Below are 57,671 nucleotides of genomic sequence, written 5' to 3' on the forward strand. Positions count from 1 at the left end.
GTATATCCCGTCGTCCTCGCGAACGCGGGGACCCAGTTTGCACGATAAGCGGATCAACTTTTAACGGACGATGCCGGGCGGTGTCGCTGTTGCCGAGAAATTGGGTCCCCGCGTGCGCGAGGACGACGTGGCAATTACGGCCATTCGACGTTTTGCGGCACCCGCGTGCGCGAGGACGACATCAAATGAGCTACCGCTTGCGCGGCGGCGGCAAGTCCGTGCACACCCCTTCATACACTTCAGCGGCCATGCCGATCGATTCGCCCAGCGTCGGATGCGGGTGGATCGTCTTGCCGATATCGACGCCGTCGGCGCCCATCTCGATCGCCAGCGCGATTTCGCCGATCATGTCGCCGGCGTGCGTGCCGACGATGCCGCCGCCGACGATGCGATGGGTGTCGGCGTCGAACAGCAGCTTGGTGAAACCCTCGTCACGGCCGTTGGCGACCGCGCGTCCGCTCGCGGCCCACGGGAAGTGGCCCTTCTCCAACTTGATGCCCTTCGCTTTTGCCTCGTCCTCGGTCATGCCGACCCATGCCACTTCGGGATCGGTGTACGCCACCGAAGGAATCACCTTGACGTCGAAGTACGCCTTTTCGCCATGCGCCGCTTCGGCCGCGACGTGGGCCTCGTGTACCGCCTTGTGCGCCAGCATCGGCTGGCCGACCAGGTCGCCGATGGCGAAGATGTGGGCGACGTTGGTGCGCATCTGGCCGTCGACCGGGATGAAACCGCGCTCGGTCACCGAGACGCCGGCCTTGTCGGCGCTGACCTTGCCGCCGTTCGGACTGCGCCCGACCGCCACCAGCACCATGTCGTAGAGCTGCGGTTCGGGCGCCACGGCGCCCGCCTCTGCTGCTTCGAACGTGACCCTGATGCCTTCGGGCAGCGCTTCCACGCCGACCGTTTTGGTTTTAAGCATGATCTTGTCGAAGCGGTGCTCGTTGAATTTCTGCCAGACTTTCACCATGTCGCGGTCGGGGCCTTGCATCAGGCCATCCATCATTTCGACGACGTCGATGCGCGCGCCCAGCGTCGAATAGACGTGGGCCATCTCGAGACCGATGATGCCGCCGCCGATCACCAGCATTTTTTTCGGAATCGCCCGCAGTTCGAGCGCGCCGGTGGAGTCGACGATGCGCGGATCTTCCGGCACGAACGGCAGCTTGACGACGGACGAACCGGCCGCGATGATCGCTTTTTTAAATGCGACCACTTTTTTGCTGCCGTCGACCCCAATCACCTCGATGTGGTTGGGGCCGATGAACTGGCCGACGCCCTGCACCACGTTGACTTTTCTCGCCTTGGCCATGCCGGCCAGGCCGCCCGTCATCTTGCCGACGACTTTATCTTTCCAGCCGCGCAGCTGGTCGATATCGACCTCGGGCTTGGCGAACGTGATGCCGTGCTTGCTCATCGACGCCGATTCGTCGATCACCGCCGCCACGTGCAGCAGCGCCTTCGATGGAATGCAGCCGACGTTCAGGCACACGCCGCCAAGAGTGGCATAACGCTCGATGAGCACCGTGTCCATGCCGAGGTCGGCGGCGCGGAAAGCGGCCGAGTAACCGCCGGGACCGGCGCCCAGCACCATCATCTCGCACTCGACGTCGACCTTGCCGGCGTAGCTGGCAGCGGTCGGCGCCGGCGTGGTTGCCGGCGCCGCCGGCGCCGGGGCGGCCGGCGCATACGACTCGGTGTTCGAGGTCGGCGCCGGCGCCCCGGCCATCGCCGGTGGGCTGACAGCGTCCGCGGCTGGAGCTAAACCGGCGCTGTCGTCGAGCAGCAGCAGCAGCGAGCCTTCGGCCACCTTGTCGCCGACCTTGATTTTCAATTCCTTGACGACACCGGCGTGGCTGGCCGGGATTTCCATGCTGGCCTTGTCGGACTCGACCGTGATCAGCGACTGATCGACCTTGATCGTGTCGCCCACTTTGATCATCAGTTCGATCACTTCGACTTCCTTGAAGTCGCCGATATTGGGGACTTTTACTTCAATCATGCTCATCGTGCGCTCCAATCACAGCAGGGTTTTGCGCAGGTCGGCCAGGACGTCGGCCAGATATGCGGTGAAACGCGCGCCCATCGCGCCATCGATCACGCGGTGGTCGTACGACAGCGACAGCGGCAAGATCAGGCGGGGCTGGAAGGCGGCGCCGTCCCACACCGGTTTCATCGCCGTTTTCGACAAGCCGAGGATCGCCACTTCCGGCGCGTTGATGATCGGCGTGAAATACGTGCCGCCGATGCCGCCCAGGGACGAGATCGTGAACGTCGCGCCCTGCATGTCGGCCGGCTTGAGTTTGCCGTCGCGCGCCATGGCCGACAGCTCGCCCATTTCGGTGGCGATCTGCGACACCGATTTTTTATCGGCGTCTTTCAGTACCGGCACCACCAGGCCGTTCGGCGTATCGGCGGCAAAACCGATGTTGTAGTACTGCTTGAGGATCAGGTTGGCGCCATCTGCCGACAACGACGAGTTGAACGCCGGGTATTTTTTCAAGGCCGAGACGCTGGCCTTGATCACAAACGCGAGCATGGTCAGCTTGACAATCGACTTGGCCTTGGCCAACGCCGCGTTCGAATCGACGCGGAATTGTTCGAGATCGGTGACATCCGATTCGTCGTACTGCGTCACGTGCGGAATCATCACCCAATTGCGGTGCAGGTTCGGGCCGCTGATCTTCTTGATGCGCGACAGCGGCAGCAGCTCGGTCGGGCCAAACTTGCTGAAGTCGAGGGACGGCCATGGCAGCAGGTCGAGTCCGACGCCGCTGCCGGTACCGCCGGCAGGCTTGGAAGCCGGCTCGGCGCCGCCGGCCATGATGCCCTTGACGAAATTCTGCACATCGTCCTGGGTGATGCGGCCCTTCGGTCCGCTGCCGTTGACACGCAACAGGTCGACGCCGAGTTCGCGGGCGAACTTGCGGATCGATGGCGATGCGTGGGCGGTCGATTTCGTCACCGCCGGGGCTGCGGCCGCGGGAGCAGGAGCAGGCGCGGCAACTACAGGCGCAGGTGCGACAGCTACAGGTGCGGGTGCGGCAGCGGCAGCGGCGGGTGCGGGTGCGGGTGCGGGTGCGGCGGCAGGTGCAGCTTCGGCCGGCGCCGCGGCGTCGGCCGCTTCCAATATCAGCACCAGCGAGCCTTCGGCCACTTTGTCGCCGACCTTGATTCTTAGTTCCTTGACCACGCCGGCGTGGCTGGACGGGATCTCCATGCTGGCCTTGTCCGATTCGACCGTGACGAGCGACTGGTCGACCTTGATGGTGTCGCCCGGCTTGACCATCAGTTCGATCACTTCCACTTCCTTGAAGTCGCCGATATCCGGGACCTTGACTTCCACAATGCTCATGGGATTACTCCGTTATTGTTGGTTTTTTTCTACAACACTCGAGACCGTCATTGCCGCGTACGCGGCAATCCCATTTCGTCGCTGACTCGCGCAAACTGGGTCCCCGCCTTAGCGGGGACGACGACTCGATTACTGCGTCACCGGATTCGGCTTGGCTTGATCCAGCCCATACTTGGCAACCGCTTCGGCCACCACCGATTGTTCGATCACGCCGTCATCGGCCAGTGCCTTCAATGCCGCGACCGTGACGTAATAGCGGTTCACCTCGAAGAACTCGCGCAGCTTGACGCGGGTGTCGGAGCGGCCGAAGCCGTCGGTGCCGAGGGCGGTAAAATTGCGGCCTTTCGGCACGTAGGCGCGGATCTGTTCGGAGAACGCCCGCACATAGTCGGTCGTCGAGACAATCGGCCCGCTCGACGCCTGCAGCAGCTGCGTCGCGTACGGCACCCGTGGTTCCGAGGTCGGATTGACCAGGTTCCAGCGTTCGCAATCGGCGCCATCGCGCGCCACCATCGTCAGCGATGGGGCCGACCAGACGTCGGCGGCGACGCCCCAGTCGTTGTGCAACAGTTCAGCGGCGAACATCGACTCGCGCAGGATGGTGCCGGAGCCAATCAGCTGCACCCGCAGCGTTGCTTCGGCTGGACCTTCCTGCAGCAGGTACATGCCTTTCAGGATGCCCTCTTCCGATCCCGGACGCAGGCCAGGCATCGGATAGTTCTCGTTCATCAGCGTGATGTAGTAGAACACGTCTTCCTGGTTGGTCACCATGCGGCGCAAGCCGTCGTGCACGATGACCGCCACTTCGTGGCCGAAGCTCGGATCGTACGGCATGCAGTTCGGGATCGTCGCGGCAAAGATATGGCTGTGGCCGTCTTCGTGCTGCAAGCCTTCGCCGTTGAGCGTGGTGCGCCCCGCCGTGCCGCCCATCAGGAAACCGCGGGCGCGCATGTCGCCGGCAGCCCAGACCAGGTCGCCGATGCGCTGCATGCCGAACATCGAATAGAAGGTGTAGAACGGGATCATCACGCGGTTGTTCGACGAGTACGACGTCGCCGCGGCGATCCACGAACTCATGCCGCCGGCTTCGTTGATACCTTCCTGCAGGATCTGGCCGGCCTTGTCTTCGCGGTAGTACATCACCTGGTCCTTGTCGACCGGCTCGTACAACTGGCCCTGCTGGTTGAAGATGCCGATCTGGCGGAACAGCCCTTCCATGCCGAAGGTGCGCGATTCGTCGACCAGGATCGGCACGATGCGCTGGCCCAGGCTCGGGTCGCGCAGCAGGGTCGAAATGATTCGCACAAAACTTTGCGTGGTCGAGATTTCGCGCCCGTCGGCGGTTGCATCGAGCACGTTCTGGAAAGCGCTCAGCGGCGGCACCACCAGCGTTTCGTCCGCTTGCATGCGGCGCTGCGGCAGGAAGCCGCCGAGCGCTTTGCGGCGCTCGTGCAGGTAGATCATTTCGGGCGCATCGTCGGCCGGCTTGTAGAACGGAATATCGGCCAGCTGGTCGTCCGGGATCGGGATCGCGAAACGGTCGCGCATTTCGCGGATGGCGTCGTCGTCGAGCTTCTTGGTCTGGTGGGCGGTGTTGCGCGCCTCGCCGGACTTGCCCATGCCGAAGCCCTTGACCGTTTTGACCAGCAGCACCGTCGGCGTGCCCTTGTTTTCCTGCGCCAGTTTGAAGGCGGCGTAGATCTTGTGCGGATCGTGGCCGCCGCGGGTCAGGCGCCAGATGTCGTCGTCGGTCAAGTTGGCAACCATCTTGAGCAGCTCGGGGTGCTTGCCGAAGAAGTGCTTGCGCACGTAGGCGCCGTCCTTGGCTTTGTAATTCTGGTATTCGCCGTCGACGGTTTCCATCATCACGCGCTGCAGGATTCCGTCCTTGTCCTTGGCCAGCAGGGCGTCCCAGCCCGGGCCCCAGACCACCTTGATGACGTTCCAGCCGGCGCCGCGGAAGTCGGCCTCGAGTTCCTGGATGATCTTGCCGTTGCCGCGCACCGGGCCGTCGAGGCGCTGCAGGTTGCAGTTGACGACCATGACCAGGTTGTCGAGACGCTCGCGTGCGGCCATGCCGATGGCGCCCATCGATTCCGGCTCGTCCATCTCGCCGTCGCCGCAGAACACCCAGACCTTGCGGTTTTCGGTATCGGCGATCGAACGCGCGTGCAGGTACTTCAAAAAGCGCGCTTGGTAGATCGCCATCAGCGGGCCCAAGCCCATCGAGACGGTCGGAAACTGCCAGAACTTCGGCATCAGTTTCGGGTGCGGATAGGAAGACAGACCCTTGCCGTCGACTTCGCGGCGGAAATTGAGCAGCTGGTCTTCGCTCAGGCGGCCTTCGAGGAAGGCGCGGGCATAGATGCCTGGCGAGGAGTGGCCCTGGATGTACAGCAGGTCGCCGCCGTGCTCTTCGTTCGGGGCGCGCCAGAAGTGGTTGAAGCCGATGCCGAGCATGTTGGCGAGCGAGGCGAAGCTGGAAATGTGGCCGCCGAGGTCGCCGTCGACGCGGTTCGCCTTGACCACCATCGCCATCGCGTTCCAGCGCATCCACGAGCGCAGCCGCTCCTCGAATTCGAGGTTGCCGGGGCAGTGTTGTTCGAGGTGGACGGGGATGGTGTTGACGTAGGCGGTGTTGCTGGAAAACGGGATATGGGCGCCACGGCGGCGGGCCAGGTCAACCAGGCGCTCCATCAGGTAGTGGGCCCGCTCGGGACCTTCGTTTTCGATGACGGCTTCGAGGGCTTGAAGCCATTCCGTGGTTTCGAGCGTGTCCGGATCGTTGGCGGCTTGGGCCGTCAACTGGTCGAGTTGAGCTGACATTGTTGCGTCTCCTGGTTATGGGCGCCCTGCTCGTTGCAGATCGGCAGTTCGCTGGCGCCGGTTTACTGATTATTTACCAATATGAAAAGTTAGTGTGGGGATTCTAACACCAGTCTCAGTTAATTTCAAATCACGATATGCAATTTCATAATGCGGAATATAGTTGATTTTCTGCCTGAGTCATTGCTTGGCAATATAAGGACGTTCCGGGTTCAAAGGCGCGCGATAACGACAGCGGCTTTATAATCCCGGTTCCCCTTGCCTATTACAAAATGCCAAATACCATGACCGCCCAACTGATCGACGGAGTTCTCCTTTCCCAACAACTGCGCGCCGACATCGGCCATCGCGCCACGGCGCTGAGCGCGCGCGGCAGGCAGCCGGGACTGGCGGTGATCCTGGTCGGCGAAGATCCGGCCAGCGCAGTCTATGTGCGCAACAAGGTGAAAGCCTGCGCCGACGTCGGTTTTCATTCGGTCTTCGAAAAATATGACGCCGATCTGAGCGAAGCCGCCCTGCTCGAGCGCGTCAAAGCCCTCAACGCCGATCCGGCCATCCACGGCATCCTGGTGCAGATGCCGCTGCCGCGCCACATCAATCCGCACAAGGTCATCGAGGCGATTTCGACAGCCAAGGACGTCGATGGATACTCGGTGCTGAGCGCGGGTGAACTGATGACCGGACTGGCCGGATTCCGCCCCTGCACGCCGTACGGCTGCATGAAGCTGATCGAGAGCACCGGCGTCGACTTGCGCGGCAAGCATGCGGTTGTGATCGGGCGCAGCAATACGGTCGGCAAACCAATGGCAATGCTGCTCTTGCAAGCTAACGCCACCGTCACCATCTGCCATAGTGCAACACCGGACCTGGCCTGGCACACCCGCCAGGCCGACGTGGTGGTGGTCGCTGTCGGCCGGCGCAACACGCTCACCGCCGACATGGTCAAGCATGGCGCCATCGTCATCGACGTCGGCATGAACCGCGACGACAACGGCAAGCTGTGCGGCGACGTCGACTTTGCCGGCGTGCGCGAACTGGCCTCCTACATCACGCCGGTGCCGGGCGGAGTGGGACCGATGACGATCACCATGCTGCTGATGAATACGGTAGAAGCGGCCGAGCGTTAAATCATTGAATATCGAAAGAGAGCTTATGAACACCCAGACCATTATCAGCAATCCCCTGCTTGATTTTTCAGCCCTGCCGCGTTTCGACGACATCAATCCCGAGCATGTGCAGCCGGCCATCGATGAACTGATCGCCGGCGCCAGCGCCGTCGTCACCGAACTCGAGGCGCCGCGCGCAGACGTCACCTGGGAAAATTTTGTCATCCCGCTCGAAGACGCTACCGAAAAACTGGGCCGCGCCTGGGGCGTGGTGAACCACCTCAACAACGTTGTCGACACGCCCGAACTGCGCGCCGCCTACAACGAAAACCAGCCGAAGGTCACCGAATTCTGGACCGCGCTGGCGCAAAACGAAGCGCTGTTTGCCAAGTACAAGGCACTCAAGGCGAATCCGGACTACGTCAACCTGTCGCCAGCGCGTAAAAAAATCATCGAGAACGCGCTGCGCGACTTCCGCCTCGGCGGCGCCGAACTGCCGGAAGAAAAAAAGGCGCGCTTCGCCGACATCCAGGAACAGCATGCCGCCGTGTCGACCCGGTTTTCCGAGAACGTGCTCGACGCCACCAACGACTACAAGCTGATCGTTGATGACGAAGCCGAGCTGGCCGGCCTGCCCGACGACGTCAGGCAAGCGGCGCGCGCCGCCGCCGAAAAGGACGGCAAGGCCGGTTTCCAGTTCACGCTGCACTTTCCGTCCTACTTCCCGATCCTGCAGTTTGCCGACAAGCGCAGCCTGCGCGAGACAATTTACCGCGCCAGCGCGACCAAGGCGTCCGAGCTGGGCGTCGTTTTCAGCGAGCTGGAAAAATGGGATAACACGAGCAATATCGCCACCTTGCTGAAATTGCGCGACGAAGAGGCAAAGTTGCTCGACTACCGCAACTTCGCCGAGGTGTCGCTGGTGCCGAAGATGGCGCAAAGTCCGGAACACGTGATCGAATTTCTGGAGGACCTGGCGCGCCGCGCGCGGCCGTTCGCCGAGAAAGACCTGGCCGAACTGCGCGCTTTTGCCAAGGACGAGCTGGGAATCGAACCGCTTGAAGCCTGGGACCTGACGTACGCGTCGGAAAAACTGCGTGAGCAGCGTTACGCATTCTCGGCCCAGGAAGTAAAAGAATATTTTCCCGAGCCGAAAGTGGTCAACGGCTTGTTCAAGCTGGTGCAGTCGCTGTTCAACGTGAGCATCGCGCTTGACGCCGCGCCGGTATGGCATCCGGACGTGCGCTTCTACCGCATCGAGCGCGACGGCAAGCTGGTCGGCCAGTTCTATCTCGACCTGTACGCGCGCAGCGGCAAGGGCGGCGGCGCCTGGATGGACGACGCCAGGGGACGCCGGCTGGAAACCGGCGGCATGCTGCAAACCCCGGTTGCCTATCTGACCTGCAACTTCACGCCACCGGCGGCAATCGATGGCGTGCTGCAGCCGTCGTTGTTCACGCATGACGAAGTGACGACGCTGTTCCACGAATTCGGCCATGGCCTGCACCACATGCTGACCCAAGTCGACGAAATTTCGGTGTCCGGCATTTCCGGCGTCGAGTGGGATGCGGTCGAGTTGCCGTCCCAGTTCATGGAAAACTTTTGCTGGGAATGGGATGTGCTGCAGCACATGACCGCCCACGTCAAGACCGGGGAAGCGCTGCCGCGCCCGCTGTACGACAAGATGCTGGCGGCGAAGAATTTTCAGTCCGGCATGCAGACCCTGCGCCAGGTCGAGTTTTCGCTGGTCGACATGCACCTGCACTATGACTACGATCCGGCCAGCGCGCGCTCGATCCAGGAACTGATCAACGAAGTGCGCGAAAAATTCTCGGTCATGTTGCCGCCATCGTTCAACCGGTTCCAGCACTCGTTCGGACATATTTTTGCCGGCGGGTATGCTGCCGGTTACTATAGCTACAAATGGGCTGAAGTGTTGTCGGCCGACGCCTACGCCGCTTTCGAGGAAGCGGTCGAAGCGGGCGGCGGCGCCCTGTCCGAACAAACCGGCAACCGCTTCCAGCAAGAAATTCTCGCGGTTGGCGGTTCGCGCTCGGCGCTCGAGTCGTTCCAGGCCTTCCGTGGCCGCGAGCCAAGCATCGATGCCTTGTTGCGCCATAGCGGAATGAGTTCTTAAGGGGGCATGCCTGCAAGGGAATATATGAGAACGAACAGGACAGTGGCACGCTGGGCATTGCTCGGTCCGGGCTTGCTGCTGTGCGCGGCCGGCGTCGGCGCGCAGGTGTACAAGTGGACCGATGCCAAGGGCGTGGTCAGTTTCAGCGACCAGCCGCCGCCGGCCAACGCCCGCAAGGTTGAACGCAAGTCGCTCGAGCCAACCAGCGCCAGGGCCGAATTGCCGTATGCGCTGGCCGAGGCCGCCAAGATGCACCCGGTGGTGCTCTACACCACCGCATCTTGCGAAGCCTGCGACCAGGGCCGCGCCCTGCTGCGCCAGCGCGGCATCCCGTTTGCCGAAAAAACCGTGCAATCGAACGACGACCAGCAAAAGCTGAAAGACGCCGGCAGCGATGGCCAGTTGCCGCTGCTGCTGGTCGGCACCAGCCGCCGCATCGGTTTCGAAGCCGGCGCCTGGAACGCGGCGCTTACCGACGCCGCCTATCCTTTGTTACGGCGCTTGCCGGCGAATTGGCAACATCCTGCCGCCATATCGGCAGCACCGCCGCGCAACGTCGTGCCCGACGCGCCGGCTGCGCCAGCGGCGCCGGCGAACCGACCAAAACCGCCGCCGGATGCCCCACCGGGCTTTCAATTTTAAGGACCGCGATGACCCGGATCGACTTTCATACCAATATCGTTGACAAGCTCAGTTACGCCTGCCGCCTGACGCGCAAGGCGTATGCCGCCGGCGGCAAGCTGGTGCTGCTGACCGAAGACGCGCGTCAAGCCGCCAGCGTCAACGAGGCGCTGTGGACGCTGTCGGAGACCGACTTCCTGCCGCACGTGATGCTGGGCGACGCGCTGGCGGCGCAGACGCCGATCATCGTCACCTGTGACAACAGCGAGCAGGCCGAACTGCCGCATGGCGACATGCTGATCAACCTGACGCGGCACATCCCGGCCAACGTCGGGCGCTTCCAGCGCGTTTTCGAAATCATTTCCACCGATGAGATTGATGCCGCCGCCGGCCGCAAACGCTACCTCGACTACAAGCAAAAATCCTATCCCCTGACCCACTTCGTCGCGGGAAAAACATGAAGCCTCAGCCGTCGTTCGACGCAAGCATTCCGGTATTGACCGAAGTTTTCCAGGATCAGTCCGCCAGACCGACGCCGCCGGCAGCCGACGACGCCGAGGCCGTGGCGAGCTGGGCGGAGCCGGAAATGGCGACGCTGGAACAGCGGCTGTGCGCGCGCATCTTGCAGCAGTTGCAGGGCCGGGTCGACGTCGCGCTCGAACAGCGCTTGCGCGACGGCATGGAAGAAGCGCTGCAACACGCAATGGCCGGTTTGACCAGCGAAATCCGCCGCAGCCTGCAGCAGACCATCGAAAAAATCGTCGTGCGCGCCGTCGCGCAGGAACTGACGCACCTTCGGGCGCTGAAGAAATAGCGCACCTCCCGGTAATCGTCCTCGCGAACGAGGGTGTCGCAAAAGGTCGCTCAACTCTAGATCCGTCGTGCGCGCGCAGGCGGGGACCCAGTTTGCGCGATAGGCTGATCAACTTTTAACGGACGAAGCCAGGCATCGTCGCTATGCTTGAGAAATTGGGTCCCCGCGTGCGCGAGGACGACATGATAATTGCGGCCATTCGACGTTTTGCGACCCTCGCACGCGGAGACCCCATTTGGACGAGCCGCTGGACCAACCCGCCTGCCCCCGACGCATCTGCTTACAAAATCGGCAGCGTTCAATCCCAAATTGCGTCCACCCAACAGCCTCTCTCCACGTTTACCCCTTTGCGAAGCAAGTAATTTGTTGTACCTTTTGCCCTGAGTAAAAATTTCGTAATCGGCGTCAAGAGCGCTGTCTTACCCTCACCCATTGGAGAATGTCCATGCAGTTCACAACCAAGCTGATTCCACTTGCCATCGCCATGGCGTTTGCCGGTACTGCCGGTGCGCAAGAGGTCGTCAAAATCGGTCACGTCGCGCCCATCTCCGGCGCCAGTGCGCACCTGGGCAAGGACAATGAAAACGGCGCGAAGATGGCGATCGAAGAGTTGAACGCCAAGGGTTTCATGCTCAACGGCAAAAAAGTCACCCTGCAGTTGCTGACCGAAGACGACGCCGCCGATCCAAAGCAAGGCACGGCAGTGGCTCAGAAACTGGTCGACGCCAAGGTCAACGGCGTGATCGGCCACCTGAACTCGGGTACCACGGTGCCTGCTTCACGCATCTACAACGATGCCGGCATTCCACAGATTTCGCCATCGGCCACGACCCCGACGTACACCAAGCAAGGCTTCCAGGGCGCGTTCCGCGTGGTTGCCAATGACAACAAGCTCGGCGGCACGCTGGGCCGCTACGCAGTCGATAAGCTTGGTGCCAAGAGCATTGCCGTGATCGACGACCGCACTGCCTACGGCCAAGGTGTGGCAGACGAATTCATCAAGGGCGCGAAAGCCAAGTTTCCGGGCGTGAAGATGGTCGGCAAGGAATTTACGAATGCCAACGCGACCGACTTCACCGCCATCCTCACCTCGATCAAGGCCAAGAAGCCTGACCTGATCTTTTTCGGCGGCATGGATTCGGTGGGCGGCCCGATGCTCAAGCAAATGAAAGCGCTCGGCATCAACGCCAAGTTCATGGGCGGCGACGGCATCTGTACCGAAGCACTGGCGCGCCTGGCCGGCGACGGCATCGGCGAAGCCAACGTGACGTGCGCCGAAGCGGGCGGCGTTCAAGGCGCGCAAGAGAAGGTGTTGGCAGACTTCACGACACGCTACAAAAAGAAATACAACGCCGACGTCCAGATCTACGCGCCGTACGTCTACGACGCGGTAATGGTGATGGCGACGGCAATGCAGAACGCCAAGTCGGCCGACCCGGCCAAGTACCTGCCGGAACTGAAGAAGATCAAGTACCAGGGCGTCACTGGCATGGTCCAGTTCGACAACTTCGGCGACATCAAGGACGGCTCGCTGACCCTGTTTACATACAAAAGCGGCAAGAAGACCAAGATAGAAGTGGTGCGGTAAATTGTAGTGAAGTAACACTCCCGTCCCCTGCGGCTGCGGCCGAGGGGGACATAAAAAAAGCGCGCTGGCTTCGGCCAGCGCGCTTTTTGCTTTTAATTACGCCGTTCAACTCGATGCAAATTATTTTTGCGCCATGATCCACTTGACCAGGGTGCGCGCTTCAGCTTCGCTGACCTGTGGATTGGCTGGCATCGGCACCGCGCCCCAGGCGCCGGAGCCGCCCTTGAGCACTTTGCCAACCAATTTGTCCTCGGCATCTTTTTGACCAGTATATTTCGCGGCCACATCCTTGTATGCAGGGCCGAGCACCTTATTGGCGACAGCGTGACAAGCCATGCAATTTTTTGCTTTCGCCAAATCGGCATTTGCCATCGCGCCGGTCGACACCATCGCCGACAGCATCATGCACAACATCAGTGAACGTTTCATCTATTTCTCCAAAGGTGACAACTTGAAACACATTCTACCGCGTTTTGGGCAACACAAAAAAACGGTGACCTAGATCTTTAACGCTTGAAATGGGCAACAGGTTGACCTGTTTGACTCCCGCGGATTGCGATTTATTGCCACGCGGAACTGAAACTTTTGTAAAATATAGAGATGGCGTAAACAAGGAGCTCCCCCATGCCGCTGATTATCATCATTGCACTACTGGTTGGCCTGCGCTTTTTTGACGTGTGGCGGTTTGCCGAAATGTCCTGGTGGTGGATCGCCGGCCTGATGGGATTCGCCTTCATCTGGTTCGAGTTCATCGAAAAGATGCTCGGCCTCGACAAGAAGAAAGAGCACAACGCCGACGAGCAGCGCCGCAAGGACCGCGTCAAGCAAGCGTTTAACAAGCGAAAATGAAAATGCGGTCTGACCGCATTTTCGGTTGAGGATGACGTACCGCAGGCGCTTACCCCGTAACGGCGCCCTTGCTGGCCGACGACGTTAGCGCGGCGAACTTGGCCAGCACGCCACGCGTGTAGCGCGGCGCCGGCTGCTTCCAGAGCTCTCTGCGGCGGGCGATTTCTTCGTCGGCCACGTTCAGCTGGATCAGCAACTGGCGCGCGTCGATCGTCACCGAATCGCCCTCTTCCACCAGCGCAATGACGCCGCCTTCGAAGGCTTCCGGCGCGACGTGCCCGACCACCATCCCCCAGGTGCCGCCCGAAAAACGGCCATCGGTGATCAAGCCGACCGATTCGCCCAGCCCCTTGCCGATCAGCGCGGCGGTCGGCGCCAGCATTTCCGGCATGCCCGGCCCGCCTTTCGGGCCAAGATAGCGCAACACCAGCACGTCGCCCGGCTGGATGGCGTCGGCCAGGATCGCGTCCATCGCCGTGTATTCGTCGTCGAACACGCGCGCCGGCCCGGTGATCACGGGATTTTTCAGGCCCGAAATTTTCGCCACGCAGCCTTCCGGCGACAGGTTACCCTTTAGCACGGCGAGGTGGCCCTGGGCGTACAGCGCCTTGTCGATGGTGCGGATGACGTCCTGGCCGGCCGGCGGCGTCGACGGAATGTCGGCCAACTGCTCGGCAATGGTCTGTCCCGTAATGGTGATGCAGTCACCGTGGAGCATGCCGGCGTCGAGCAGCAGTTTCATCACTTGCGGGATGCCGCCGGCCTTGTGCAGGTCGGTTGCGACGTACTGGCCGGACGGCTTCAGGTTGCAGATGACCGGCACCTTCAGGCGCACGCGCTCGAAGTCGTCGAGCGTCCATTCGACTTCAGCCGCGTAGGCGATCGCCAGGTAGTGCAGCACCGCGTTGGTCGAGCCGCCGGTGGCCATGATCAGCGATACCGCGTTCTCGATCGATTTGCGGTTGATGATGTCGCGCGGCTTGAGGTCGCGCTTGACCGCGTCGACCAGCACGCGCGCCGACTCGGCCGCAGAACCGACTTTTTCGTCGTCGGGATTGGCCATCGTCGACGAAAACGGCAGCGCCATGCCGAGCGCCTCGAACGACGACGACATGGTGTTGGCGGTGTACATACCGCCGCAGGAACCGGCCGACGGGCAGGCGTTGCGCTCGATGCCGTCGAAGTCTTCCTGCGACATGCGCCCGGCGGTAAATTCGCCGACTGCCTCGAAGGCCGAGACGATGGTCAGGTCCTTGCCCTTCCAGCGGCCCGGCTTGATGGTGCCGCCGTAGACGTAGATGCCCGGCACATTGGTGCGCGCCAGGGCGATCATCCCGCCCGGCATGTTCTTGTCGCAGCCGCCGATCACTACGACGCCGTCCATCCACTGGCCGTTGACCGCCGTTTCGATGCAGTCGGCGATCACTTCGCGCGAAATGAGCGAATACTTCATTCCTTCGGTCCCCATCGACATGCCGTCCGAGATGGTCGGTGTACCGAACACCTGGGCATTGCCGCCCGCCTCCTTGATGGTCGAAATGGCGATGTCGGCCAGCTTTTGCAGGCCCGAGTTGCACGGGGTGATGGTCGAGTGGGCATTGGCGACGCCGATCATCGGCTTGACGAAGTCTTCTGTCTCGTAACCCATCGCGTAGTACATCGAACGGTTCGGGCTGCGCGAGACGCCCTCGGTGATGTTGCGGGAACGACGGTTGTAGCGGGGCTGGTCGGCCATGGTGAACTCCTGTTGATCGATGGTGTGAGAATGCCTTGCCCGCCACCCCAAGTCAAATAGTTGATTCGCGTGTCTGTGAGTCGTAAAATGTATCAATCGCATCGACACACCGCATAACAGATATTATGAACATTGATCTGCGCCAGCTGCGCTATTTCGTCAGCGTTGCCGAAGAACTGCATTTCGGCCGCGCCGCCACACGACTGCACATGACCCAGCCGCCGCTGTCGCAGACTATCCTGGCACTCGAGGAAGCGTTGGGCGCGCCGCTGTTCCTGCGCAGCCGCCGCAGCGTGGCACTCACGCCCGCCGGGCGCGCGCTGCTGCCCGAAGCGCGCCGCATGCTGGCCCGGGCGGCCGATCTGCCCGAACTGGTGCGGCGCGCCGCCAGCGGAGAATCGGGCCGGCTTTCACTGGCGTTTGTCTCCTCGGCCGACTACAGCGTGCTGCCGCCTTTCCTGCGCAGCTACCGCGTGCAGTACCCGCAAGTGGCAATCAGCCTGCAGGAAGCGACGTCCGACGTGCAGGTCGACGAACTGCTGCACAACCGGGTCGACGCGGGCCTGTTGATCCCGCCGCTGCCCGACAAGGCGCGCGTCGAGCTCGACTACCTGAAGGTGTTCGACGAGCCGTTGATCCTGGCCGCTCCCGCCGGCCTCGACGCCTTACGCTTTGGCGGCCCGGTGTGGCTGAAGGACTTGCCGGCGCTGCCCCTGATTATTTTTCCGCGCCCGATCGCCCCCGGCCTGCACGATGCCATCCTGGGCTGTTTTCGCGGCGCCGGCATGACGCCGGCGATCGGCCAGCAGGCAATCCAGATGCAAACCATCGTCAGCCTGGTGTCGGCAGGCATGGGCCTGGCACTTGTGCCACAATCCGTGTCCAACCTGATGCGTCCGGGCGTAGAATACCGGGCGCTGCGCGACGTTTCCCCGCAAGTGGAAACCGGCCTGGCCTGGCGCCGCGACAACCGCTCGCCAGTGCTGCTGGGCTTTTTGGATTTACTAAGGAAGAACACACCATGCTGACCCACCCGATGCCCGACCCCGTGGCGTTCTCGATCGGCCCCGTACACGTGCATTGGTACGGCCTGATGTACGTACTGGCGTTCGCCATGTTCATCGCCCTCGGCCGCGTGCGCATCGGCCAGCCGCATATCGCCGCCCAGGGATGGAAGAAGGAAGACCTCGACGACATGCTGTTCTACGGCATGCTCGGCGTGATCGTCGGCGGACGCATGGGCGAAGTGCTGTTTTACACGCCGAAATATTTCCTCGAAAATCCGCTCGAGATTTTCATGATCTGGCGTGGCGGCATGTCGTTCCACGGCGGCTTCATCGGCGTCCTCATCGCGATGGCGCTGTGGGCTCGGAAATCCGGGCATAACTTGCTCGACGTCTACGACTTCATCGCACCACTGGTGCCGCTCGGTTATGCGGCCGGCCGCATGGGTAACTTCATCAACGCCGAACTGCCCGGCCGCGTCGCCGATGCCAGCCTGCCATGGGCAATGCGCTGGCCGGACACCCACTTCCCGCTGCATCCGGTGCCGGTGTTCCTCGAAGGCTTGCGCCACCCGTCTCCGCTGTACCAGATGCTGGTCGACGGCTTGCTGGTGTTCATCATCCTGTGGCTGTACGCCCGCAAGCGGCGCCCGCGGCTGGCGGTGGGCGCCACGTTCACCCTGCTGTACGGCTGCGCGCGTTTCTTTACCGAATACTTCCGCGTGCCGGATTGGCAGGTGACGGTTGCCGGCCTGCCCATCACGTCGGGCCAGGTGCTGTCGCTGCCGATGGTCGTCGGCGCGCTCGCCATGCTGGTTTGGGCCTACTCGCGCGAGCCGCATGGCGCGCCGGTGCCGCTTGCCGCCAACAAGAAAACTTAAGATGCGGATAAGAGCACACCGAACCATGAACCGACTTTCGACGCTGTTATTTTTTGCCGGCGCGCTGGCGCTGCCCTCCGTCCACGCCGCCGGCGCACCCGACGGCGCAAGCCTGTACCGGCAGAACTGCGCCCAGTGCCACGGCGAGCAACGCCAGGGCGGCGTGGGGCCAAGCCTGATGGCCCATGCCGGCAAAGCCAAGGCAGACCAGGCGGGCCTCGCCGCTATCATCGCCAACGGCGCGCCCGCGAAAGGCATGCCGGCCTGGCGTGGCGTCCTCGATGCGGCCCAGATCGGCGCCATCGCCGATTACTTGACGACAGCGCCGGTCGCTTCGGCCGCCGTCACGACTTATCCCGAATTGGCCAATTTCCGCCTGCCGGCCGGATTTTCGATCAGCGTGTTCAGCGACCAGGTGCCGAACGCGCGCAGCCTGGCGGTGTCACCAATAGGCGTGGTCTATGTTGGGTCGAGCAAGGCCGGCAAGGTCTACGCCCTGAGCAGCAGCAAGCAAGACGGTGTCATCGACAAGGTCGTGGTCGTCGCCGAAGGTTTGCAGCAGCCGAACGTCGCGTACCACGACGGCAGCCTGTATGTCGGCGAGATCGCGCGCGTGCTGCGCTTCGACCGCATTGACAGCAACTTCGAGCGCAAGCCGGCCTACCGGGTCATCAAGGCCGACCTGCCGAAGGACACCCACCACGGCGCCAAGGCCATCAAGGTCGGCCCGGACGGCAAGTTGTATATCCCGATCGGCGCGCCCTGCAATGTCTGCAACAACGAAGACCAGGTCTACTCGAAGATCTTCCGGATGGACACCGACGGTTCGCACTTCGAGGAATTTGCCCGCGGCGTGCGCAATTCGGTCGGTCTGGCCTGGCATCCGGTAACCCGGCAAATGTGGTTCACCGACAATGGGCGCGATTTGCTGGGCGATAACCTGCCTTCGGACAAGCTCAATCTGGCGCCCAAGGCCGGCCTGCATTTCGGTTTTCCTTACTGCGCCGGCGGCGTGCTGCCCGACCCCGAATTCGCGGCCGGCCGGCGCTGCGATGAATTCGTGGCGCCGATGGCCAAACTGGGACCGCACGTGGCGGCGCTGGGCTTGAATTTTAACGCGGGGACCATGTTCCCCGCGGCCTACAAAAACCAGCTCTTCATCGCCGAGCACGGCTCCTGGAACCGCAGCCAGAAGAGCGGCTACCGGGTGGCCCTGGTCACCCTGGCCGACAACCAGGTTGCCAGCGATACCGTGTTCATCGACGGCTTTCTGCAAGACGGCGTGGTGGTCGGGCGCCCGGTCGACATCGCATTCCTGCCTGACGGCTCGATGCTGGTGTCGGACGACTTCCGCGGCCGCGTCTACCGCATCGCGTACAAGGCGCCGGCGGCCGGCAAATAATCCGGGTTGGCGCGCTTGAAGCGGGCTTCGTAGAGCACGTCCGGCGACAGCTCGATGACATACACATGATGGTGGTAGCGGCGCGCCGTCAGCCAACCTGGCGCGCCAGCGCGACGCCTTTCCACAGCATGTAGATCGCCAGCGCGTACAGCAGGAAGGCAAACACCCGGCGCAGCCGCTGTACCGGCCAGCGGTGGGCGGTGCGCGCGCCGAGCGGCGCCATGATGACGCTGGCAGTGGCAATCACCGCCAGCGCCGGCAGGTAGACAAAGCCGAGCGAATAGGCCGGCAGGCCTGGCGCGTTCGAACCGAAAACCATGTTCGCCAGGGTGCCGGACAGCGCGATCGGAAAGCCGAGCGCGGCGCTGGTAGCCACCGCGCCATGGATCCGCACGCCGCACCAGGTCATGAACGGAATCGACACGAAGCCGCCGCCGGCGCCCACCAGGCCGGCCAGCACGCCGATCACGCCGCCGGCGCCGAACATGCCGGCCGTACCCGGCAAGTCGCGCCGGGTCGCCGGCTTGGCCGGGATCAGCATCTGGGTGGCGGCGACGGCAACGAACAGGCCGAAAAACAGCGCCAGCACGGTGGTGTTCATCTGCTTGGCGATCTACGGCCCGATCCAGGACCCGGCCAGAATGCCGGGCGAAAGCAGGCGCACGATCGGCCAGCGCACCGCGCCCTGCAGGTGATGCGCGCGCACCGATGAAATCGACGTAAACAGGATCGTAGCCAGGCAGGTGGCGATCGCCATGTGCACCACCAGTTGCGGCGGAAATTGCAGCGACGTGAAGATCATCGTCATGAACGGCACCAGGATCATGCCGCCGCCGATGCCGAGCAGGCCCGCCGCGAAGCCGCCGAAGATCCCCATCGCACACAAGGCCAGCACCAGCGTCCAGGTCATCGAGCGTGTTTCCAGTTGAGCGGGCAGCGCCCGGGTGCGGCATTCTACCGTGCCGCCCGGATGCGCAACGTGCACTGGTTTTTTCGGCTCGACACGGCGGCGTCGATCATTTTTACGGCCGCGGCTTATGCTCTCTGCCGCAGCCGTTTCAGGACCGCTTGCCATTGCCCGGCGGTGACCGGGGTGATCGACAGCCGGCTGCCCTTTTGCAGCAGCACCATGTCTTCCAGTTCGGGCATCGCGCGCATTTCCGACAAGGGCAGGTAGCGGCCCGGCTCCAGCGCGCGCACGTCGACCGATATCCAGCGCGGCGCATCCGGCGTCGCTTTCGGGTCGAAGTATTTGCCGTCCGTCTCAAACTGCGAATGGTCCGGATAAGCGGTGCTGGCCACTTCGGCGATGCCGGCGACGCCTGGCGCGGCGCAGCTGGAGTGATAGAACAGCACACCGTCGCCGGGGGCCATCTGGTCGCGTAAAAAATTGCGGGCCTGGTAATTGCGCACGCCGAACCAGGCCACCGTGTGCGCTTGTGCCGCCATCACGTCGTCGAAACTGACTTCGTCGGGTTCGGATTTCATCAACCAGTACTGCATGGGCGCCGCTCCGTCGAATACGCCGCGCATGAACTATAAACTGTCAACGCGGACAAAAAAAAACGGTCGCGCATCGAATGCGCACAACCGTTTTTTGCAAAATAAAGCCCCGCCTGTGCCGTCTTTGCCGGCATCCCGAACCAAACGGTTCAAGGTGGTCACAGTTAGTTCAATTTCGGGTTCGTCGGACTAGCGACGCTCACTCCCATCGAACATAATCCCGCAACCGGTGCACATAAATGGTTCAAGGAATATATGGCAATCGCGAACACCGCAGGGTGAGACGAAGTTTACTCCGATGAACTCACAAGTCAAACGAATTTGGCCGTTCAGAACAGATTTTCTTGCGGTGTGAGCGCGCCGTCCAAAACAGTGTGCATCGCCTCGATCTTCTGCTTGACTTCCAAAATCGACAGGTCCGACAACGGGCCTTGCGGCGCTTTGACGGACAGGAATTCGGCCGCCACGCTGAGCGCCGCCATCACCGCGATGCGGTCGGTGCCGCGTACCTTGCCGGCGTCGCGCAGCGCGCACATCTTGCCGTCGAGGTAAGCGACCGCTTCCTTCAGGGTGCGCTCCTCGCCTTCCTTGCAGGCCAGGCGGTAGGGATTGCCCATGATGCTGACGTCGAGCTGGATCATTGGGCTGCCTCATCATGGGTTGCGGTTGGAACAGCGGCCGCCGGAATTTTTTCGATCAGGGCGCTAACACGGCGCTGCGCCTCGGCCAGCAACGCCGTGTACCCGGCGTTTTCGGTGCCGAGAACGGCATTGGCTTGGCGTAAGCTGGCATTTTCACGGCGTAGCGACGCCGTCAGCTCGGCGAGCTGGTCAATTTTGTCGGATAAATCTTGAAATTCGGAAATCATCCGTCACTATAGAACCCGGAGCGAATTTCCGTCAATAGATTCAGTAAGTTAGCGCCGAGTAATGATGCGTTTTATTGGTTTCGGGCTGCAAGTAGCGGGATTCGCCGTGCGGCGCGGCGCCAGCTACGCACAGCGCGCATGGCGCGGCCCTGCGGCAACATGCAAACCAGCAAAAGTGCCGTGCAGACTTGCGTTGGCACAAAGGTTCAAGATAAATAAAGCAAATAAGCGTCTTGAAAAACCATCTTATCGTCCCTATAATTAGCACTCGTTGGCTGAGAGTGCTAACAAGTCGTTCAGGCAGTGCCGCCTACCCGGCGCTGCAATTTGAAGCACCGGATCGGTTACCGGTTTTTCCGGCAAGCCAGCCAAACCACTCAAACTAAAGGAGTTTTACATGAACCTTCGCCCTTTGCACGACCGCGTCATCGTCAAGCGTCTCGACCAGGAAACCAAAACCGCATCCGGCCTCATCATCCCTGACGCAGCCGCCGAAAAACCGGACCAGGGCGAGATCCTCGCCGTCGGTAACGGTAAAGTCCAGGACGACGGCAAGGTTCGCGCGCTGGAAGTCAAGGTCGGCGATCGCGTCCTGTTCGGCAAGTACTCCGGCCAGACCGTCAAGGTCGACGGCGACGAGCTGCTGGTCATGCGCGAAGAAGACATCATGGCCGTGCTGGTCAAGTAAAACAGACTTGCCGCGGTTTACCGCGGATTGACACCGTTTTTACAAAATTCCCGACAAATTTCCCCAACGGAGAAACAACATGGCAGCTAAAGATGTAGTATTCGGCGACGCAGCGCGCTCCAAGATGGTTGAAGGCGTCAATATCCTCGCCAACGCAGTCAAAGTCACCCTCGGCCCGAAAGGCCGTAACGTCGTCATCGAGCGCTCGTTCGGCGCGCCGACCATCACCAAGGACGGTGTATCGGTTGCGAAAGAAATCGAACTCAAAGACAAGCTCATGAACATGGGCGCGCAAATGGTCAAGGAAGTTGCTTCCCGCACCAGCGACAACGCCGGCGACGGCACCACCACCGCGACCGTGCTGGCACAAGCTATCGTGCGCGAAGGCATGAAGTTCGTTGCCGCCGGCATGAACCCGATGGACCTCAAGCGCGGCATCGACAAAGCAGTTTCCGCTACCGTCGCCGAGCTGGCCAAGATCTCCAAGCCATGCACCACCACCAAGGAAATCGCCCAGGTCGGCGCCATTTCGGCCAACTCGGACTACTCGATTGGCGAGCGTATCGCTGAAGCGATGGAAAAAGTCGGCAAGGAAGGCGTCATCACCGTTGAAGACGGCAAATCGCTCAACGACGAACTCGACATCGTCGAAGGCATGCAGTTCGACCGCGGCTACCTGTCGCCTTACTTCATCAACAATCCGGACAAGCAGGTATCGATCCAGGACAATCCGTTCGTGCTGCTGTGCGACAAGAAGATCTCGAACATCCGCGACCTGCTGCCGATCCTCGAGCAAGTTGCCAAAGCCGGCCGTCCGCTGCTGATCATCGCCGAAGACATCGAAGGCGAAGCACTGGCTACCCTGGTTGTCAACAACATCCGCGGCATCCTGAAAACTTGCGCGGTCAAGGCCCCAGGCTTTGGCGACCGTCGCAAGGCCATGCTGGAAGACATCGCTGTCCTGACCGGCGGCCAGGTCATCGCTGAAGAAGTCGGCCTGACCCTGGAAAAGGTCACGCTGGCAGAACTCGGCCAAGCCAAGCGCATCGAAGTGGGCAAGGAAAACACCATCATCATCGACGGTGCCGGCCAGGCCGAATCGATCGAAGCGCGCGTCAAGCAAGTGCGCGTGCAGATCGAAGAAGCGACGTCGGACTACGACCGCGAGAAGCTGCAAGAGCGCGTTGCCAAGCTGGCAGGCGGCGTTGCAGTGATCAAGGTCGGCGCTGCCACCGAAGTCGAAATGAAGGAAAAGAAAGCCCGCGTTGAAGATGCACTGCACGCAACCCGCGCCGCAGTCGAAGAAGGCATCGTGCCTGGCGGCGGCGTCGCCCTGTTGCGCGCACGCGCCAACATCACCGTCAAAGGCGATAACCCTGACCAGGAAGCCGGCATCAAGATCGTCCTGCGCGCAATGGAAGAGCCGCTGCGCATGATCGTTCAAAACGCTGGCGAAGAGCCATCGGTGGTGGTTGCCGCCGTGTTGGCCGGTACCGGCAACTTCGGTTACAACGCTGCCAACGGCACCTACGGCGACATGGTCGAAATGGGCGTCCTGGATCCAGCCAAGGTCACCCGCTCGGCACTGCAAAACGCAGCGTCGATCGCTGGCCTGATGCTGACCACCGATGCAATGGTGTGCGAGCAGGCTGAAGACAAGCAAGCCGGCGGCATGGGTGGCATGGGCGGCATGGGCGGCATGGGCGGTATGGACGGCATGATGTAATTGCTGTTTGCCTGATCCAAAAGCCTGCACGGTTTGCGCCGTGCAGGCTTTTTTGCATTCAGGCGCGGCACGCCCAAAATTGCCTGCCCTGTTCGCTTTTCGTTTTGCCATAATGCTATAATTGCAACATATATTCTGAGCATTTCCACAAGCGAAGGAGGTTCGACATGCCGCATCACCTGGAATTTTTTCATACCCCGCAAACCCGCTCGACCGGCGTACTGGCCTTGCTGAAGGAACTGAACGCCGAATTTACCGTCCACCGGATCGACCAGAAGGCTGGCGAGCAGCGCAAGCCGGAATACCTGGCGCTCAACCCGATGGGCAAGGTGCCGGCCATCCTGCACGGCGGCGCCCTGGTGACCGAGCAAGTCGCCATCTACCTTTATTTGGCGGACCTGTATCCGGATGCCGCGCTGGCGCCGCGCATCGGCGATCCGCTGCGCGGACCCTACCTGCGCTGGATCGCCTTCTACGGTTCCTGCTTCGAGCCGGCCGTTGTCGACCGTTCGCTCAAGCGCGAGCAGGCGCCCCAAGGCCTTTGCCCGTATGGCGACTACGACACCATGCTTTCGACCTTGACCACGCAGCTTGAAAAAGGCCCGTACCTGCTGGGCGAGGTCTTCAGCGCGGCCGACGTATTGTGGGGCAACGCGCTGGGGTGGACGACGGCATTTGGCCTGGTGCCCAAACTACCCGCAATCACGCAATACGTCGAGCGGATCATGGGCCGCCCAACCATCGCTGCCGCCGTCGCCAGCGATGCTGCCGCGGCTCGCTGATGCGAACACTGGTGGACTAAACCGGGTCAGACCCGGTTTAGAGGAAACTATCGCCCGAGGCCAATGAATATTGCCTGAACATCATTGTTAGTTTAGTATGGATGTTCACCACAAAGGCTTATCCATGCACATGCGGCAAAAGCGCGACACACCGTCCAAAAGAGTCCAGTTCACCGCCTTGCTGGTGCTTGTGGCAGCAACGGCAACCATTTTCGGTTGTCGCGGCGAAAAGCCGGCCGCGCCGGCGATGGCATCCGTCACGCCCGCCACTCCCGTTGCACCGGTCGCCAAGGTGCGCACCAGGCAACAGGCGATGGAAGCGCTGATGGCGCTGCCGGAGTTGAAGGCATGGTCGAGCCGGATCGAAAAATCGTCCGGCGGCGCATTGCGTAGCGCGCTGGTCGAATACGACCCGCAGCCAAGACTCATCAAAGGCAAGCGCTACTTTCAGCTGAGCTTCGTCGAAAACGGCAGCGATGCAGCGCGCCGCTGGGAAAGCTTTTTGGTACCCGAGACCGGCGACGACATCCTGGTCGACGATGCCGCCACCGACAAGACGTTGACGCTGGCGCAATGGCGCGCGGCGACGAAGCCGATGGAGCGCGCCGGCGCTAACTAACCGCGCTGCCGAACCAGGCGCCGAATGGCGGCAGCGACACCACTGCGTTCGCAGCGCTGCCCGGCAGGCCGTGGCCTTCGAGCGCGGTTGCGCCTTGCGCCTCTCGCCAGGCGAAGCTGACCGGGTCAGGGCCGAGGTTGAACACTGCCAGCAGCCCTGGATGGCCGGTCAGGTCGCGCCGCAGTGCCAGTATGGGTTCCGGGGCGTCGAAGAAGACGATCTCGCCGCGGGTGAGCTGCGGCTGATTGCGGCGCCAGGCGATCAGGCGGCGCGCCGCGTTCAACGTCGATGCGGGATCGATTTCCTGGTTCGACACCGCCGCGACGACGTGGATTGGATCGACCGGCAGCCACGGCGCGCCGCTCGTAAAACCGGCGTTCGGTGCATCGGAAGTCCACGGCATCGGCGTGCGGCAGCCGTCGCGCCCCTTGAACTCGGGCCAGAACGTGATGCCGTACGGGTCCTGCAGCAATTCGAACGGCACGTCCGCTTCGGTCAGCGCCAGCTCGTCGCCCTGGTACAGGCACGGCGTACCCTTGAGCGAGAGCTGCATCGCCAGCACCACCTTGGCCAGCGCCGGTGTCGGCTGCGCGCCGCCCCAGCGCGTCATCACGCGGACGCTGTCGTGGTTACCCACCGACCACGAGGCCCAGCCACCCTTGACGCGCGCTTCGAACTGTTCGACCTGGCTGCGGATGTGCGCCGCCGAGAACTGGGGCGTGAGCAGGTTGAAGCTGTAGGCCATGTGCAGCTTGTCGCCGTCGGCGGTGTAGTCGGCCATCACCGCCAGCGCATCGTCGGCGCCGACTTCGCCGATGGCGATCGCGCCGAACTCGTTGAGCAGGCTACGGATGCGTTTGAGGTAATCGATGTTTTCCGGCTGCGTCTTGTCGTACACGTGGGCCTGCATGCCGTACGGGTTGACGTCGGTGACGGTGGCCGTGTCGCGCGTGAGCGCCGGCGGATTGCTGCGCAATTGGCGATCGTGGAAGTGGAAATTGCAGGCGTCCATGCGAAAACCGTCGACGCCGCGCTCGAGCCAGAAGCGCAGGTTGTCGAGGTGGGCCTGCTGGACTGCCGGATGGTGAAAATTCATGTCCGGCTGGCTGGCCAAAAAGTTATGCAGGAAGTACTGCTTGCGCCGGCTGTCCCATTGCCACGCCGAGCCGCCGAACACCGACAGCCAGTTGTTGGGCGGGTTGCCGTCCGCGCGCGGATCGGCCCAGACGTACCAGTCGGCCTTCGGATTGTCCCGATTGTTGCGGCTCTCGGCGAACCACGGATGTGCTTCCGCCGTGTGCGACAACACCTGGTCGATCATGATTTTCAGGCCGAGGCCGTGGGCTTTCGCGACCAGCCGGTCGAAGTCGGCCAAGGTGCCGAACAGCGGGTCGACGTCGCAGTAGTCCGAGACGTCGTAGCCAAAATCCTTCATGGGCGACTTGAAGAATGGCGAGATCCACACGATGTCGACACCGAGTGCGGCGATGTAGTCGAGTTTTGCCGTAATGCCGGGCAGGTCGCCGACGCCGTCGCCGTTGGTGTCGAGAAAGCTGCGCGGATAGACCTGGTAGATCACGGCTTCACGCCACCATGGGGAGTCGGGAATGTGCATGTGCGTCCAATGAAGAAAATTTTGTACATAATATACATCAGGAAATCGGTTTTCACAATGCGCCGACGAAAGCGCGCTTCACAACTAATTCCTATATACGTCAATTAGTTACGACTATTTTTCGTATTATGGAGCGCGACATATAGCACGCAGACAGTAGTTAAACTACATTAATTTGCCAAATTTTCTTTCGCAACGCATTTTCCTGTTGCCAGTATTGCAGCTTCAGCTTAGGATCGCGTCTAGTTAAAAACGAAAGAGTGCATATGTCGCAGACAGCTATGCTGGATTCGCAGGCCGCAAGCAAGGCGGGAACCGGGAGCATGCCGGCGCAAGTGAAGTACATCATCGCCAACGAAGGCTGCGAGCGTTTCAGCTTCTACGGCATGCGCAACATCCTGACGCCCTTCCTGATCAGCACATTGCTGCTGTTCCTGCCGGTGGCCGACCGCGCCAGCGAAGCCAAGCACGTGTTCCACACCTTCGTCATCGGCGTCTACTTCTTCCCGCTGCTGGGCGGCTGGATCGCCGACCGTTTCTTTGGCAAATACAATACCGTGTTCTGGTTAAGCCTGGTCTACTGCGCCGGCCACGCCTGTCTGGCCGCTTTCGAGGACAACCTCAAGGGTTTCTATTTCGGCCTGTTCCTGATCGCACTGGGATCGGGCGGCATCAAGCCGCTGGTGGCGTCCTTCGTCGGCGACCAGTTTGACCAGACCAACAAGCACAAGGCCAAGCTGGTGTTCGATGCCTTCTACTGGATCATCAACTTCGGCTCTTTCTTTGCGTCGCTGCTGATGCCGCTTTTCCTGAAAAGCTACGGGCCGTCGGTCGCCTTCGGCATTCCCGGCATCCTGATGTTCATCGCCACCATCGTTTTCTGGATGGGCAAGCGCAAGTACGTCCACGTGCCGCCGGCGCCGCCTGACCCGGATTCCTTCATGCGCGTGGCGCGCAGCGCGCTGCTGGCGCGCCGTCCCGGCCGGTGGCGCCTTGGCCTGGGCGTTGCCATCTTCGGTGCCCTGGGGGCCGTGCTGTCGCTGGCAATGTCGTTCCAGTGGGGCTTTGTCATCAGCGCCTGCGGCGCGCTGGTGCTGCTGCTCGCGTTCGGCGGCATCGGCACCTCGATGCAGCTCGAACGCGCGCGCGGGATCCATCCCGACGCCGCCGTCGACGCCGTGCGCGCGGTGCTGCGCATCCTGATCGTGTTTGCGCTGGTAACGCCGTTCTGGTCCCTGTTCGACCAAAAGGCGTCGACCTGGATCGTGCAGGCCAACTCGATGACCCATACCATGTCCTTGTTCGGCAACCAGTTCACCTTCCTGCCAGCCCAGATGCAGGCCCTGAACCCGCTGATGGTAATGATCCTGATCCCCTTCAATAACATGGTGCTGTTCCCCCTGATCGCCCGCATGGGCATCGAGGTGACGGCGCTGCGCCGCATGACCACCGGCATCGCATTCACCGCGCTGGCCTGGGTCGTCATCGGCGTCATCCAGAGCTCGATGGACGCCGGCACGCCGACCTCGATGGCGTGGCAGATCCTGCCGTACGCGATCCTCACGATGGGCGAAGTGCTGGTGTCGGCCACCGGCCTCGAATTCGCCTACAGCCAGGCGCCGCCATCGATGAAAGGCATCATCATGGCTTTCTGGAGCCTGGCGATAACGGTCGGCAGCCTGTGGGTCCTGATCGTCAACTCCAGCGTCAAGCACGACGCGGTGCTGGGATACATCAGCCACAGCGGCATGGGCGTGATCGCCTTCCAGATGTATTTCTTCGCCGCGTTTGCGTTTGCCGCCGCCGTCGTTTTCGGCTGGTATGCCACGCGCTACCGGATGACCAACAACTACCGCGTTTGAGCTGGAACATCACACTATTGGAGAGTTACATTGAGTAGCCACGCGCGCCGGGCCGGCGCTGTCATTGCGGCCGTTGGCGCGCTGTCAATCACCTGCGCTTCAGCCTACGCTTCGGCCATGCCTCTTTCCGCCTGCGACAGCGCCTCGCACCAAAGCGTGCTGCGCGCTTCCGCCGAACACCTCGACGCGCGCGCGCTATGGCTTGACCGGCGCCACGCCAAGTGGCCGGGGGCCGATGGCACGGGCGTCTTCAGGCTGTATTACTCCGCCGACGGCGCGATTAATACCCGGATTGGCGCTGCCGTCACCGGCGCCGCCGGCGCGCTGACGCTCGACGTCGCGGCCGACCCAAATCCCCCCCGTTTCAGGTATCTCGGCTCTGGCGTCGTGGTGACGCTCAGAGACGGCGACCTGGCTCACCTGCCCGCGCTGCACCGCCAGCAACTGGTGCTGGTGCAGGAAGACCAGAGCGGCAAAGTGCGGGCGGCGACCCGGCTGCAAGCGGCCGGCGCGCTCGACGACCTGTTCGCCGCCGCTGTCGATGCGCCCGATCTGGGCGTGACCGTCGGCAAAGCCGGCACCGCCTTCAAGCTGTGGGCACCGACCGCGCAACAGGTGGCGGTGTGCACCTACGCCGGCGGCAGCGGGAACGGTAAATCTGGTGCGGCAGCCATCGCGCCGATGAAGCAGGACGCGCGCTCGGGCATCTGGAGTGCGTCGACGCCCGTTGACCTCAGCGGCAAGTACTACACTTACCTGGTCGATGTCGTCATCGACGGCGCCGGCGTCGTGCGCAACCTTGTCACCGACCCGTATTCGGTCAGCCTGACCACCGATTCCAAACGCAGCTACATCGCCGACCTGTCGGCCGCGGCCCTCAAGCCGGCCGGCTGGGACCGCATACCGGCGCCAAACACCGTCAGGGCGCAGACCGACATGGTGGTCTACGAGCTGCACGTGCGCGATTTTTCGATCAACGACCCTACCGTCAGCGCGGCGCGGCGCGGCAAGTACGCCGCCTTCGGCGAAGCCGGCTCGAACGGCATGAAGCACCTGGCCGCCTTGCGCCGCGCTGGCCTGACCGACATCCACCTGCTGCCGGTGTACGACATCGCCAGCGTGCCGGAAAAAGGCTGTGCGATGCCGGCACCAGGCGGCGCTGCCGACGGCGAGTCCCAGCAGGCGCTGGTGAAACAAACCGCTGACACCGACTGCTTCAACTGGGGCTACGACCCGTATCACTTCAATGCGCCGGAAGGCAGCTACGCCAGCGATCCCCTCGACGGCGCGCGCCGCATCGTCGAACTGCGCGAGATGGTGAAAAATTTGCACCGCCTCGGCCTGCGGGTCGGCATGGACGTCGTCTACAACCACACCTTCGCCGCCGGCCAGGACGAAAAGTCGGTGCTCGACCGGATCGTGCCGGGCTATTACCACCGGCTGGACGCGGCCGGCGCCGTCGAGCGTTCGACCTGCTGCGCCAATACCGCCACCGAAAACCTCATGATGGGCAAGCTGATGATCGATTCGGCCGTGCTGTGGGCGACGCAGTACCGCATCGACTCGTTCCGCTTCGACCTGATGGGGCACCAGCCGCGCCCGGTGATGGAGCAGCTGCAGCGCCGGGTCGACGCCGCCAGCGGCCGCCACGTGCAGCTGATCGGCGAAGGCTGGAACTTCGGCGAGGTGGCCGACGGCAAGCGCTTCGTGCAGGCGTCGCAGTTGTCGCTGAACGGCAGCGGCATCGGCACCTTCAGCGACCGCGCGCGCGACGCCATGCGCGGCGGCGCAGCCGGCGACGCGGGCGAAAAATTGATCAGCCAGCAGGGCTACATCAACGGCCTGGTGTACGACCCGAATGCGCTGACGGCCAAGCGTCCGCTTGCGGACCTGGTGCGCGCGGCCGACATGGTCAAGGTCGGCCTGGCCGGCTCGCTGCGCCGCTACCAGATGGTCACGGGCGACGGCGCCACGCGCGCGCTGGCGGACATCGATTACGGCGGCCAGCCGGCCGGCTACGCCAGCGAGCCGGGCGAAGCGGTCAACTATGTCGAGAACCACGACAACCAGACGCTGTTCGACATCAACGTGTTCAAGCTGCCGGTCGCCACCACCGGTGCCGAGCGCGCGCGCGTGCAGATGCTCGGCGCGGCGATCAACGCCTTTAGCCAGGGAGTGGCCTACTTCCACGCCGGCATCGACACGCTGCGTTCCAAGTCGCTCGATCGCAACAGCTTCAATGCGGGCGACTGGTTCAACCGGATCGACTGGAGCTACCAGGACAATTACTTCGGTACGGGCGCGCCGCCGTTTGGTGACAACGGCAAGGACTACGCGCAGATCTTGCCCTTGCTGGCGAACGCCGCGCTGAAACCCGCGCCCGCGGACATCGGCTTTGCGCGCGACGTGTTTCGCGACCTGCTGGCAATTCGCGCCAGTTCGACCCTGTTTCGCATGCGCAGTGCGGCCGACGTTCGCCAGCGCCTGCGCTTTTACAACACCGGTCCCAGCCAGCAGCCGACCGTGATCGCCGCCCGCCTCGACGGCCAGGGCTATGCCGGCGCCAGGTACAAGTACGTCAGTTACTTCATCAACGTCGACAAGGCCGCGCACAGCGTCGTCATCGCCGCCGAAAAATCCAGGCGCTACCGGCTGCATCCGGCGCAGCGGGCCGACCCGCGCGTCAAGGCGGCCACTTACGACAGCGCCAGCGGGACCTTCAGCATTCCCGCGCGCACGGCGGTGGTGTTCGTCGAGTAGAGCTGGCTGGCGCCGGCGCCGTTGTTGTTGCCGTTGAAGCGCCGCGCTACAAGTCGAGGTGCGAGATCAGCAGGCGGCCCTGGGCGGAGGTGTCGCCCTCCTCCGGCGCGCCGAGTGAAATTCCGACCGACATGATATCGATCAGCAGCAGCTGCAGGATGCGCGAGATCATCGACAGGAAGGTGGTGCTGTCCTCGCTGTGATCGACCGCCAGGCAAATGCTGGCCTTTTTCGCCAGCGCCGATTTGCTGCCGGTAATCGCAATGACGTCGGCGCCGGCCGCGCGCGCGGTATCGACCGCCGCCAGCAGTTCGGGTAGCTCGCCCGAACTGGAAATTGCGATCACCACGTCGCCCTGCTGCAGCAGGGCGGCCGCCAGCGTAAACAGATGCGAGTCGCCGTACGACGACGTCGGTATGCGAAAGCGGAAGAACTTGTGCTGGCCGTCCAGCGCCACCACGCGCGAATTGCCCATCGCGTAAAACTCGACGCGGTTGGCCTTGCGCAGCAGTGCGATGGCGCGGTCGATCGACGCCACGTCGAGCTGGTCGCGAAATTTCAAAATCGCCGAGACGGTATTGTCGATCACCTTGGCCGACAGCTCGTGGGTGCTGTCGGAGATGCGCACCTGGCTGTGGCGTACGGGAATCGTGCCGGTCAGGCTGCTGGCAAACTTGAGTTTGAAGTCGGCCAGGCCAAGGAAACCGAGCGAGCGGCAAAAGCGGATCACCGTCGGCTGGCTCACTTCGGCCAGCCGCGCGATTTCGGCAATCGGTTCGCCCAGCACTTTGCGCGGATGCTCGAGCACCAGCGTGGCGACGCGCTGTTCGGCGGGCGACAGCTCGTGCTGCAGGTGCTGCACGCGCTCCATCAGCGTGTTGGCGCCGCTGCGCCCGCGCAGGTGTTCGGAGAGTATCGTCGCCACGCCGTAGAACGCCGGATTGGGCGTCATGATGACGTAGGTCGGGATCTGCGCCAGGTAATCGGTGAAGCGGCCCTTGGCTTCGAAGCGAGCGCGAAACGGCGATTGTGCGAACCACTCGGCCATGCGCGGCACGATGCCGCCGCCGATGAAAACGCCGCCGAAGGCGCCCAGCGTCACCGCCAGGTTGGCCGCAGCGCCGCCCAGCATGCCGCTGAAGCATTCGAGCGTTTCGAGGCACAGCGGATCGTGCTCGTCGAGCGCGCCGGTGATGATGTCGGGCGAGCTGCGGCCGCCGGGAGCGACGGCCACGCCGTTGCGCTGGGCCAGCGCGCGATAGATGATTTCCATGCCCGGCCCGGAGATGAGCCGTTCGTTGGAAACGTGCGGCCACTCGTTCCAGGCGAACTGCAGGATCGAGAACTCGCGCTCGTTGGCCGGTGCGAAATTGACGTGGCCACCCTCGCTGCCCAGGGTAACGAAGCCGTCGACGGTCGGAATCACGGCCGACACGCCAAGCCCGGTACCGGGCCCCAGCACCCCGATGACCGCGTTGGCTTGCGCCTCGCCGGCGCCGACCTGCATCAGGTCGGCGCCGGACAAGCCAGGCAGCGACATCGCCAGCGCCGTGAAGTCATTGACGATCAACAGCGTCGACAGACCCAGTTCGCGGCGCACCTCGTCGGTCGAGAACTGCCAGTCGCGGTTGGTCATGCGGATCAGGTCGCCGCTGATCGGGTTGGCCAGCGCGAAAGCGCCGTGGTTGATGCGGGTGCCGGCGTGGTCCGCTAGGTACGAGTGCAGCAGCGGCACGATGCCGGTGAAGTCGTCGCACCTGAGCACGCGCACCGCGCGTAGCACGCCGGGCGCCGTTTCAAGCGCAAAGCGCGCATGCGTGGCGCCGATATCGGCCAGCAGGCGCGGGCCGTCGGCGTAGGCGGTGCGGCTGTATTTCTGTTCGGTGTCGAAGTCTTTGGTCATCGCGTAGAGTAGGCAGCTTCGACGAACATCGCCGGTTCGCGCATAGCATACCCGATTGCATGAAATACATCAAAGAGCAAGAGGCTGCAGTCGAACGCGCTGGCGTTGTCGTTAGCCCATACTTCCCACGTCATTCCCGCTCCGGCACGGCTAGTACGAAATCAGCACGACGGCATTGTGCAGCGGGAAGCGCACCATGCCTTTGGTGACAACGGCGCTGGTGCCGGAGTAGGCGTCGCGCACCGTCTGGCCGTCGCCGAACACGCCGCGCACCGGGATGTCGGTCGGCGCACCGGTCGGCAGGCCAAGCGCCACCACGACCTTGTCCTTGATACCGTTTTTCTCGAACGTGCGCTGGAATACATAGGGCGAAGCCTGGATCATCTGGTGCACGCCGGCGCCGACGGCGACGTGGGCGCGGCGGAATTTTCCAAGCTTGGCCCAGTGAGCGCGCACCTCGGCCACGCGGTAGCCGGTGCGCTGCGCGTTGTTCGCCAGCTCATCCCAGTTCATCAAGCTGCGCAGGTTGGCGTCGCCCTCGGCGCCATCGAAACGCAGCAGGCGCGCCGTTTCGTCGCCGTAGTAGATCTGCGCCGCGCCGGGTGCCAGCAGCAGCTTGTTGGCGGTCTCGAACGGACGGCTACGCGCGGCATCGAACGGCGTCGAGTCGTCGTGCGAACTCATGTAATTGAGCACCGAGTAACCGGCGAGCGGGCCGTGCAAAGCCTTCGAGTAGGCGCCAAACAGTGCCTCATAGCCTTCCCGCGCATCCGATTTGATGCCGAAGTTGATCAAGCTGTCGAAGCCGTTGGCATAAAAATCGACGGTGTCGCCGCCGCCCATGTCGAAGCTGTGGCCGTGCGCGATCGAATAGTTGTACACCTCGGCCGTCATGAAGAACTTGTCGTCGCCCAGGCGCTTGGCCGGATTGGCGCGCTTCCACTCCTCAAAGGCCGCGCTGGCGACTTTTTTCAGCTCTTTCCATACGCCCGGTTCGGTGTGCTTGACGGTGTCGGCGCGAAAGCCGTCGAAGCCGTACTTACGCACCCAGTCGGCGTGCCACTTCATCAGGTAGTAGCGCGGCGCGCGCGGATAGCCGGTCTTTTTAAAAAACGTGTCCAGTTCCTTCACCTCGCGCTGCAGGCGCCCTTCCGCCTTCCACTTCGCCGCCAAGGCGCTTGGCAGCGTTACGGCAGCGTTGCTGCCGGTGCGAAAATCGGGCAGGTTCGCCACCAGCGTGCAATCGATCGTCGTGGCGGCGTTCTGGTAGGTGCAGGCGGGCCCCGTGCGCACCCACTCCTGCGGCCACGCCGGGTCGACTGCGGTCACCGGGCCGGTGTGGTTCATCACCACGTCGAGCAGCACGCGGATGCCGTTGGCGTGGGCGGTGTCGACAAGTTCGCGCAATTCTGTCTCGGTGCCCAGGCTGGCGTCGATGCTGGTGAAATCCTTCGCCCAGTAGCCGTGGAAACCGTACGACTTGCCGGTACCCTCATCGGTACCGGCGTGGATCTGCTCGACCGGCGGCGTGATCCAGATGGCATCGACGCCGAGGTCGCGGAAATAGCCTTCCCTGATTTTCGCCGTGATGCCGGCCAGGTCGCCGCCCATGTAGCCGCGCAGCGGCGCGCCGTCGTCCTTGCGGCCATACGCCCGGTCGTTGGCCGGGTTGCCGTTGTTGAAGCGGTCCGTCATCAGGAAATAGATGGTGGCGTTATCCCACGAGAAGTGTTTTTCCACGGCTGGCGCCGCGGCCGCGTTGGCATGCGGGGAAAATGTGCCAAATGCGAGGGCAACGGCGACGGCAACGGCGGATAATTTCATGCGGTCCTTTGAAAAGTCAGGTGACGATGGTTGGATGTTCGCGCCCGGTGCGCTCTTTTAATTGCGACAACTCGGCCGCAATGGCGGCAAGGCCCGCCAGCACCACCTGCGGGTCGATGTCGTGGCGCGCCAGATCTGCTTCGTATTTTTCCAGGTACAGGCGGATGGTCGCCCCTTCCGTGCCGGTGCCGGACAGGCGAAACACGATGCGCGAGCCGTCGGTCATGACGATGCGCACGCCCTGCTTCGTCGCTACCGACTGGTCGACCGGATCGGTGTAGACGAAGTCGTCGGCCAGGGCGACGGTGAAGCCGCGCTGCTGCTGCCCGGTCAGGCCGTCCAGTTGGCCGCGCAGGTGCGCCATCAAGCCTTCGGCGGCGCTTGAATCGACCGCCTCGTAATCGTGGCGCGAATAGACATTGCGGCCGAACCGCGCCCAGTGCTCGCGCACGATGGCGTCGACCGGCTTGCCGCTGGCGGCCAGCAAATTGAGCCAGAACAGCACCGCCCAGATGCCGTCTTTTTCGCGGATATGGTTCGAGCCGGTGCCGTAGCTCTCTTCGCCGCACAGGGTGACCATGCCGGCGTCGAGCAGGTTGCCGAAATACTTCCAGCCGGTCGGCGTCTCGAAGCACGGCACGCCAAGCGCGCGGGCGACGCGGTCGGGCGCGGTCGACGTCGGCATCGAACGGGCGATGCCGGCGATTCCCGCGCGGTAGCCCGGCGCCACGGTCGCGTTGGCGGCGATGATGGCCAGGCTGTCGGACGGCGTCACCGCCATGGCGCGCCCGACGATCATGTTGCGGTCGCAATCGCCGTCGCAGGCGGCGCCGAAGTCCGGCGCGCCGGGGGCGAACATCAATTCGATCAGTGCGGCCGCGTTGACGGGATTCGGGTCCGGATGGTGGCCGCCGAAATCCTCCAGCGGCGTGCCATTGACGACGGTGCCTGCCGGCGCGCCCAGCATGCCCTCGAGGATGGCATGCGCGTACGGGCCGCCGACCGCGTGCATGGCGTCGAAGCGCATCGTAAAACCGCTGGCGAACAGCGCCCTGATGGCGGCGAAATCGAACAGGTCGGCCATCAGCGCGCAATAGTCCCCGACCGGATCGATCACCTCGACCTGCATCTGCTCGATGTGCGATACGCCGGGTTGGTCGAGGTCGGGCGCCGGCTCGTCGCTGATGCGATAAGCGGCGATCGACAAGGTCGCAAGGTAGATCGCTTCGGTGAATTTTTCCGGCGCCGGCCCGCCGTTGCCGACGTTGTACTTGATGCCGAAGTCGCCCTGCGGCCCACCCGGATTGTGGCTGGCCGAGAGCACGATGCCGCCGAACGCGGCGCGCTTGCGGACCACGCAGCTGAGCGCCGGCGTCGACAGGATGGCGCCGCGCCCGACCAGCACCCTGGCAAACCCGTGAGCGGCCGCCATGCGCAAGATTACCTGCACCGCCGTGCGGTTGAAGTAGCGGCCATCGCCCCCCAATACCAGCGTCTGCCCTTGACAGTCGCCGACGGTAGCGAAGATCGCCTGAACAAAGTTTTCAAGGTATCCCGGCTGCTGGAACTGGCTTACCTTCTTGCGCAGTCCCGAGGTGCCGGGACGCTGCCCGGCAAACGGCGTCGTTGCTACGGTGAGGATGGTCATGCGCGGCTCCTGGTGGCGGTCGGAATGGAAGGAATTATAATCAATTCGACACCATACGTCAGCCGGCAAAAGCGTGGCGCAAGATCACTTTGCCGCTGCGGCTTTGTCGGTCACGAACAGGGTCAGAATGCCGGCCAGGACCATCGACGCTCCGCCCAGAATCAGCGTGTTGACGGTGTGGCCGCCGAACATGTGGGTGGTCATCCAGCCAAGCAGCAGGCCGCTGGCGATCTGCGGGATCACGACGAAAAAATTAAACAGGCCCATGAAATAGCCCATGCGGTCGGCCGGGAGCGAACCGGCCAGGATCGCATACGGCATCGTCAGGATGCTGGCCCAGGCGATGCCGACGCCGATCATCGGGATGATCAGCAGTTCCTTTTGGTGGATCATGAAGATGCTTGCCAGGCTGACGCCGCCGATGATCAGGCACGTCGTGTGCACCAGCTTGCGGCTGGTAGCGCGGGCGAACACCGGCAGGATGAAGGCGGCCAGCGCGGAGACGCCGTTGTAAACGGCGAACATGATGCCGACCCAGTTGCCGGCGCTCTGGTAGGCGGCCGACTGGGCGTCCGTGGTGCCGTAGACGTTGTCGGCGATTGCGGTGCCGGTGTAGATCCACATCGCGAACAGTGCGATCCAGGTGAAGAACTGTACGAACGCCAGTTGCACCATGGTCTTTGGCATGTGCGCGAAACCTTTGATGATTTCGCGCAGCGCCACGCCCAAGCGCATGGCGTGCTTGCGGTCGGCATTGAATTTTTCCAGGTTCTGCGGCGGCGCTTCGGTGCTGGTAATGAAGGTGTACATCACCGACAGGAAAAACACCGCGCCGCCGACATAGAACGAGTAGCGCACGGTGTCGGGCACCATGCCGCCCGTTGGCACGTTGCTGACGCCGAAAACGTCGGAGAACATGGTCGGCAGCAGCGATGCGATCACCGCGCCGCAGCCGATGAAGAAGGTCTGCATCGCAAACCCCGATGTCTGCTGGCTGGCATCGAGCTTGTCGACGACAAAGGCGCGAAACGGCTCCATCGAGATGTTGATGGCCGCGTCCAGTATCCACAGCACCGCCACTGCCATCCACAGGGCGGACGAATTGGGCATCAGGAACAGGGCAATCGCGGCGAAAATGGCACCGGCAAAAAAGAACGGCCGGCGGCGGCCCCAGTACGGGTGCCAGGTATTGTCGCTCAGGTAGCCGATGACCGGCTGCACCAAGAGGCCCGTGACGGGCGCCGCCAGCCAGAACAGCGGCAGCTTGTCGGCCTCGGCGCCGAGGGTCGAGAAAATCCGGCTGACGTTGGCGCTTTGCAGCGCGAAGCCGAACTGGATGCCGAAGAAGCCGAAGCTCATGTTCCACAACTGCCAGAACGACAGGCGCGGTTTTAAAAGCGAAGTCTGCATGTCCATCTGTGTCTCCGAAATCTTTTTATGTGTCCGGACCGGGGGGCGGTCCGAAATTTTATTTTGCTCAATAGCTGAAACGAACCGGTAGCAGGCACCGGCCTGGCAGCGGACTTTTGTAGCAAAATAACATGCGCTTACGGCGAAGTCAAACTAAACAATCGCATATCAAAAAACATAAAAATACATTTCCAATATTTACTAATTGTAGTCAAATAACAGAGAATTTCGCCGTAATCGTCATTGCCGGCATCATGCAAACAAGGGCCGGAAATATAAAAATCGAGCCAGGAAGCAAGACTACGTAGCGTGGCAGCACGCTGCACGCCTAACAACCAACCACGACCATATTAATGAGAAACCAAAACATCATTCTGCTGTCGATCGGACTGCTGGTGAGTCAGGCAGTGCTTGCCCAGAACGCCGATCGCAAGTTCGAGCGCGCCAATGCGCACGCCGATCATCTCGAGATCGTTACCAGCGACGGCGTCTATCTGATCCGGCCGTACTCCGCCCAGATCATCGAGACGGCGTTTATTCCACGTGGCGAAAACTACGATCCGAAGTCGCATGCTGTCGTCATGCCGCCGGGCGCGATCAAGACGACACTGCACACGGACGAACAGCGTATCGACTATGCGACGCCAGGCCTCGGCGTGGTAGTCACCAAGGCACCGTTCCAGATTTCATACGTCTACAAGGGAACAACGCTGACGGCCGAAAAGCGCGGCTATGCGCGCGCCGACAACATGGAGTCCATCGATTTCGTGCTCGATCCAAGCGAAGCGCTGTATGGCGCCGGCGCCCGCGCCGTTGGCATGAACCGCCGCGGCAACAGCTTTAAGCTTTATAACAAGGCGCACTACGGCTACCAGGAGCGCTCGACGCAGTTGAATTATTCGATCCCGCTGGTGATGTCGTCGAAAATGTATGCCATCCATTTCGACAACGCCCAAATCGGCGAACTCGACTTTGACAGCAAGAAGCGCAACGTCTTGCGTTACGCCACCATCGGCGGCCGCAAAACTTACCAGGTGGTGGTGGGCGATAGCTGGAATGAGCTGGTAGGCAACTATACCGGGCTGACGGGCCGCCAGCCCCTGCCGCCGCGCTGGGCCCTCGGCAACCTCGCCAGCCGGTTCGGCTACCACAGCGAGGCCGAAGCCCGGACCACGCTCGACAAGTACGCCGCCGAAAAGATTCCGGTCGACGCCATCATTTTCGACCTGTATTGGTTCGGCAAGGAAATGAAGGGAACCATGGGCAACCTGGAGTTCGAAAAAGAAGCCTTTCCCGATCCTGCCAGGATGATCGCGGACTTCAACGACAAGGGCGTCAAGACGGTGCTCATTACCGAGCCTTTCATCCTGACGACGTCCAAAAAATGGCGCCAAGCCGTCGACAGCAAGGTGCTCGCCACCGACAAGGCAGGCGCCCCCTACACCTACGATTTCTACTTCGGCAATACCGGGCTGATCGACGTCTTCAAGCCGGAGGCGAAGACCTGGTTCTGGAACATCTACAAGGATTTGCGCAAGCTCGGCGTTGCGGGCTGGTGGGGCGACTTGGGCGAGCCTGAAGTGCATCCATCGGCGCTGATGCATGTGGCCGGATCGGCCGACCAGGTGCACAACATCTACGGTCATGAATGGGCCAGGCTGATTGCCGAAGGCTACCAGCAGGACTTTCCCGACGAGCGACCCTTCATCCTGATGCGCGCCGGCTCGTCCGGCTCGCAGCGTTTCGGCTTGATCCCATGGTCGGGCGATGTCGAGCGCAGCTGGGGCGGTCTGCATTCACAGCCTGAAATCGCGCTGCAGATGGGCATGCAGGGCCTAGCCTACATGCACTCCGACCTCGGCGGCTTTGCCGCTGGCCTGGTCGACGACGAACTGTATGCGCGCTGGCTCCAGTACGGCGTGTTCCAGCCGATTTTCCGGCCGCACGGCCAGGAAGAGGTGGCGTCCGAACCAGTATGGCGCGCCGCGAAGGCAAAAGACCTGGCGCGCGAGGCAATCGAGCTGCGCTATCGGATGCTGCCGTATAACTACACGCTCGCGTTCGAGAACAACCAGCAAGGCTTGCCGCTGATGCGCCCATTGCTGTTCCAGGAGCCGGCCAGCCAGCGTATGCACGGTTTTTCCGACAGCTACTTATGGGGCAACGAATTGCTCGTCACCCCGATCGTCAGGAAGGGACAGGCCAGCCAGACGGTCCGTTTTCCCGCCGGCAGCGCCTGGTTCGACTTCTACAGCGGCCGGCGCCACGCGGCCGGCACAACCGCCACGGTCAAACTGGTGCCCGAGCATATTCCGGTGTTCGTGCGCGCCGGCGCCTTCATGCCGATGGCGCCGCTGGTCCAGACCACCCGCGACTATTCGACCGCCCACGTCAACTTGCACTATTATCACGACCGTTCGGTGAAGAAAGGCAGCGGCAAGCTGTACGACGACGATGGCAAGACGGCGGCCGCCTTTGAAAAGGGAAAGTACGAGCTGCTCAGCTTTACCAGCAAGCTCGATGGCACTCAATTGTCGCTAGGATTGGCGCGGCACACGGGCAAGGCCTACCAGGCGGCGCCACGCAGCTTTGCCGTCCTAGTGCATCACATCGGCAGCAAGCCTGCCGCTGTGATGCTCGATGGCCAGCCTGTGGCCTATGCCTGGGATGCTGCGCGCAAACTGTTGAGCGTGCAGGTTCCCGCCACCACCGCCGCGCTGAGCGAACTAAGCATCCGATTGTCCGGGTCCGATAGCTGATGCGGGGGAACAACCGGCATCAATAAAAAGGGCGCCGAAACGGCGCCCTTTTTATTGAAATACTTTGGTTACTTCGCTTACTCCGGTTTCGACGGCCCCTTGCGATGCTCCTTTTTCGGTCCCTTGGCGTAGCCCGCCTTCTCGGCGAAGCGGCGATCGCCGGCGTTTTTCGCCCCGGCGCCGGCAAAGCCGCCGGCCTTTTTGACCGCCGGCGTCTCGCCGTCGCGCGTGATGTTGAGCTGCTGGCCCGCTACCCACACCGTTTTCAGGTGATCGACCAGGTCGGGCGGCATGTCGGCCGGCAGGTCGAGGGTGCTGTAGTCGTCATAGATCTCGATGCGGCCGATGTATTTTGACTCGATGCCCGCTTCGTTGGCGATCGCGCCGACTATGTTGCCTGGCTTGACGCCATGCGAATGCCCGACCTCGATACGGTAAGTACCCATGCCCTCTTCGGCCGGACGCGATACGCGCTCGCGCTTGAACGCCGGAGGATCGCTGCGATCCTGGCGCGCCGGAGTGTCGCCACGGTCGGAACGCATCGGGGCTTCAAAACGCGGCGCACGGGCCGGACGCTCTTCCCAGACCGGCGCGGCCTTGGCAGCGCGGTCCGGCTTTTCCAGCAGCAGCGGCACGTCGCCGCGTGCCAGCTTGGCCAGGGCGGCGGCGATCTCCACTGCCGGCACGTTCAGCTCGCGCTCGTATTCCTCGATCAGGGTACGGAACACGTCCATGCCGCCGGCGGCCAGGGTCTCGGTGATCTGGTCCTTGAACTTGGCGATGCGCACGTCGTTGATGGTTTTGACCGTCGGCAGCGTCAGCGGCGATACCGGCTGGCGCGTGGCGCGCTCGATTGCCTTGAGCAGGCCCTGCTCGCGCGGGGTGATGAACAGGATCGCTTCGCCGCTGCGGCCGGCGCGGCCGGTACGGCCGATGCGGTGGGTATAGCTTTCCGGGTCCGACGGCACGTCGTAGTTGATGACGTGGCTGATGCGCTCGACGTCGAGGCCGCGCGCGGCAACGTCGGTCGCCACCAAAATGTCGATCTTGCCGTTCTTGAGCTGCTCGATGGTGCGCTCGCGCTGGGTCTGCTGCATGTCGCCGTTGATGGCGGTCGCGGCGAAGCCGCGCGCCTGCAGCTTGCTGGCCAGCTCCTCGGTGCCGAGCTTGGTGCGGGCGAAAATGATCATGCCGTCGAACGGCTCGGCCTCCAGGATGCGGGTCAGCGCCTCGAGCTTCTGCATGCCGCTCACCATCCAGAAACGCTGGCGGATATTGTCGGCGGTGCCGGTCTTGGCGGCGACCGTCACTTCGGCCGGGTCGCGCAGGTAGGCCTTGGCGATGCGCTTGATGGCCGACGGCATAGTGGCCGAGAACAGCGCGGTCTGGCGCGTTGCCGGTGTCTTTTGCAGGATCTGCTCGACGTCGTCGATAAAACCCATGCGCAGCATTTCGTCCGCTTCGTCCAGCACCAGCGTCTTGAGCTTGGACAGGTCGAGCGAGCCCTTGTCGAGGTGGTCGATGACGCGGCCCGGGGTGCCGACGATGACGTGGACACCGCGGCGCAAGGCCGACAGCTGCGGGCCGTAGCTCTGGCCGCCGTAGATCGGCAGTACGTGGAAATCCTTGATGTGGGCGGCGTAGGTCTGAAACGCCTCGGCGACCTGGATCGCCAGCTCACGGGTCGGCGCCAGCACCAGCGCCTGCGGCGAATGCTGCTTGATGTCGATGTTCGACAGGATCGGCAGCGCGAAGGCGGCGGTCTTGCCGGTTCCGGTCTGGGCCTGGCCCAGCACGTCGCGATTGGCCAGCAGCAGCGGGATGGTGGCGGCCTGGATCGGCGATGGTGTTTCGTAGCCGACCTCTTTGATGACCTTGAGTACGGCAGCGGAGAGGTTCAGTTCGGAAAACTGCGGAAGGGGGGTGTCTGACATGGAAATGCTCACTTGTTGGCGCTTAAAGCGACAGTTTACTCTGTTGCCGCTTCCGCCGTTCCTTTTTCGTACAGTGCTGCTTTGCTCCGGCTGCAGCGTTGACGCGGTTGCTGGCCTGTCACGCGCGTTTCATCCGGCCTGGCGGCGGCAGACGAAGAAGCCGTTGAGCGTCAATCGGCCGCGTGCGGGATCGGCAGCGAGCCTGTCGGCGTCGCTGATATGACTCGAATGAAAGACGCTGCCATCGTAGAAGATCGCCCGGTTCCACGCCGCCGGCACCGTGTGCACCAGCTCGAACCAGCCGTTCGACGCCGCTAGGTAACCCGCTTCGGCGCCCAGCACGGCATCGGCCTCGGCCGACGACATGCCGTAGAGGGCGCGCATCAGCGCATTAGTGGCCGCCAGCGGCTGGCGCGGCCGGAAGAAACTGGTGCCGCCCAACGCCGGCTGGTCGAACAGGTACAGCACGCAGGCAGCCGCCATCTGGCCGGCCACGACTGCGAAGCGGTCCCGATGGCACACGCGCTGCACCGGTTGCAGCTGGGCGCCGTGCAAGGTGACTATCGACAGGCGGCTATGCACCTCTAGCGTGCGGCGCGCGCCCAGCAGGCACCGCACATGCTGTATGAAAAATTCATTGAGGCGCGCGGAGAATGCATCCGGCATCGGCATTTCGAGGCCGGGGAAGGCATTCAGGGGCGCCGCATCGAAGCCGTCGCAATGGGCGATTGCCAGCGCGCGCAGCGCCTGCGGATCGGCGAGGAAGTCGTCGATCACCACGCATCGATTGCCGTCGCCGATTGGCACCTGCGTGATGTGCGGATGCGGATTGAACACTGCCTACGTCCGCGCCGCACAGTTGTCGCGCACGAAATCGGCATGGGTCGGCATCGCCTCGACGCAGCGCAGGGTGGTGCTGCTGACATTTTCCAGGAAGGTGCGGATCTTGCCCTCGGCCAGCGCGTCGACCAGCGGATGGTAGCTGCGCGGCTTGAGGCCCTGCCCGTGCATGACTTCGAACCAGCTAATCTCCGAAAACATCTCGCTCGCCTCGCGGAAGACACGGCCATTGCTTTCGTACAGTGCCATCTTATTGCGCAGGGAGTCAGGAATGTCCATATTGCGGCAATAGTTCCAAAATTCCGTGTCGGTGCGGCTGGTCGCCTTGTAGTGCAGGATAAGGAAATCGCGGATCTTCTCCACCTCAAAGTTTGCCTGGCGGTTGAATTCGTCAATATTGCACTGGTCGAATCCTTGGTCCGGAAAAAACGTCGTCAGGCGCGCGATGGTGGACTGGATCAGGTGGATGCTGGTCGACTCGAGCGGCTCCATGAAGCCGCTCGACAGGCCGATCGCCACGCAATTCTTGTCCCAGAATTTTTTGCGCTTGCCGGTGACGAACTTGAGCTGGCGCGGCTCGGCCAATGCCTGGCCGTCCAGGTTGTTCATCAGGATGTCGACGGCGCTGGCGTCGTCGGTAAATTTGCTGCTGTACACGTGGCCATTGCCGATCCGGCTTTGCAGCGGAATGCGCCACTGCCAGCCGGCATCGCGCGCGGTCGAGCGCGTGTACGGCAGCAGCGGCGCCACCGATTCGCACGGCACCGCCCAGGCGCGGTCACATGGCAGCCAGTGGCTCCAGTCGTCGTAGCCAGCATGCAGCGTCTGCTCGATCAGCAAGCCGCGAAAACCAGAACAATCAATGAACAGGTCGCCTTCGATGCGCTCGCCGTTGTCCATCACGATCGCCTCGATGAAGCCGTCGGCGGGGCGCGTGGTGGCGCCGCTGACCTTGCCTTCGATGCGGATGACGCCGCGCTGCTCGGCGTATTTGCGCAGGAAGGCGGCATACAGGTTGGCGTCAAAATGGAAGGCATGGGCTATTTCGCTCAGCGGCGAATTGCCCAGCTCGGGGCGGGCGCGCATGAACTTGGCATGGCGCGCGGCGAGCGAACAGATCGAATAGTTTTCGATGTCCATTGCGTAGCCCTCTTGCTGCGCCTTGAGCCAGTACTGGTGGAATTTGGTGATGCCGATATCCGGACCGAGGTTGCCGAAGCCGTGCATGTAGGATCCGCCCAGCTTGCCCCAATTGCAAAATTCAATGCCCAGCTTGAAAGTGCCGTTGGTGGCGCGCATGAACTCGTCTTCATCGATGCCGAGCGCCTTGTTATAGATGTTGATCAGCGGGATGGTCGCCTCGCCCACGCCAACGGTGCCGATTTCCTCGGATTCCACCAGGCGGATGGTCCAATTGCCGGTAAGCACTTTGGCGAGGCCGGCTGCAGTCATCCAGCCGGCGGTGCCGCCGCCGACGATGACGATATTGCGAATATGGGGGAGCGACATGGTGGGTCAGTTCAGTTCGAGGTAAAGCGAGCGTGATGGGCGCTGGCGACTGGCCAGCGGCGGCGTGCGGCGGCGTGCAGCAAAAAAAGCCCCTTGTCGTTTCTCAACGACAAGGGGCTTAATTGTAATGCACCAAATTAGAACTTATAGTTCATACCGAACAGGATCGTACGGCCGTAGTCGTCCGTCTTGGTGATCGTGCCGGTCGAGGCCTGGTACTGCTGTTCCAGCGCCTTGTTGGCATTGAGCACTTGCAACAGGATGGTCGCGCCCTTGGCCATGCCGGACTGAAACTCATAGCCCAACTGGAGATCGGCGACCGTGTTGCCCTTAACGAACTGATACTCGCGCGCCGCACCGAAGCCCTGCACTTCACCGAGGTAGTCGGAACGTTGGCGAGCCGCCACGCGCGCCGAGAAACCGAACTTCTCGTAGTACAGCGTCAGGCTTTTCACTTGCTTGGACAGGCCAGGCAAAGGACGCACATCGGTATCGCCGAACGGGTTGATCTTGCTGTCGTTGTGCGACATATTGGCCTGCGCGCCGAAACCGTCGAGCATTGGCGCAATGACGCTGAACGGCATCGACGCTGCCAGTTCAATGCCCTTAATGCTGCCGCCTGCGCCGTTGCGTGGCTGGGTAAATTTGCCGATCGGCGTTGCCGTGGTGCGGTTGGACAGGTTCGGGAAACCGGTGAACGAGTAGGCGTTGTCGTTGAATTCAAAGATGTAGCTGTCGAGCTTCTTGTAGAACGCTGCCGCGCTGACGTACGCCTTGGTGCCGAAGTATTTCTCGTACGATACGTCGATTGCCTTCGCGCGGAACGGGTCGAGCAGCGGGTTGCCGCCACTGCCTTTCCAAGTACGGGTGGTGGCATCGATTTCCGAACGGCGCGCCGCACTCATCTGATCCATCCGGGCGCGCGCCAGCACCTTGGCTACGCCAAAGCGCACCATCTGGTCGCTGCCGATGTCAAACACCAAGTTCGCGCTTGGCAGGAAGTCGGTATACGACTTGCCCATGGTGTGCAGCGAGACGATGTCCTGCCTGGTGTCGTCGACCGATGGCGCCGTCGATTGCTGGTCGGTACGGACCATCTGCACGCCGATATTGCCGCGCAGGTCGAAGCCGGCGACCTTGGTGTCGAGGTCACCCTTGACAAAGGCGGTCGAGACCTTCTCCGTAACGTTCCACCCTTTAAGCAGGATGTCGCCGTTGATATTCTGGATCAGGTTGTACGACGCCGGAAACGCGGCGGCCGGATCGAACGAAACGCTGCCGAATTTCGAATTACCGACCAGCACCGAACCGGCGCCCGCCGGCAACGCGCCCGACGGTGGCGTTTTCAAAATCAGCTTGGCTTCCTCGGCGTTCCTGTCCTTGACGCGCTCGGAGAAGTTCAGGCCGAACGTGACCTTGCTAAACATGCCATCAAGTCCCTTTTGGAAGCTCATGCGGCCGGCCTTGATAGTGTCCTTTACCGAGATCGACTTGGTATAGCCGTTCTGGCCCCACGACTCGGGATCGGTCAGTTTGACCAGCGCAGGGTCGCCATGGTTGTACTGCAGCGACGAAATCGTGTTGCCATTGACGATGCCAACCGCTTCCGACAGGGGGCGGCCGTTAGCGCCGACAACGCCCGCTTCCAGTTCGGAAATCGATTGCTTGCGGGTGGCGCTCGACGTGCTCAAGTCGAGCACTGCCGTCCACTGGTCGCCAAAGCGTAATTCGTTGTTCCAGCCGACCGAGCTCAGCTCAGTCTTGGTAGGGTCGTAGATGTGGCGCGACAGCGGGTTGACGTTGAGCCAGGTGCCGCTGACGAGCCTGCCGTTGGCAACGACCGCGCCTGGCGCCAGCGCCGGCGCTTGCGAGGCGACGAAGGGATCGCCATTGCCCGATTTCCAGCTGTCGTTGACTTGCAACTCCAGGCCACGGCTGACCACTTCATCGTCAAACTTGGAATAAAACAGGTCGAGCTGCGAGTGGAATTCTTTGCTTGGACGGTATTCGAGCACGCCCATCAGGCCATCGCGGGTCTTCTTGCTAGTCTTGTTAAACAGCTTGAAGCCATTGACGACCTTGACGTCCTGGCCGTTGATCATGGTCGAGCCGGTATAGACGTCGTAGTTTTCCGCAGTGGCCGTCGTCAGGTCCGAGCTGAAGCGGGTCGCGCCGAGGGCGATACCGATCGTGCGGTCGGCGAACTGGTCGATGTAGGACGCGCTGAAGCGCTTGCCGGCCCCCTTGAACTCGGTGCCATGGCCATCGCGCTCCGCGCGTGCATTGACGACGAGTACGCGTTGGCCGAACGCCAGCGGACGCACGGTCTGCAGGTCGACCGTGCCGGACAGGCCCTGGCCGATCAATGTAGCATCCGGCGTCTTGTACACGACGACGCCGCCCAGCAGCTCAGACGGGTACTGGTCGAATTCGACGCTGCGGTTGTCGCTGGTGCTCACTTGCTCGCGACCGTTGAGCAGCGAGGTGGAGAAATCGCCCGACATGCCGCGGATGCTGACGTTGACGGCGCGGCCGCCGACACTTTGCGCGGTCAGGCCTGGCAGGCGCGCGATCGACTCGGCAATGCTCGAGTCAGGCAACTTGCCGATGTCTTCGGCCGAAATCGCTTCGACGATCGAGGTCGCATTTTTCTTGACGGAGATGGCCGCTTCGATACCGCGGCGGATACCGCTCACGACGACGGTCGCCACCGGTACGTCGGCAACCTGTGCGGCCGGGGCGGTTTGCGCAAAAGCATGGCCAGCGAACGCCGAAACAAACACGGCGCAACCTGCGGCGACCGGGCTCAACTGGAATGCAAGGCGCGCCCGGGCGAAGCCCCTAGACTGCTTAGTTGCGAAAACTTTCATTTGTCCCCTTAATTTAATCAAAAATCGCATTTATTCCCGCAACTACAGCCGGATAAGCTTACAAAACGGGAGTCGGAAGTAAACGTTCTAAGACGTCTTGTTAAAGATTCTGTACTAAAACTAGATTCACTGTCAACGGGAGTTGCGTGTAACTACGCATATGTCGCATTTCTGTTGTCCTGATTCAGAACCGTGGGGCGACTCGTTGTATTTCAGCTACAAGAACGTGCGCACCACCATGTAGTCGGACTACATTTACCGAGTTCTTCACCATTTTATGGCAAAACACATCATATTGATGTAGTGAATGATTTTCACTCAGTGGACGGGCTTGTAGCGACCGCCGAGAATTCACGTCAGCTACTTCAACCCGCATTTTTGTGTTTAAAATAAATTGATTCGCCACATGAAAAAAATCTTCGCCGCAGTGTTGGCCGCTATCGCCGTCCTCCCTGTCGCAACAGTCCATGCCAGGGACTACCGCATCGACCACCTCGAACCGCCCTCCTGGTGGACCGGCATGAAGCACCAGAAACTGCAGCTGATGGTGCATGGCGAGCGCATTGCCGACCTCGATCCGGCGATCGACTATCCGGGCGTGCGCATCGACAGCGTTACCCGGGTGGCGAACCGCAACTACCTGTTCGTCGACCTCGCCATCGACGACCGGGCCGCACCCGGCAGATTCGACATCGTCTTGCGCAAAGCCGGCGCCGCTGCCAGTGCCGATGCCGATGCCGATGCCAATTCGGGCGTGCGCCATCCTTACGAATTGATGGCGCGCGAAAAAGCCTCGGCGCAGCGCGCCGGCTTTAACAGCAGCGACGTCATCTACCAGGTCATGCCGGACCGCTTTGCCAATGGCGCGCCGGCCAACGACAGCATCGCGCCGATGCGAGAAAAGGCCGACCGCCAGCTTGGAGGCGGACGTCACGGCGGCGACATCGCGGGGATGATCGACCGCCTCGACTACATCGCGGCGATGGGATTTACCCAGCTGTGGCCGACGCCGCTGGTCGAAAACGACATGCCGTCGTACTCGTACCACGGCTATGCGGCGACGGATCACTACAAGATCGATGCACGCTACGGCAGCAACGACGAATTCCGGCGCCTGTCGACCCAGGCGCGCAAGCGGGGCATCGGCATCATCCAGGACGTGGTGCTGTCGCACATCGGCCTTGCGCACTGGTGGATGAAGGACATGCCGACGCCGGACTGGACCAACTACAACGGCAAATTCGTCGGCACCGAACACCATCGGGTGTCGGTGCAGGACCCGTACGGCGCCGAGGCGGACCGCCAGAATTTCACGCGCGGCTGGTTTGGCCCGCACATGCCCGACCTGAACCAGACCAACCCGCTGGTGGCCAACTATCTGATCCAGAACAACATCTGGTGGATCGAATACGCCAGCCTGTCGGGCCTGCGCATCGACACCTACGGCTATTCAGACGGCGCCTTTTTGACCGAATACACGCGCCGCATCATGGACGAATACCCGAAGCTGAACATGGTGGGCGAAGAATGGCACAAGTCGCCGGCGGTGGTATCGCACTGGCAGCGCGGCAAACAAAACGCCGATGGCTTCGTCAATTCACTCCCGAGCCTGATGGATTTTCCCATGATGTACGCGATGCGCACCGCGCTGACGGACCAGGAGGCGGGCTTCAACGAGGTGTACGAAACGCTGTCGCTCGATTACCTCTATCCCGATCCAGGCAAGCTGGTTCTGTTCGAGGGCAACCACGACATAGCGCGCCTGTTCAGCGTGGTCGGCGAAGACCTCGCCCTGTATAAGATGGTGCTTGCCTATACCATGACGATGCCGCGCATCCCGCAGTTCTATTACGGCACCGAGGTCCTGATGACCAGCACCGCCAAGGGCCGCGACGACGCCAGCTACCGCCGCGATTTTCCGGGCGGCTGGGCCGGCGACAAGGTCGACGGATTCACCGGCGCCGGCCTCACGCCCCGGCAGCGCGAGGCCCAGGCCTTTGTCAAAAAACTGGTCAACTGGCGCAAAACCCAAGCAGTGATCCATCACGGGAAGACGATGCAGTTCGGCCCCGAGCAGGACACGTACGTCTACTTCCGCTACAGCGATAGCAAGCGCGACACGAAGCGGATCATGGTCGCCTTTAACAAGAACCCGAAGCCGGTTAGCCTGGGTACAAAGCGGTTCCAAGAAATGCTCAACGGCGCAACATCGGGTGTCGACGTCCTCACCGGCAAAACGTTCGAGCTGTCGACCACGCTGACGCTGCCGGCACGCTCGGCCGTCATCCTCGAATTCTGACATCCGGCCAACCTTGACAGCGATTGCGATCGTGATCGCCTGTTCGCATGCACTGCCCACGGCGCTTGCCGGACAGGTACCCGGGGTCGACGCCTGGATGGTCGAACAGGACTGCGTGACGGGCGCGGAGCTGCTCTTTTACCGCGCGGCGGCACAAAGGTCTAACAGTCGTACGAATACAGCAGCGTCTCAGGGTCGCCCGGCGCCAGATAGACGATTTTTTTGAAGCGCATGCCGATTTTGCGCAGCACCGCCTTCGAGCCGGCGTTGCCGGGGGACGTGATCGCCAGCACGCGCCGGATGCCGAGCGCGGCCGCATGCGCCAGCACGCCGGCCGCGGCTTCCGTGGCGTAACCCTGGCCGCCATAGTGCGGCATGAAGGCATAGCCGATATCGACGTGCGGCAGGGTGTCGCGCTTGATCAGGCCGCATATGCCGATCGGCGTGCCGTCGTGTTTGAGTTCGACCAGGCAGAGCGAATGGCCGAGCGCCCTCTGCATCGCCATGGGACCGTCGACGATAGCCTGGCGCGCCGCCGGCAGCGTGCGGATGCCGCGCTCGCCGATGTATTCGATGAACGCCGGCACATTGACGAGCTCCAGGTAAAAGGCCGCATCAATGAGCGCCAGCGTGCGCAGGCGCAGCCGTTCGGTCTCCAACACGTGCGTCATTCGGTTCGCCTCCCCAATGGTCAATGGCCGGGATACTGCCGCCGCCGTGTCGGCGTCAGCGCCTGAGGCGAAAATCGACCGTGGCCGGACGGCCCGGCAGGTTCAAGGCAGCCGCCGCCGGCGGCGCTTCGCTGACCACTTCGCCGCGCCGCACCACCAGCCTGCGCGATGCCCGCAGCCGGATCGCTTCGACCGTGCTGCCGGCATCGAGCAGCACCAGGTCGGCATTGCAGCCCGGTTCCAGTCCATAGCCTTCGAGTCCGAGGATGCGCGCCGGCGTTTGCGTTACCGCCAGAAAGCACTGGTGCATCGCCTCCTGTCCGGTCATCTGCGCTACGTGCAGCCCCATGTGCGCCACTTCGAGCATGTCGCCCGAGCCGAGGCTGTACCAGGGATCCATCACGCAATCGTGGCCGAACGCGACGTCGACGCCGGCTGCCATCAGTTCCGGCACGCGCGTCATGCCGCGCCGTTTCGGATAGGTGTCGTGGCGCCCTTGCAGCGTGATGTTAATCAAGGGGTTGGCGATCGCCGCCACGCCGGCTTCACGGATCAGTGGCAGCAGCTTGCTGACATAATAATTGTCCATCGAGTGCATCGACGTCAGGTGCGAGCCGGCCACCCTGCCCTGCATGCCGAGGCGCCCGGTTTCGAACGCCAGCGTTTCGATGTGACGCGACATCGGATCGTCCGACTCGTCGCAATGCATGTCGACCCGCAGGCCGCGCCCGGCGGCAAATTCGCACAGCAGCTTGACCGATTGTGCGCCCTCGGCCATGGTGCGCTCGAAGTGGGGGATGCCGCCGACGACGTCGACCCCCATGTCGACCGCGCGGCGCAGGTTGGCGAACGCGGTCACGCTGCGCAGCACGCCATCTTGCGGGAAGGCGACCAATTGCAGGTCGAGATAGGGCGCGACGCGGCGCCGCACTTCGAGCAGCGCTTCGACCGCCAGCAGGCGGTCGTCGCAGACATCGACGTGGGTGCGGATTGCCAGCAGGCCGCGCGCCACCGCCCAGTCGCAGTACTGCATGGCGCGCTCAATCAGCGCTTCCTGCAGCAGCGTCGGTTTCAGCTCGCCCCACAGCGCGATCCCCTCGAGCAGGGTACCGGACTGGTTCACCCGCGGCAGGCCGTAGCTGAGGGTGGCGTCCATGTGAAAGTGGGCGTCCACAAACGGCGGCGTCACCAGGTCGCCGCCGGCATCGATCTCGCGCGCCGCGCGCACCGGCAGCGCGGGCCCGACGGCGGCAATCCGCCCGCCTTCGACCGCGATATCGACCTGGCGCCGGCCGTCAGGCAGGCTGGCATTGCGAATGACAAGATCCATGATGCGCTCCGTTGACCGTTTGGGACGCCCTGATTGTAGCGGCTTCGCAACGGCATCCCTCCCAATTGCACCCCGGCAAACTGTGCTGCATTGCAGAATCAGCGCTTGAAAAATCATCAAATAACGCTGTTCATCGCCCCAATTCACCGATAGACTACGACGATATTGCATCGCACCATAACCCATAACCGAACGATAAGGAATACCGATGAGTCCCTTTTCCGAACAGTTTTCCCAAGCACGCAAGTTGCAACTCGAAACGCAATTAAACTTTTTCCGCGACCTCACCGGCAAAGCCTTTGAAAGTGCGGAAAAGCTCGTCGCCCTCAATCTCGACACCTCGCGCGTCTCGCTCGATCAGTCGTCGAACCTGGTGCGCCAGTTGATTTCGGTTAAGGATCCGCGCGACCTGTTTGTCCTCACCGGCCAGACCCAGTCGCAGTTCAACAGCATGCTGTCATACAGCCGCCAGCTGTTCGGCATCGCTACTGCCAGCCTGCCGGGCGCTGACTTTGCTGCTGCCCCCGCTGCTGTCCTCGCGGCGCCGGCGCCCCAAGCGCTTGCCGAAAAAATGCCGGTGGCCGCGGCCGTCGTCGAATCCACGCTGGTCGTCGAGACAAACCACGTGGTCGAGGCCACGCCGATTGCGCAACCGAAGCCGGTCACCAAAGCTGTCGGCAATGCTCAAGCCTTGATGCCGAGCGCCGCGTCGTTCCCGGTGCCTTCCTCGGCCCAGCCGATCGCGGTGGCGCCGGTGAAACCGGTCGACGCCAAGCCGCCTGCCGCCACGCCGTCCATCGCAACCGCCAAGGCGCAAGCGCCAGGCGCGAAAGCGGCGCGCAAAAAGTAAAGCCACGGCGTGGAGCGCCGGTTTTCCAAAGGTAGTAAATTAGCGGGCTTCGGCCCGTTAATCGTTTGCGGGCGCTCCAGGCAAAAATAGGCTCTCATGAATTTATCAAGCCTGATCGGCGGCTTCATGCGCCGTCATTGGCAATCGTACGCCGCTTCGGCACTGATGCTCGCTGGCGTCGCGCTTTGCACGGTGTGGGTGCCACGCAAGATCGGCGTCATGATCGACGGCCTCGCCGCGCATCGTTTAGGAGAACACGCGCTGTGGATCGAGCTGGCGCAGCTGCTCGGTCTCGGCGTGATTATCTACGTGCTGCGGGTGGCCTGGCGACTGCGCCTGTTCGCCGCCGCCTATCAGCTCGGGGTTGAGCTGCGCACTCGCTTCTACGCGCGCTTATCAAAGCAAGGGCCGGCGTTTTACCAGAAGCAGCGCACCGGCGACCTGATGGCGCTGGCTACCAACGACATCGACGCGATCGAAATGGCGGCCGGCGAAGCGATGCTGGCCGGCTTCGACGGCAGCCTTACCCTGATCATGGTGGTGGCAATCATGACGCTGGGCGTCGACTGGCGCCTGGCCGCCATTGCCCTGCTGCCGTTTCCGCTGATGGCGCTGGCGTTCTGGCGTATTTCGTCGCATATCCACACCGCGTCGACCGATTCGCTCGAACGATTCGCCGCCCTGAACGACCATGTGCAGGAGTCGCTGTCGGGCGTGCGCACCTTGCGCGCGCTCGGCCTCGAGCAACACAGCGCGCGCCAGTTCGGCGAACTGGCGGCGCGCGCTGCCAACGCCAGCCTGGTGGCGCAGCGGTGGGAAGCGGCCTACGAGCCGGCCGTCGGCCTGACGTTGAGCCTGGCCGGCACACTCACGCTCGGCCTGGGCGGCTACCTGGTATGGAACGGCGAACTGACGATCGGCGAGCTCACCAGCTTTACGATGTACTTGGGCCAGCTGATCTGGCCGATGTTCGCTGCCGGCTGGGTGCTGTCGCTGATCGAACACGGGCGCGCCGCGTTCGCGCGAGTGCAGCCGCTGCTGGAGGCGCCACTGTCGGTCGACGACCACGGCACTTTGGCCACGCTGGCGCCGGGACCGCTGCTGCTGGACGGCGTCAGTTTCAGTTACGCCGGCCAGGACGCGACGGCGCGCCCGGCGCTGTCGAACGTGTCGCTGTCGCTGCAAGCGGGGCAGACGCTTGGACTGGTGGGGCCGACCGGCGCCGGCAAGTCGACCTTGCTGCGCGTGCTGCTGCGCCAGGCCACGCCGCAACGCGGCACAGTCGCCTGGTCGGGCCAGCTGCTTTCCGACTACACGCTCGCCACGCTGCGCTCGGCGATCAGCTGGGTGCCGCAGGAGTCGTTCCTGTTTTCGGCGACGATCGCCGAAAACATCGCGCTGGCCCGGCCCGGCGCCACGCGCGCCGAAGTCGAGCATGCGGCCCACATGGCAGCAATCCACGAAGACATCCTGCGCTTCCCGCAGGGTTACGACTCCCACGTCGGCGAAAAAGGCATCACGCTGTCGGGTGGCCAGCGCCAGCGGGTGGCGATTGCCCGTTCACTGCTGGCCGACAGCGCGCTGCTGCTGCTCGACGATGCGCTGTCGGCGGTCGACACCGGCACCGAGACGCGCATCCTCGAACATCTGGAAGAGCTGCGGCGCGAGCGGCCCGGGCGCAGCGCCATCATCGCCAGCCACCGGCTATCGGCGGTGGCTGGCGCCGACCTGATCGTCGTGCTGCGCGATGGCCACATCACCGAATCGGGCGACCACGACGCCCTGCTCGCCGTTGATGGCTGGTATGCCAGCCAGTGGCGCTATCAACAACTGGAAGCGAGCCTTGATGCACTCTGACGCTTCGACGAAATTGGCAATGAATCCAGCAACGATGCGCGCCCAGGCGGCGCGCGCGGCCGGCTTACTGCGCCGCGCCGCGCACCCCGACCGCGGCCATCTCGGCTGGGCCGTGTTCTGGCTGGTGATCGCCGCCGGCCTGGAAGTGCTCGGTCCGATCCTCGGCAAGGCGCTGATCGACCGCCACCTGCTGCCGCGCCACCTCGACTGGCCGGCCATGGCTGCCCTGTTGGCCGGCATGCTGGTGAGCGGCTGGATCGCGTCCGGCCTGCGCTATCTGCAGCTGGTGCGCCTGTCGGGGCTGGCGATGCGCTCCGTGCAGCGCCTGCGCGAATGGGTGTACGGCCACGTGCTGCGCTTGCCGATGGCGTTCTTCGACCAGGCCATCACCGGCCAGCTGGTCAGCCGCGTCACCAACGACACCGAAGCGGTCAAGGCGCTGTATATCCAGGTGCTGTTCGTGATCCTCGACAGCAGCATCGTGCTGGTCGGCACGATGGCGGCGATGGCGTGGCTCGACTGGCGCCTGATGCTGATCGTGCTGGCGCTGGTGCCGGCGGTGGTGCTGATCGTCTGGCTGTACCAGCGCATGTCGGCGCCGGCGGTGACCCGCGCGCGCGCGCTGCGCAGCGACATCAATGGCCAGATGGCCGAATCGATCGGCGGCATGAGCGTGCTGCAGTCGAATAACGCCCAGGACCGTTTCGCGCAGCGCTTTGCCGGCACCAACCAAGCCCATTACAAGGCGCGGCTGGCCGAACTGCGCGCCAACGCCTTTTTGCTGCGCCCCGCGCTCGACCTGCTCAACGTGCTCCTGCTGGCGGTGGTCATCTTCAGTTTCGGTCAACGCCAAATGAATGCGGTGGAAGTGGGCGTGTTGTATGCGTTCATCAGCTACATCGCGCGGGTGGTCGAGCCGCTGATCCAGATCACGATGCAGTTCAGCGGGCTGCAGCAGGCGGTGGTGGCCAGCGCGCGGGTGGCGGCGCTGCTGGACGAACCGGGCGCGCCCGAGCACGCGGCGGGAAAACCGGCGCCCTTGCACGCCGCCGCGTTCGACGGCCCGGCAATCAGTATCCGCGACGTCAGCTTTGCGTACGTGGCAGGCCAGGACGTGCTGCACCAGCTCAGCTTCGACGTCGCGCAGGGCGATTTCGTCGGCATCGTCGGCCACACCGGCAGCGGCAAGTCGACTTTATTGTCGCTGATGCTGCGCTATTACAGTGCGCAGCAAGGCAGCATCGACATCAACGGCCAGCCGCTGGCCGGCATCGACAACGACCAGTTCCGCGCCGACGTCGGCCTGGTGCCGCAAGACCCGTTCCTGCTGGCGCAATCGGCGCTTGATAACATCGACATGGGGCGCGGCTTGTCGCGCCAGCAGATCGAAACGGCGGCCCGCGCAGCGCATGCCCACGATTTCATTGTCGCCCTCGAACACGGCTACGCGACGTCCCTTGGCGAAGGCGGCTCGCGCCTGTCGACCGGGCAGAAGCAGCTGATCGCCATCGCGCGCGCGCTGGCCGGGCAGCCGCGCATCCTGTTGCTCGACGAGGCGACGTCGAATATCGACAGCCAGACCGAGCAGGTCGTGCAGGTGGCGCTGGACGAATTGCGCGGCAAGGTGACCATCGTCGCCATCGCGCACCGGCTCTCGACGATCCGCGATGCGGACCGCATCGTCGTGCTCAATCACGGGCGCATCGCCGAAGCCGGTACGCACGAGGCGCTGATGGCGATCGACGGCGGCCTGTATCAACGGCTGTATCTGCTGCAGCAACTGGCGGCGTAGGAAGCAGGCCGTCGTCCTCGCATTCGCGAGGACGACGTGCTTATATTAACTGATGTCTTTTTCACACTATTATAAATATTATTTTTCCTTTTTACAACAAGAATATAATCGACGCAGCGTCGCGCGAAGGGGCCGCCGCAGTTTTCCATTTCCAAGGGATATGATGTTGGCTGATTTGAACTGCAAATCGCATCGCCGCCGCATCGTTGCGCTGCTGGTACCGATGTCGCTGGCCTCCGGGCTGGCCGCCGGCCAGTCGCATCCGGGCCTCGACTCAAGGCTGGCCGACATCGGCGAGACAGGCCGTTTCGTGCCGAACAAGGCGCTGGCGATGCTGCAGAAGATCGCGCCGCAGGCGCGCGCCGCCGACACCGCCATCAAGGCCGAATTCATCAACCAGTTATGCCTGGCGACGAACAAGGTTGGCCGCAGGCCGGAGGCACTCGCGCTGGCCGAAGAGCTGATCGCCTTCGGCAAGCAGAAGCACGATAACGTGGCGTTGGCAAAGGGGCTGATGGCCAAGGGCTACGTGCTGTCGTCGATGCAGGAAGCGAAAGCGGCGCACCAGTTTGCGTGGGAGGGCGAAAAGCTGGCCAACACCACCGGCGACATGGCGCTGCGGATCAGCGCGACGATCACCGCCGGCAATGCGTTTGCCGAAGAGGGCAACTTCCCGCAAGCGCTGAACAGGCTGCAGGACGCCGCCGCGCTGGCGCGCCAGTACGCGCACCCGATCCAGACGGTGATGGCGCTCAACGCGCTGGCATCGCTGTACACCACGATGAAGCAATACGACAGGGGATTCGACGCGCTGGCAGAAGCTCTGCCGGCCGCCGTGCTGACCAATTCGCCGGGCCGCATCGCCTCCTTGAAAACCACCGAGTACGGCCTGGCGATCGAGACCAAGCAGCCGAAGCGCGCACTCAAGGCCTTGCTCGAAGGGCTGGCGCTGGAACGCCAGATCGGCGCCGACTCGATGATCGGCACCACGCTGGTGAACCTGTCGGACAACTACCTGAGGGAGCACGACTACGGCAATACGCTGATCTATGCCAACCAGGCGATCGCGGCCGCGCTGCCGCTGCACGCCGCCAGCACCGAAGCGACGGCGCGGATCAATATCGGCCAGGCCTACCTGGGCATGGGCCGGCTGCTTGACGGCAAGCGCAGCTTCGAAGCGGGGCTGGCGGTGTATGAAAAAATGGGCGACAAGCCAGAACTGCAGGCAGTCATGATGGAGTATGGGCTGGCGCTCGAGCGCGCCGGCGACATGGCCGGCGCGCTCGAGGCTTACCACCGCGAGCGCAAGCTGTCGAACGAATTGTACGAAACGCAGCGCCAGAAGGCGGTATTCGAGCTTGCCGGGAAATACGAGGCGGACAAGAAGCAGCGCCAGATCGAGCTGTTAAGCCGCGAGAACCAGGTCAAGTCCGC

At 62.8% G+C, this 57,671-nt stretch carries 42 protein-coding genes, 1 other RNA gene and 1 pseudogene (1 of these 44 running past the window's edge); 22 read left to right on the forward strand and 22 right to left on the reverse strand.

Annotated features, from left to right (window positions below; all coding sequences use genetic code 11):
* Nucleotides 1-190: 190 nt before the first annotated feature.
* The 3 genes from lpdA to aceE form a co-directional block, all read right to left on the reverse strand.
* Entirely contained in the window at nucleotides 191-2,008 is a 1,818-nt protein-coding gene (lpdA, locus tag CR103_RS12480) for a dihydrolipoyl dehydrogenase (RefSeq protein ID WP_099916315.1), read from the reverse strand.
* Nucleotides 2,009-2,020: 12 nt separating this feature from the next.
* On the reverse strand, nucleotides 2,021-3,355 hold the full coding sequence (gene aceF, locus CR103_RS12485; RefSeq protein WP_099916316.1) for a dihydrolipoyllysine-residue acetyltransferase: 1,335 nt from the start codon (nucleotides 3,353-3,355) through the stop codon (nucleotides 2,021-2,023).
* A 129-nt stretch (nucleotides 3,356-3,484) separates the two neighbouring features.
* Nucleotides 3,485-6,181, reverse strand: coding sequence for a pyruvate dehydrogenase (acetyl-transferring), homodimeric type (gene aceE / locus CR103_RS12490; RefSeq protein WP_099916317.1), 2,697 nt, complete (start codon nucleotides 6,179-6,181; stop codon nucleotides 3,485-3,487).
* A gap of 284 nt (nucleotides 6,182-6,465) precedes the next feature.
* Here aceE and folD point away from each other — a divergent pair, with 284 nt between their 5' ends.
* From folD to CR103_RS12525, 6 genes are all read left to right on the forward strand, one after another.
* Nucleotides 6,466-7,308 (forward strand): bifunctional methylenetetrahydrofolate dehydrogenase/methenyltetrahydrofolate cyclohydrolase FolD, encoded by an 843-nt coding sequence (folD, locus tag CR103_RS12495; RefSeq protein WP_099916363.1) that lies wholly within the window; start codon nucleotides 6,466-6,468, stop codon nucleotides 7,306-7,308.
* 25 nt (nucleotides 7,309-7,333) lie between these two features.
* Nucleotides 7,334-9,424 carry a M3 family metallopeptidase gene (locus CR103_RS12500; protein WP_099916318.1) on the forward strand — a complete coding sequence of 697 codons (2,091 nt, stop codon included), beginning with the start codon at nucleotides 7,334-7,336 and terminating at the stop codon, nucleotides 9,422-9,424.
* A 24-nt stretch (nucleotides 9,425-9,448) separates the two neighbouring features.
* Nucleotides 9,449-10,066, forward strand: coding sequence for a glutaredoxin family protein (locus tag CR103_RS12505; RefSeq protein WP_099916319.1), 618 nt, complete (start codon nucleotides 9,449-9,451; stop codon nucleotides 10,064-10,066).
* Nucleotides 10,067-10,074: 8 nt separating this feature from the next.
* Complete coding sequence (locus tag CR103_RS12510; RefSeq protein WP_099916320.1) at nucleotides 10,075-10,506, forward strand: DNA polymerase III subunit chi; 432 nt, start codon at nucleotides 10,075-10,077, stop codon at nucleotides 10,504-10,506.
* Nucleotides 10,503-10,859, forward strand: a complete 357-nt coding sequence (locus CR103_RS12515; RefSeq protein WP_099916321.1) for a DUF2486 family protein — start codon at nucleotides 10,503-10,505, stop codon at nucleotides 10,857-10,859. The genes CR103_RS12510 and CR103_RS12515 overlap by 4 nt, the downstream gene beginning before the upstream one ends.
* A gap of 445 nt (nucleotides 10,860-11,304) precedes the next feature.
* Entirely contained in the window at nucleotides 11,305-12,447 is a 1,143-nt protein-coding gene (locus tag CR103_RS12525; RefSeq protein ID WP_099916323.1) for a branched-chain amino acid ABC transporter substrate-binding protein, read from the forward strand.
* A gap of 120 nt (nucleotides 12,448-12,567) precedes the next feature.
* Here the strand turns inward: CR103_RS12525 and CR103_RS12530 are convergent, their stop codons facing one another.
* Entirely contained in the window at nucleotides 12,568-12,876 is a 309-nt protein-coding gene (locus tag CR103_RS12530) for a c-type cytochrome (protein WP_099916324.1), read from the reverse strand.
* Between the two features lie 195 nt (nucleotides 12,877-13,071).
* Here CR103_RS12530 and CR103_RS12535 point away from each other — a divergent pair, with 195 nt between their 5' ends.
* On the forward strand, nucleotides 13,072-13,296 hold the full coding sequence (locus CR103_RS12535) for a TIGR04438 family Trp-rich protein (protein ID WP_099916325.1): 225 nt from the start codon (nucleotides 13,072-13,074) through the stop codon (nucleotides 13,294-13,296).
* Nucleotides 13,297-13,345: 49 nt separating this feature from the next.
* On the opposite strand, the gene ilvD is transcribed toward CR103_RS12535, so the two are convergent.
* Nucleotides 13,346-15,031 (reverse strand): dihydroxy-acid dehydratase, encoded by a 1,686-nt coding sequence (ilvD, locus tag CR103_RS12540; protein WP_099916326.1) that lies wholly within the window; start codon nucleotides 15,029-15,031, stop codon nucleotides 13,346-13,348.
* Between the two features lie 125 nt (nucleotides 15,032-15,156).
* Between ilvD and CR103_RS12545 the strand changes: the two genes are divergently transcribed.
* From CR103_RS12545 to CR103_RS12555, 3 genes are read left to right on the forward strand one after another with little or no spacing between them, the layout of a single operon-like run.
* The gene (locus CR103_RS12545) at nucleotides 15,157-16,059 is read left to right on the forward strand and encodes a LysR family transcriptional regulator (RefSeq protein WP_099916327.1); all 903 of its coding nucleotides are present in this window, start codon (nucleotides 15,157-15,159) and stop codon (nucleotides 16,057-16,059) included.
* Entirely contained in the window at nucleotides 16,053-16,916 is an 864-nt protein-coding gene (lgt, locus tag CR103_RS12550) for a prolipoprotein diacylglyceryl transferase (RefSeq protein ID WP_099916328.1), read from the forward strand. Before CR103_RS12545 ends, lgt begins: the two co-directional genes overlap by 7 nt.
* A 25-nt stretch (nucleotides 16,917-16,941) precedes the next feature.
* Nucleotides 16,942-18,318, forward strand: a complete 1,377-nt coding sequence (locus CR103_RS12555; protein WP_099916329.1) for a c-type cytochrome — start codon at nucleotides 16,942-16,944, stop codon at nucleotides 18,316-18,318.
* Here CR103_RS12555 and CR103_RS22695 read toward each other — a convergent pair.
* From CR103_RS22695 to CR103_RS12580, 6 genes and pseudogenes are all read right to left on the reverse strand, one after another.
* Nucleotides 18,279-18,443 (reverse strand): hypothetical protein, encoded by a 165-nt coding sequence (locus tag CR103_RS22695; protein ID WP_180279371.1) that lies wholly within the window; start codon nucleotides 18,441-18,443, stop codon nucleotides 18,279-18,281. The genes CR103_RS12555 and CR103_RS22695 overlap by 40 nt on opposite strands.
* Nucleotides 18,407-19,228, reverse strand: a pseudogene (locus CR103_RS12560) (sulfite exporter TauE/SafE family protein). The gene CR103_RS22695 and the pseudogene CR103_RS12560 overlap by 37 nt, the downstream one beginning before the upstream one ends.
* Before the next feature lie 125 nt (nucleotides 19,229-19,353).
* Entirely contained in the window at nucleotides 19,354-19,821 is a 468-nt protein-coding gene (locus CR103_RS12565; RefSeq protein WP_099916364.1) for an EVE domain-containing protein, read from the reverse strand.
* Between the two features lie 102 nt (nucleotides 19,822-19,923).
* Nucleotides 19,924-20,104, reverse strand: a non-coding RNA gene (gene ssrS / locus CR103_RS12570) — 6S RNA.
* A gap of 46 nt (nucleotides 20,105-20,150) precedes the next feature.
* A complete protein-coding gene (locus tag CR103_RS12575; RefSeq protein WP_099916330.1) occupies nucleotides 20,151-20,462 on the reverse strand; it encodes a cell division protein ZapA in 312 nt (103 codons plus the stop codon).
* Entirely contained in the window at nucleotides 20,459-20,689 is a 231-nt protein-coding gene (locus CR103_RS12580) for a hypothetical protein (RefSeq protein WP_099916331.1), read from the reverse strand. The genes CR103_RS12575 and CR103_RS12580 overlap by 4 nt, the downstream gene beginning before the upstream one ends.
* Before the next feature lie 397 nt (nucleotides 20,690-21,086).
* On the opposite strand from CR103_RS12580, the gene groES reads away from it, so the two are divergent.
* From groES to CR103_RS12600, 4 genes are all read left to right on the forward strand, one after another.
* Entirely contained in the window at nucleotides 21,087-21,377 is a 291-nt protein-coding gene (groES, locus tag CR103_RS12585; RefSeq protein ID WP_099916332.1) for a co-chaperone GroES, read from the forward strand.
* 79 nt (nucleotides 21,378-21,456) lie between these two features.
* Nucleotides 21,457-23,103 (forward strand): chaperonin GroEL, encoded by a 1,647-nt coding sequence (gene groL, locus CR103_RS12590; protein WP_099916333.1) that lies wholly within the window; start codon nucleotides 21,457-21,459, stop codon nucleotides 23,101-23,103.
* 167 nt (nucleotides 23,104-23,270) lie between these two features.
* Nucleotides 23,271-23,885 (forward strand): glutathione S-transferase family protein, encoded by a 615-nt coding sequence (locus CR103_RS12595; protein ID WP_099916334.1) that lies wholly within the window; start codon nucleotides 23,271-23,273, stop codon nucleotides 23,883-23,885.
* 124 nt (nucleotides 23,886-24,009) lie between these two features.
* Nucleotides 24,010-24,504 carry a hypothetical protein gene (locus CR103_RS12600; RefSeq protein WP_229443037.1) on the forward strand — a complete coding sequence of 165 codons (495 nt, stop codon included), beginning with the start codon at nucleotides 24,010-24,012 and terminating at the stop codon, nucleotides 24,502-24,504.
* Here CR103_RS12600 and CR103_RS12605 read toward each other — a convergent pair.
* Nucleotides 24,497-26,119 (reverse strand): alpha-amylase family glycosyl hydrolase, encoded by a 1,623-nt coding sequence (locus CR103_RS12605; RefSeq protein ID WP_099916335.1) that lies wholly within the window; start codon nucleotides 26,117-26,119, stop codon nucleotides 24,497-24,499. The two genes, CR103_RS12600 and CR103_RS12605, sit on opposite strands and share 8 nt — an antisense overlap.
* Before the next feature lie 323 nt (nucleotides 26,120-26,442).
* Here CR103_RS12605 and CR103_RS12610 point away from each other — a divergent pair, with 323 nt between their 5' ends.
* Complete coding sequence (locus tag CR103_RS12610; RefSeq protein ID WP_099916366.1) at nucleotides 26,443-27,981, forward strand: POT-type proton-dependent oligopeptide transporter; 1,539 nt, start codon at nucleotides 26,443-26,445, stop codon at nucleotides 27,979-27,981.
* A gap of 117 nt (nucleotides 27,982-28,098) precedes the next feature.
* Nucleotides 28,099-30,741, forward strand: a complete 2,643-nt coding sequence (locus tag CR103_RS12615) for an alpha-1,6-glucosidase domain-containing protein (RefSeq protein ID WP_099916367.1) — start codon at nucleotides 28,099-28,101, stop codon at nucleotides 30,739-30,741.
* Between the two features lie 46 nt (nucleotides 30,742-30,787).
* Here CR103_RS12615 and CR103_RS12620 read toward each other — a convergent pair whose 3' ends face one another.
* The 4 genes from CR103_RS12620 to CR103_RS12635 all read right to left on the reverse strand — a co-directional run bounded on the left by CR103_RS12620 (nucleotide 30,788) and on the right by CR103_RS12635 (nucleotide 37,532).
* A complete protein-coding gene (locus tag CR103_RS12620) occupies nucleotides 30,788-32,644 on the reverse strand; it encodes a glucokinase (protein ID WP_099916336.1) in 1,857 nt (618 codons plus the stop codon).
* A 150-nt stretch (nucleotides 32,645-32,794) separates the two neighbouring features.
* On the reverse strand, nucleotides 32,795-34,468 hold the full coding sequence (locus tag CR103_RS12625) for an alpha-amylase family glycosyl hydrolase (RefSeq protein ID WP_099916337.1): 1,674 nt from the start codon (nucleotides 34,466-34,468) through the stop codon (nucleotides 32,795-32,797).
* A 16-nt stretch (nucleotides 34,469-34,484) separates the two neighbouring features.
* A complete protein-coding gene (locus CR103_RS12630) occupies nucleotides 34,485-36,116 on the reverse strand; it encodes an alpha-D-glucose phosphate-specific phosphoglucomutase (RefSeq protein ID WP_099916338.1) in 1,632 nt (543 codons plus the stop codon).
* Nucleotides 36,117-36,200: 84 nt separating this feature from the next.
* The gene (locus CR103_RS12635) at nucleotides 36,201-37,532 is read right to left on the reverse strand and encodes an MFS transporter (protein ID WP_099916339.1); all 1,332 of its coding nucleotides are present in this window, start codon (nucleotides 37,530-37,532) and stop codon (nucleotides 36,201-36,203) included.
* A 347-nt stretch (nucleotides 37,533-37,879) separates the two neighbouring features.
* On the opposite strand from CR103_RS12635, the gene CR103_RS12640 reads away from it, so the two are divergent.
* A complete protein-coding gene (locus CR103_RS12640) occupies nucleotides 37,880-40,285 on the forward strand; it encodes a glycoside hydrolase family 31 protein (protein WP_099916340.1) in 2,406 nt (801 codons plus the stop codon).
* Between the two features lie 77 nt (nucleotides 40,286-40,362).
* Here CR103_RS12640 and CR103_RS12645 read toward each other — a convergent pair whose 3' ends face one another.
* The 4 genes from CR103_RS12645 to CR103_RS12660 all read right to left on the reverse strand — a co-directional run bounded on the left by CR103_RS12645 (nucleotide 40,363) and on the right by CR103_RS12660 (nucleotide 47,438).
* A complete protein-coding gene (locus CR103_RS12645; protein ID WP_099916341.1) occupies nucleotides 40,363-42,219 on the reverse strand; it encodes a DEAD/DEAH box helicase in 1,857 nt (618 codons plus the stop codon).
* 129 nt (nucleotides 42,220-42,348) lie between these two features.
* Nucleotides 42,349-43,056, reverse strand: coding sequence for a DUF6445 family protein (locus CR103_RS12650; RefSeq protein WP_099916342.1), 708 nt, complete (start codon nucleotides 43,054-43,056; stop codon nucleotides 42,349-42,351).
* Nucleotides 43,057-43,059: 3 nt separating this feature from the next.
* A complete protein-coding gene (locus tag CR103_RS12655; protein WP_099916343.1) occupies nucleotides 43,060-44,568 on the reverse strand; it encodes a tryptophan halogenase family protein in 1,509 nt (502 codons plus the stop codon).
* Nucleotides 44,569-44,705: 137 nt separating this feature from the next.
* On the reverse strand, nucleotides 44,706-47,438 hold the full coding sequence (locus tag CR103_RS12660) for a TonB-dependent receptor (RefSeq protein WP_180279372.1): 2,733 nt from the start codon (nucleotides 47,436-47,438) through the stop codon (nucleotides 44,706-44,708).
* Nucleotides 47,439-47,844: 406 nt separating this feature from the next.
* Here CR103_RS12660 and CR103_RS12665 point away from each other — a divergent pair, with 406 nt between their 5' ends.
* Nucleotides 47,845-49,737 (forward strand): glycoside hydrolase family 13 protein, encoded by a 1,893-nt coding sequence (locus tag CR103_RS12665; RefSeq protein ID WP_099916345.1) that lies wholly within the window; start codon nucleotides 47,845-47,847, stop codon nucleotides 49,735-49,737.
* 161 nt (nucleotides 49,738-49,898) lie between these two features.
* Here CR103_RS12665 and CR103_RS12670 read toward each other — a convergent pair whose 3' ends face one another.
* Both CR103_RS12670 and CR103_RS12675 read right to left on the reverse strand, forming a co-directional pair.
* On the reverse strand, nucleotides 49,899-50,408 hold the full coding sequence (locus CR103_RS12670) for a GNAT family N-acetyltransferase (RefSeq protein ID WP_099916346.1): 510 nt from the start codon (nucleotides 50,406-50,408) through the stop codon (nucleotides 49,899-49,901).
* A 55-nt stretch (nucleotides 50,409-50,463) separates the two neighbouring features.
* Nucleotides 50,464-51,738, reverse strand: a complete 1,275-nt coding sequence (locus CR103_RS12675) for an amidohydrolase family protein (RefSeq protein WP_099916347.1) — start codon at nucleotides 51,736-51,738, stop codon at nucleotides 50,464-50,466.
* Nucleotides 51,739-51,946: 208 nt separating this feature from the next.
* Here CR103_RS12675 and CR103_RS12680 point away from each other — a divergent pair, with 208 nt between their 5' ends.
* From CR103_RS12680 to CR103_RS12695, 4 genes are all read left to right on the forward strand, one after another.
* Entirely contained in the window at nucleotides 51,947-52,588 is a 642-nt protein-coding gene (locus tag CR103_RS12680) for a phasin family protein (protein ID WP_099916348.1), read from the forward strand.
* A 96-nt stretch (nucleotides 52,589-52,684) separates the two neighbouring features.
* The gene (locus CR103_RS12685) at nucleotides 52,685-54,445 is read left to right on the forward strand and encodes an ABC transporter ATP-binding protein (protein WP_099916349.1); all 1,761 of its coding nucleotides are present in this window, start codon (nucleotides 52,685-52,687) and stop codon (nucleotides 54,443-54,445) included.
* A 19-nt stretch (nucleotides 54,446-54,464) separates the two neighbouring features.
* Nucleotides 54,465-56,237, forward strand: a complete 1,773-nt coding sequence (locus CR103_RS12690; protein ID WP_099916350.1) for an ABC transporter ATP-binding protein — start codon at nucleotides 54,465-54,467, stop codon at nucleotides 56,235-56,237.
* A gap of 163 nt (nucleotides 56,238-56,400) precedes the next feature.
* Nucleotides 56,401-57,671, forward strand: partial view of a tetratricopeptide repeat-containing diguanylate cyclase gene (locus CR103_RS12695; protein WP_099916368.1) — the 5' portion only. 850 nt of this gene lie beyond the right edge of the window; the window shows 1,271 of its 2,121 coding nt (coding positions 1-1,271); the start codon lies at nucleotides 56,401-56,403; its stop codon lies beyond the right edge, outside the window.

The sequence above is a fragment of the Massilia psychrophila genome, assembly GCF_002760665.1.
In the GTDB taxonomy this organism is placed as follows: domain Bacteria; phylum Pseudomonadota; class Gammaproteobacteria; order Burkholderiales; family Burkholderiaceae_D; genus JAFCUW01.

What these genes read in the sequence shown, in the direction of transcription:
- lpdA (WP_099916315.1), bottom strand. Translation starts at nt 2,008, where the DNA reads ATGAGCATGATTGAAGTAAAAGTCCCCAATATCGGCGACTTCAAGGAA.
- aceF (WP_099916316.1), bottom strand. Translation starts at nt 3,355, where the DNA reads ATGAGCATTGTGGAAGTCAAGGTCCCGGATATCGGCGACTTCAAGGAA.
- aceE (WP_099916317.1), bottom strand. Translation starts at nt 6,181, where the DNA reads ATGTCAGCTCAACTCGACCAGTTGACGGCCCAAGCCGCCAACGATCCG.
- folD (WP_099916363.1), top strand. Translation starts at nt 6,466, where the DNA reads ATGACCGCCCAACTGATCGACGGAGTTCTCCTTTCCCAACAACTGCGC.
- CR103_RS12500 (WP_099916318.1), top strand. Translation starts at nt 7,334, where the DNA reads ATGAACACCCAGACCATTATCAGCAATCCCCTGCTTGATTTTTCAGCC.
- CR103_RS12505 (WP_099916319.1), top strand. Translation starts at nt 9,449, where the DNA reads ATGAGAACGAACAGGACAGTGGCACGCTGGGCATTGCTCGGTCCGGGC.
- CR103_RS12510 (WP_099916320.1), top strand. Translation starts at nt 10,075, where the DNA reads ATGACCCGGATCGACTTTCATACCAATATCGTTGACAAGCTCAGTTAC.
- CR103_RS12515 (WP_099916321.1), top strand. Translation starts at nt 10,503, where the DNA reads ATGAAGCCTCAGCCGTCGTTCGACGCAAGCATTCCGGTATTGACCGAA.
- CR103_RS12525 (WP_099916323.1), top strand. Translation starts at nt 11,305, where the DNA reads ATGCAGTTCACAACCAAGCTGATTCCACTTGCCATCGCCATGGCGTTT.
- CR103_RS12530 (WP_099916324.1), bottom strand. Translation starts at nt 12,876, where the DNA reads ATGAAACGTTCACTGATGTTGTGCATGATGCTGTCGGCGATGGTGTCG.
- CR103_RS12535 (WP_099916325.1), top strand. Translation starts at nt 13,072, where the DNA reads ATGCCGCTGATTATCATCATTGCACTACTGGTTGGCCTGCGCTTTTTT.
- ilvD (WP_099916326.1), bottom strand. Translation starts at nt 15,031, where the DNA reads ATGGCCGACCAGCCCCGCTACAACCGTCGTTCCCGCAACATCACCGAG.
- CR103_RS12545 (WP_099916327.1), top strand. Translation starts at nt 15,157, where the DNA reads ATGAACATTGATCTGCGCCAGCTGCGCTATTTCGTCAGCGTTGCCGAA.
- lgt (WP_099916328.1), top strand. Translation starts at nt 16,053, where the DNA reads ATGCTGACCCACCCGATGCCCGACCCCGTGGCGTTCTCGATCGGCCCC.
- CR103_RS12555 (WP_099916329.1), top strand. Translation starts at nt 16,942, where the DNA reads ATGAACCGACTTTCGACGCTGTTATTTTTTGCCGGCGCGCTGGCGCTG.
- CR103_RS12565 (WP_099916364.1), bottom strand. Translation starts at nt 19,821, where the DNA reads ATGCAGTACTGGTTGATGAAATCCGAACCCGACGAAGTCAGTTTCGAC.
- CR103_RS12575 (WP_099916330.1), bottom strand. Translation starts at nt 20,462, where the DNA reads ATGATCCAGCTCGACGTCAGCATCATGGGCAATCCCTACCGCCTGGCC.
- CR103_RS12580 (WP_099916331.1), bottom strand. Translation starts at nt 20,689, where the DNA reads ATGATTTCCGAATTTCAAGATTTATCCGACAAAATTGACCAGCTCGCC.
- groES (WP_099916332.1), top strand. Translation starts at nt 21,087, where the DNA reads ATGAACCTTCGCCCTTTGCACGACCGCGTCATCGTCAAGCGTCTCGAC.
- groL (WP_099916333.1), top strand. Translation starts at nt 21,457, where the DNA reads ATGGCAGCTAAAGATGTAGTATTCGGCGACGCAGCGCGCTCCAAGATG.
- CR103_RS12595 (WP_099916334.1), top strand. Translation starts at nt 23,271, where the DNA reads ATGCCGCATCACCTGGAATTTTTTCATACCCCGCAAACCCGCTCGACC.
- CR103_RS12600 (WP_229443037.1), top strand. Translation starts at nt 24,010, where the DNA reads ATGCACATGCGGCAAAAGCGCGACACACCGTCCAAAAGAGTCCAGTTC.
- CR103_RS12605 (WP_099916335.1), bottom strand. Translation starts at nt 26,119, where the DNA reads ATGCACATTCCCGACTCCCCATGGTGGCGTGAAGCCGTGATCTACCAG.
- CR103_RS12610 (WP_099916366.1), top strand. Translation starts at nt 26,443, where the DNA reads ATGCCGGCGCAAGTGAAGTACATCATCGCCAACGAAGGCTGCGAGCGT.
- CR103_RS12615 (WP_099916367.1), top strand. Translation starts at nt 28,099, where the DNA reads ATGCCTCTTTCCGCCTGCGACAGCGCCTCGCACCAAAGCGTGCTGCGC.
- CR103_RS12620 (WP_099916336.1), bottom strand. Translation starts at nt 32,644, where the DNA reads ATGACCAAAGACTTCGACACCGAACAGAAATACAGCCGCACCGCCTAC.
- CR103_RS12625 (WP_099916337.1), bottom strand. Translation starts at nt 34,468, where the DNA reads ATGAAATTATCCGCCGTTGCCGTCGCCGTTGCCCTCGCATTTGGCACA.
- CR103_RS12630 (WP_099916338.1), bottom strand. Translation starts at nt 36,116, where the DNA reads ATGACCATCCTCACCGTAGCAACGACGCCGTTTGCCGGGCAGCGTCCC.
- CR103_RS12635 (WP_099916339.1), bottom strand. Translation starts at nt 37,532, where the DNA reads ATGGACATGCAGACTTCGCTTTTAAAACCGCGCCTGTCGTTCTGGCAG.
- CR103_RS12640 (WP_099916340.1), top strand. Translation starts at nt 37,880, where the DNA reads ATGAGAAACCAAAACATCATTCTGCTGTCGATCGGACTGCTGGTGAGT.
- CR103_RS12645 (WP_099916341.1), bottom strand. Translation starts at nt 42,219, where the DNA reads ATGTCAGACACCCCCCTTCCGCAGTTTTCCGAACTGAACCTCTCCGCT.
- CR103_RS12655 (WP_099916343.1), bottom strand. Translation starts at nt 44,568, where the DNA reads ATGTCGCTCCCCCATATTCGCAATATCGTCATCGTCGGCGGCGGCACC.
- CR103_RS12660 (WP_180279372.1), bottom strand. Translation starts at nt 47,438, where the DNA reads ATGAAAGTTTTCGCAACTAAGCAGTCTAGGGGCTTCGCCCGGGCGCGC.
- CR103_RS12665 (WP_099916345.1), top strand. Translation starts at nt 47,845, where the DNA reads ATGAAAAAAATCTTCGCCGCAGTGTTGGCCGCTATCGCCGTCCTCCCT.
- CR103_RS12670 (WP_099916346.1), bottom strand. Translation starts at nt 50,408, where the DNA reads ATGACGCACGTGTTGGAGACCGAACGGCTGCGCCTGCGCACGCTGGCG.
- CR103_RS12675 (WP_099916347.1), bottom strand. Translation starts at nt 51,738, where the DNA reads ATGGATCTTGTCATTCGCAATGCCAGCCTGCCTGACGGCCGGCGCCAG.
- CR103_RS12680 (WP_099916348.1), top strand. Translation starts at nt 51,947, where the DNA reads ATGAGTCCCTTTTCCGAACAGTTTTCCCAAGCACGCAAGTTGCAACTC.
- CR103_RS12685 (WP_099916349.1), top strand. Translation starts at nt 52,685, where the DNA reads ATGAATTTATCAAGCCTGATCGGCGGCTTCATGCGCCGTCATTGGCAA.
- CR103_RS12690 (WP_099916350.1), top strand. Translation starts at nt 54,465, where the DNA reads ATGAATCCAGCAACGATGCGCGCCCAGGCGGCGCGCGCGGCCGGCTTA.